The sequence below is a fragment of the Nocardioides sp. genome, assembly GCF_050246775.1.
In the GTDB taxonomy this organism is placed as follows: domain Bacteria; phylum Actinomycetota; class Actinomycetes; order Propionibacteriales; family Nocardioidaceae; genus Nocardioides.
Map to the genome: position 1 here is coordinate 113642 of NZ_JBFWVK010000003.1, position 55422 is coordinate 169063.

The following is a 55422-nucleotide window of genomic DNA, read 5'->3' on the forward strand; positions in this document are numbered from 1 at the left end:
CGTCAACCCGGCGATCCTGGCCTTCCAGGGACGCTCAGAGGAGTTCCCGCACCCGGTCCTCTGAGGTCGTGGCGGGCATCAGGTTCATCAAGGGATGTCGACGAACCTCCACTTCCCATGATCAATTCACCATGGTGAGTGGAGGTTGACCTGCATACCTTGGTGAACCACGGGCGGCGACCCAGCAATCCGCGGGCCCGGCTCAGTCCCACGCGTCGGCGAACAGGTCGCGCGTCTCCTGGAGCAGCTCGGGCAGGGTCTTGGTGCGTCCGATGATCGGCATGAAGTTCTGGTCACCGGACCAGCGGGGTACGACGTGCTGGTGCAGGTGGGCCGAGATCCCGGCCCCGGCGATCGCACCTTGGTTCATGCCGATGTTGAAACCCTGGGCGCCGGAGACCCTGCGCACCACCGTCATCGCCTGCTTGGTCAGTGCGGCGATCTCGGCGGCCTCTTCGACGGTCGTCTCGGTGTAGTCGGCGAGGTGCCTGTAGGGGCAGAGCATGAGGTGCCCGGGCGCATAGGGGTAGAGGTTGAGGACGGCGTAGGCCAGCTCCCCGTGGCGCACGACCAGAGACTCGGCATCAGGCAGCGCCGGGATCCGGCAGAACGGGCACTCCTCCTCCGAGGAGTCGGACGGCTTGTTCTCGCCACGGATGTAGGCCAGGCGGTGGGGGGTCCACAGTCGGTCGAGACCGTCGGACTGCCCCACCCCGTCCTGCCTGAGCTCCTCGCTCATCAGACCTGCACGCGACTCTGCACGGCGTCGGCGACGCGGGCGATGGCCTCGTCGATGGGTACGCCGTTGTCCTGGCGGCCGTCGCGGTAGCGGAACGATACCGCGTCTGCCTCCATGTCGCTGTCGCCGGCGATGATCATGAACGGCACCTTCTGCAGCTGCGCGTTGCGGATCTTCTTCTGCATCCGGTCGCCGGAGTCATCGATCTCGACCCGGAGGCCGGCGGCCCGCAGCTTGGCTGACACGGCGTACAGGTAGTCGTTGTGTCGTTCGGCGATCGGGATCGCCTGCACCTGGACGGGCGCCAGCCAGGGCGGGAACGCTCCGGCGTAGTGCTCCACGAGCACGCCGATGAAGCGCTCGATGGAGCCGAACTTCGCAGAGTGGATCATCACCGGCTGCTGACGGGTGCCGTCGGAGGCCTGGTACTCCAGCTCGAAGCCTCGGGGCTGGTTGAAGTCGTATTGGATCGTCGACATCTGCCAGGTCCGCCCGATGGCGTCGCGGCACTGCACCGAGATCTTCGGCCCGTAGTAGGCAGCGCCGCCGGGGTCGGGCACGAGCTCGAGGCCGGACTCGAGGCCGACCTTCTCCAGTACGGCGGTCGCCACCGCCCAGTCCTCGTCGGAGCCCACGAACTTGTCGGGCTTGGAGTCGTCACGGGTCGACAGCTCGAGGTAGTAGTCGTCGAGCCCGAAGTCCTTGAGCAGGCTGAGCACGAAGTCGAGCAGGTGCTTGATCTCGTCGGGCGCCTGCTCGGGGGTGACGTAGGAGTGCGAGTCGTCCTGGGTCATGCCGCGCACCCGGGTCAGCCCGTGCACGACACCGGACTTCTCGTTGCGGTAGACCGAGCCGAACTCGAAGAGCCGCAGCGGGAGCTCACGGTAGGACCGTCCGCGCGAGCGGAAGATCAGGTTGTGCATGGGGCAGTTCATGGCCTTGAGGTAGTAGTTCGCGCCCTCCATCTCCATGGGCGGGAACATGCCGTCGGCGTAGTAGGGCAGGTGCCCGGAGGTGTGGAACAGCCCCTCCTTGGAGATGTGGGGGGTGCCGACGTACTGGAAGCCCTCCTCGATGTGGCGGCGGCGGACGTAGTCCTCCATCTCGCGCTTGAGCACGCCCCCCTTGGGGTGGAAGACCGCCAGCCCCGAGCCGAGCTCGTCAGGGAAGGAGTAGAGGTCGAGCTCGCGGCCGAGCTTGCGGTGGTCGCGGCGCTCGGCCTCCTCGATGCGGTGCAGGTGCTCCTCGAGGGCCTCCTTGGACTCCCACGCGGTGCCGTAGATGCGCTGCAGCTGCTTGTTCTTCTCGTCGCCGCGCCAGTAGGCCGCGGCGCTGCGCATCAGCTTGAAGGCGGGGATCCGCTTGGTGGTGGGCAGGTGCGGGCCCCTGCAGAGGTCCTTCCAGGCCACCTCGCCGGAGCGGTTGAGGTTGTCGTAGATGGTGAGCTCGCCGGCGCCGACCTCGGCGCCAGCGCCCTCGGGGGCCTGTCCCGGCTGGTCGAGACCGCCCTTGAGGCCGATCAACTCGAGCTTGTAGGGCTCCTCGCTGAGCTCGACGCGCGCGTCGTCGTCAGTGGTCACGCGGCGGGAGAACCGCTGGCCCTCCTTGACGATCTTGCGCATCCGGGTCTCGATCTTCTCGAGGTCCTCGGGCACGAACGGGGTCGCGACGTCGAAGTCGTAGTAGAACCCGTTGTCGATCGGCGGACCGATGCCGAGCTTGGCGTCGGGGAACAGGTCCTGCACAGCCTGGGCCATGACGTGAGCGGTGGAGTGGCGCAGGATGTCGCGCCCGTCCAAGCTGTCGATCGCGACAGGCTCGATCTCGTCGCCGTCCTGGAGCTCGTAGGCGAGATCCTTGAGGGCAGACTCGGCGCCCGAGGCTGCCGAGACGCGCGCCGCGATCACGGTCGGGTCGTCGGCGTAGAGCTCCCAGGCCTTCATGCCCGTCGTCACGGTCCGCTCCTCACGCGCACCGGCGTGGATGAGGGCGACCTTGATTTCGGACACAGTGAACTCCTTGAGGGGTACGGCGGGTGGAGACCCGATCGTATCGGCCACCTCCCCCACACCGCTCGCCGGTTTCCCCGAGCCCGACGTGGCGGTTCGGGGCGTCGAGTGACCAATCGGTCAGTTGTTCGTGGCCGGAAGGGGCTATCCGCGGCGATTTGCGTCACTTGCTGCGATATCGCTCGTCTACCTTCAACGTGGGGATGATCCGCGGCCAGCGCCGGGGATCGTCAAAAAGTGCTCATCGACTGATGAGCCGGGTGCGTGGGGCACCCTCAGGGAGGGAACACAGACATGAAGAACGTCCTGTCCAGCAATGGTCGCGGAGCCAAACTGGTGGTCGGCGCAGTCGCCGCCGTCGTCGTCCTGGGTGGAGTGACCGGCGCCCAGGCGTCCGCTGCCCAGCAGTCGAGCACGATCCGGGTGTGCGTCAAGCCGAGCGGCGCCGTACGCGTCCTCCAGCCGGGCCAGCACTGCCACCACGGCTCCACCGCCCTGCGCTGGCGCGTCACGGGTGAGCAGGGCGCCGCTGGCCTGAACGGCCTCGACGGCAAGGACGGGGTCGACGGCCTCAACGGCGCGGACGGCAAGGACGGCGCGAACGGCCTCGACGGCAAGGACGGCCTCAACGGAGCCGACGGCAAGGACGGCGCGAACGGCCTCGACGGCAAGGACGGCCTCAACGGCGTCGACGGCCAGGTCGGTGCCGACGGTCTCAACGGCCTCAACGGCGCGGACGGCCCCAAGGGCGAGGACGGCTTGAACGGCCTCGACGGGGTCGACGGCAAGGACGGCAAGGACGGGGTCGACGGCCTCAACGGTGCCGACGGCAAGGACGGCGCGAACGGCCTCGACGGCAAGGACGGGCTCAACGGAGCCGACGGCAAGGACGGCGCCGTTGGACCCAAGGGCGACAGGGGCGAGAAGGGCGACACCGGAGCCCAGGGACCGCAGGGCCCCCAGGGGCCTGAGGGTCCGCAGGGACCCGCGGGCCCGTCAGGGTTCGACAGCACCTTCGTGGTCACCAACAGCTCGGGCGAGAGCACGGTCAGCGTGATGTGCCCCGAGGGCTCCACCATCCTCAGCGGTGGCGGTCAGGCCGGCGACCGGGTGCGGCTGGTCTCCAGCTTCCCCCTGGTCAAGGGTTCCTCCCCGCTCGGATGGACGGCCACGTTCAGCCGGGCCGCCAAGACCAACACCGCCTACGTGATCTGCGCGAAGTAGCCGCAGAGACAGAGCAGCCTCCTCGGCCGCGCCCGGCGCGGGACTACATGTCCCGGTATCGCTGGGCGCGGTCGAGCTGTTGGCGCAGCAGCGCGGCATCCACTTGGCGGGCGCCGGTGGGCGGCCACACGTCGGCGGGCCCGTCGTTGTAGAGCGAGGCGTAGGCGGCCGTGTCGCGCTGGTAGCGCCAGCCCTCCGACAGCGGCCCGACGTCGTACGCGTCGTAGCCGAGGGTGTCGAAGAGCTCGGTGACCGTCTTCTTGGCGACCTCGTCGTCGCCGGCGATCGCGAGGACGCTGCGTTCGGGGCTGCCGCTGGGGCGGGCCAGGCTGCGCAGGTGCTCGAAGTAGATGTTGTTGAAGGCCTTGACGACCTTCGACTCCGGCAGGTGCGCCTGGAGGAGCTCGCTGACGGTGGTCGACTCGTCGTCGAGCTCGGCGATGTGGCCGTCACGCTGCGGGTAGTAGTTGTTGGTGTCGATGACGACCTTGCCGCGCAGCGGCTCGACCGGCACCTGCTGGTAGGCCTTCAGGGGGACGGTCACGACGACGATGTCGCCTGCCTCGGCGGCCTCGGCGGCGGTGGCTGCGCGTGCCTGCGGGCCGAGCTCGGCGACGAGGTCGGTCAGCGTCTCCGGTCCCCTGCTGTTGCTGAGGACGACCTGGTGTCCGGCGTCCACGGCCAGTCTCGCGACCGTGCTGCCGATGTGTCCTGCTCCGATGAGTCCGATAGTGGTCATGTCTTCGGCAACAGCACCGGCCGGCCGAATCATCCCGGGGGACCCCAGCGTCGAACATGACGCGAGGTGACTATGGGGGGATTTGCCGGCGCCTGACAAGATTGTCCTCAGAACCGCCCGCGGACCCGAGACCGTGGGCGGTTCTGCTATTTCCGCCGCTAGGGTACGGCGAGGTGATCCGGCCTCGACGAAGGTGACGGCGATGCACGAATCGGTTCTGCTCTCCCTGCTGTGGATCGCGGGCGCGGCCGCCTTGGCCCCCATCATCGTGGGGTTGCTGCCGGGTCCCCGGATCCCTGAGGTGGTGCTGCTGCTGACGTTGGGGATCATGATCGGCCCCTTCGGCTTCGAGCTGGCCACCAAGAGCGAGCCGATCGAGCTGCTGTCCGAGCTCGGCCTGGGGCTGCTGTTCCTGCTGGCCGGTCTCGAGATCGACCCGGCGTCGGTCGCGTCGCGCACGGGAGCGCGGGCGGGCGTGGCCTGGGTGGTCTCGCTGGCGGTGGCGATGGGCCTGATGGCCCTGCTGTCCCTGGCCACCGAATTGGAGGCGTGGGCCGCCATTGCGATCGCCCTCACCTCGACCGCGTTGGGCACGCTGCTGCCGATCCTGCGCGACACCGGCCTGAAGGACCAGCCGCTGGGTCGCGCCGTGATGGTGAACGGGGCGATCGGCGAGCTGGGGCCGATCCTGGCGATGAGCCTGCTCCTGACCGGCGGCAACGCCTGGGGCGCCCTGCTGTCGCTGGTGACGTTCGCGGTCCTCGCGGCGCTGATCAACGGCGCTATCGTGCGGCACTGGACACGCGCCGAGAAGGTGGTGGAGATCGTCCGCCATGGCGCGGAGACGACGGCACAGGCGCCGCTGCGCCTGGTGGTGCTGCTGCTGGTGGGCATGCTGGCGCTGAGTACGGCGTTCGGGCTGGACATCATCCTGGGTGCCTTCATCGCCGGGGCGACGGTGCGCGTGCTGTTGCCCCCCGATCACGCGACCTTCATGGCCCGGCTGGACGGCATGGCCTTCGGCCTGCTGGTGCCGGTGTTCTTCGTGACCTCGGGGATGGCGATCGACTACCGCGTGGTGCTCGATCGTTGGGGCACCGTGCTGGTGCTGTTCGCGATGATCGTGCTGATCCGCGGGCTGCCGGTGTATCTGGCCTTCCGGGACCTGCCGGGGCGCGAGCCGGTGCGGGTGGCACTGTTCAGTGCCACCGGGCTGCCGATCATCGTCGCGGTCACGACGGTCGCGGTGACCGCCGGCTCGATGACCATCGAAGGCCAGTCCCTGGTGGTGGCGGCCGGCATGCTGACCGTCTTGGTGCTGCCGCTGCTGGCGGTCGAGCTCGGCAACGTCCGGCCGAGGTCGCCGGCACCCGGCTGAGCTGCGCACGCGGCGTACTGCTGCGCGGGGAGCGAGGGCCGGAACTCCCCAGTCCCGGCCCCCACCCGTGTCGCCCAGGCAGACCGACCCGCGGAGTTGCGGTTGGGTACAGCGGCGCCCGGACGCGTCGACACCCACCACACACGCGGGTGTCCCCTATGTAACGGTTGACCGGTCAAAAGGTGACGCGTGTCATGGGTTCCTTTTTCGCCTGGCGAGGACCACCCCTTGGGGTGTTGTGACACCGGTCACAGTCTCCGGACAATTCGACCTGCGGCCGTCCGTGGGGGCAACCCAACATGTGAGCGGGAGGCGGGCGGCCGTCCACACTCTTTGCACCTGACCTGTCACGATCAGGCCATGCAACCCAAGGTGTATCGACCTCATGAGCGACCTGAGGTCGAGGTCCGGGTCGACGGGAAGTGGCACTACGGCGAGCTGCGGATGTGGACGCGCGACGCGGCCGGCGGATGGTCCGCCCAGGTCACCTGGTCGCGCGGCGTGGCGCAGAACCTGATCGACACGTTTGCGGCCGACGACGTACGACCGCTCGTCGCGCAGTGAGGGCAGGACCCCCGTCCCGGCCCTCACCGCGACGAACACCTACGTAACGGGCCAGACCAGCGAAGGTGACGCCGTTCTGGCAACAATGTTGCGCCTACCAAGCAATTCTTTGAAAGTTCCGGGTCGGTTCGCTACTAGCCCGCTTCGAAGCGGGTACCGCTCGGGCACAGCGCGCGTCGGGGGTCGAAGGTCCAGAAGCTCGATCACACCAGGCGATTCGCTGCAGAGTGGGCAGCTCGATCCTCGACTCCTCGGGCTGCCCACTCGCCTAGCCAACATCGGCGGGGTAGCGTCACTGCTGTAGCGGGTCGGACATCCCGCGCATAAGAGGTCACCATGGATCACCCACCGGAATCCCCACTGCACATCACGCTGGAAGCCGATGAGGCCTCCGACAGTTGGGGCTTCGTCGGCCGCGTCATGATCGGCGATCACGAGTCGTACCGCACCATCCGCGCGTTCCCCACCCCCTCCGAGGCCATCACCGCCACACAGGTGATCGTCGGCGAGGTCTTGGGTGCCCTGCTCGCCGGTCAGGAGTGGCGCTCGCTGAGCGACGAACTGGGCCGGGCGCCCAGACGGGAGGACCTCAACTTCGGTCTCTCCAGCTCGCAGCGCCGGTGGAAGGCGGACCTGCCCCCGGGCACGGATGGCGCCTGAGTCGCCCTCAGCTCAGAGGCCGACCTTGTTGACGGCGTAGATCGCCTGCTTCTGCGTGAACTGCTCGCCGTACGACGAGGTCAGCTGGTCGATGAGGCCCTGACGCGAGAAACCGCCCATGTCGAGGTAGGACTCGGCGGACTCGACAGCCTCGTCCTTCCAGTTGACGTCGACGTGGTTGACGGCGTACTCGGCATCCTTCTTCGGGAAGCCTTCGCCGTACTTCGACGACAGCTGATCGCTGAGACCCGCCTTCGAGAAAGCACCGAAGTCGAGGTAGGACTCGGCGGACTCGATGGCGTTCTCCTGCGACAGGGTCATCTCCGGTTCGGGTTCCGGCTCGGGATCCGGCTCTGGTTCGGGCTCCTCGGCCTCAGTCTCGGTCTCGGCCGCGGGCGTCGGCTCGTCGGACTCGTCGGACTCGTTAGCGGCCTCGTCGGACGGCGCGCTCGACTCGCTGGCAGCCGAAGGCTTGTCGTCGGCAGGGTCTGCAGTGCCTCCACTGGCTGCGGCCGCGGAGATGATGACGATGGCGGCGGCGACGCCCCACCAGAGCTTCTTCTTGTACCAAGGCTTCTTGGTCTCGACACTCCCGCGTGGAGTCGATTGTGGAGCAGGGTTCGGCGTGGCGCTGAGCGGTTGGGTCTGGTCGGTCCAGGCCGAGCCGTTCCACCAGCGCAGGTTGCCTTGGTTGTCGGGGTACCAGCCTGGAGGGGTGCCCGTGTTGTCATTTCCCGAGGTGTCAGTCATGCCGAGGACCGTAGTTCCTCGATCCGATGCCCGCGGGCTTTTGCAAAAGTCAGGGTTCGGGGGGGGTTCGGCGGCAATTCGGAGCGCCAATCTGTTGCGCACCGCAAGTAAAGCCGGGAAGAATCCCGGGGTAGTCGCCGGCAACCCCCGTAGCTGGCGACAGAACCGCCCAGGGTCCCGAGACCGTGGGCGGTTCGCTTGTGATGGGTTGTAGGCGGGCGGGCAGGTCTACTGTGCGGGGCATGGACCTGCTGTGACGCGCCCACTCCGACTCGCCATCGTCGACGACTACCCCGTGGTCGTCGCCGGGGTGGCCTCGTTCCTGGCTGAAGAACGCATCCACGTGGTGGAGACCGGCACTGCGCTGCCAGTCCTCAGCGACGTCGACATCGTGCTCTACGACACGTTCGGCCAGGTGCAGGGTCGGGACCTCAACCTGGCCGACTTCGTCCGCCACAGCGGTGCCAAAGTGGTGATCTACAGCTGGAACCTCAAGCCCGACCTGATCGACGAGGCGATGGCCGGCGGGGCATCCGGCTACCTGTCCAAGGTGCTCACCGGACCCGTGATCCTGGGTGCCCTCGAGCGGATCATGGCCGGGGAGGCCGTCATCCTGGTCGGGGACCACGAGACGAGCGTCGGTGGCGCAGGTGACTGGCCGGGCCGGTCCGTGGGGCTGTCACCTCGCGAGGCCGAGGTCCTGGCCCTGATCGCGCGCGGACTCAGCAACCGGGAGATCGCCGAGCGCGCCTTCGTCACCACGAACTCGGTCAAGTCCTACATCCGCTCGGCCTACCGCAAGATCGGTGTCGAGCGGCGTACCCAGGCGGTCATCTGGGCGCTGGCCAACGGCTTCCTGACCGACAGCAGCCGCACCATCGACCCGGCGCTGCACCAGCGACCCCAGGCCTCCCCCAAGGCCTGAGACGACGTCAGGCGCTCTTCTCCTGAGCAGCGACCGCCTTGTCGACGTCGAACTCGACGACGGCGGTGATGAGCTGCTCCAGACTCGCTGCGGGCAGGGCGCCGGCCTGAGAGAAGACCAGCACTCCATGCTTGAAGGCCATCAACGTCGGGATCGAGGAGATCTTGGCCGCTGCGGAGAGAGCGGGCTCGGCCTCCGTGTCGACCTTGCCGAACGTGATGTCGGGGTGGGCCTCGCTGGCCCGTTCGTAGACGGGCGCGAACTGGCGGCAGGGGCCGCACCAGGAGGCCCAGAAGTCGACGAGCACGATCTCGTGCTCCGCGACGGTGGCCTCGAAGTTCTCGGCACCCAGGGCAATGGTGGTCATGACTGCTCCTTCGGGTTGTGGGATGACCCCTGGGGTCTTGCCTCCATCCTATATACCCCCGGGGGTATATACAAGTCGCTTCCGGGCCGCCCGACCTGCCCCCTCCTGACACGGCCCTAGATCCTGTGGCTGACGACTGTCCCCGGCAGAGGTGATGATGGAGCGATGACGACCTATTCCGACACAAAGGAGTTCGAGGGCGCGACCTTCGTCAAGTCGAGCTTCAAGGGCGCCACCCTGCGGTTCTCCGATGTCAGCGGCGTGACGATGCGCAGCGTCGATGTGGACGGACTCGACATCGACAGCCACGACCTGTTCTTCGGCAGCTTGATGGTCAACGGGGTCGATGTGGTCCCACTCGTGGACGCCGAGCTCAACCGACAGTTCCCGGGCCGCGAGCTGCAGAAGGCGCAGACACCCGACGGCCTGCGCGAAGGTTGGGTCGCTGTGCAGGCCGCGTGGCAGACGACAGTGGCGGACACACCGCCGTCGTTGGTAGACGCCCATGTCGAGGGCGAGTGGTCGCTGGCCCAGACCTTGCGGCATCTCATCCTGGCGACCGATGCCTGGCTCCGCGGCGGGATCCTGCGGATTCCGCAGCCGTTCCACGAGATCGGTCAGATCTTCACCGGTGCCGGCGAGATGGGCTTCGACCTGTCCATCTTCCGCATTGAGGCACCGGCCTACGAGGAGATCCTCGCGGTGCGGGCCGAGCGACAGCAGCTGGTGACGGACTTCCTGGCCACCACCACCGCGGAACTGCTCGCCGAGGTTCGCGAGAACCCATGGGGCGGCGGTGACTGGCATCCCACCGTCGGTGACTGCCTTCGCGTGATCCTGGAGGAGGAGTGGGCGCACCTGCGCTACGTACGACGGGATCTTGCTCGCCTGCGTTGAGCGCGAAGGTGCCAGACATCCGGGAGCAACTGTCTCCTCACTCCGTGGCGGCTCCGAGGTCCTCGGCGTCTTGGACGATCGTGGACCAGCCGGCTTGAGCGGCTTCGATGTCGTCTCGGTGGTCGTCGGCGAAGTCGGCCACGGCATCTCGGGCGTCATCGATGTGCTCGTTGTAGACCGCACCTCGGCATCGCCAGTCCGCTGACTCGAACTCTTCCTCGAGGTTCACGTAATCGATCCACGCGTGCGTGAGGTTGTCATCCGTAGCTGAACGTGGAGTGTCGCTCGCGCGAGGCGCGGCCCGCTGCAGCGATATCTGCCAGGAGAAGTCCTGGGCTTCGGCCTCCGGGAATGTGCCCACCAACTGTTCCCGCACGCAGTCGTCGTAACTGTCAGCGTCTCCAAAACGCTGATCCAGTCGCGCCAACATGGCCCACCACTTCTCGCGAAGTTCAGACACCCCGGGCGGTGTCGCGTCCTTGACCGCGGTCTCGTCCGAAGCCGGGGTCGTCGAGTCCGAGCAGGCATGCATGACATCGCGCTCGCTTCTGGACATGACCCTTCCCCCTGTCCCCTCCATCGCGAGTCGTTGATCCACAATGTCGATGAGTACGTGGCTGTACTGATGCGACATGGGGCGGGCGAAGAACACACTCGTCACGAGCGCGGTCGTAGCCGGCGCTCGGTTGCGCGCCGCGGAGAAGTCCCATTCAGGGAAGCCGCCCGCACTGATGCACTCGTCCATCGCACCGTTGAGCGCCCACGCCTGGAGCATTCCTGATGCGTCGCGCTGGTCCATCGTGCCGTCGAACGCCTCGAACACGCTGTCGGCGTAGTCCTGGGTCCCCTCGGAACTGGCAGAGGGTACGCCGGCGGGGCCGATGGGCTCGGCGCCGCCGAGCAAGCCGGGCACACCGAAGGCGCTGACTGCGACCACGCCGACGACCGCGGCCGAGGATGCCGCAATGGCCCACTTCATGGGCGTCGCTTCATCATCCTGGCTACCCCCGTGGCTTGTCGCGTGGCTTCCAAGAGTAGCCGCGACTCAACGGTGGGGATCCAGATCACTCCTGCGGTGATTCTGCAGGTCAGCGGGGTGGGCGATACTGGGTTCGAACCAGTGACCTCTTCGGTGTGAACGAAGCGCGCTACCACTGCGCCAATCGCCCCGGTGGTTGCTCTGTGCTGCGGTGCGAAACCTTAGCGCATGACCGCTCCCGACTCACATTTCGGGTGTCCCTACCGGCCCGTAGCAGGCATGGACGACACGTCTGCGTCAATGCTTACGCGCCACGCCCTAGGGAATTCGTAAAAATTTCTATGAAGATCACGTCATGACCCTAGGGAGGGGCCGTCTCTCAGTCGTAACCAAGCACCGAAACAAGCCCGAGAGGCAGACTCCGATGAACGATCAGCACCGCCACTTCTTCTCCGAAGTTGTCACGCAGGACATCACCATCGAGGTGGTTGACGCTGTGGGTTCTGTGACGACGCTCGACGCGGCGCTGGGCTACGACCCGGCCGACCCCTACGCGGTGACGGCCACGTTCTTCACCGGCGGCGGCGACGTCGTCTGGACCTTCGGCCGCGAGCTCCTCTCGCGTGGGCTGACCGACCCGGCCGGCGAGGGCGACGTCCACATCTGGCCGTGCCTGGACGCCAACGGCCGCGCCACCGTCATCATCGAGCTCTGCTCCCCCGACGGCGAGCTCGTCGCCCAGGCGCGGACGCAGGACGTCTACCGCTTCGTGAGCCGCTCGCTGGCCATGGTGCCCGCCGGCCTCGAGTCCGAGCACTGCGACATGGACGGCATCATCGACCAGCTCCTCAACTCGGAACTCATCTGACTTCTCGCTCCACCCCGAAGGCCCCGATCTTGGTTACGGATCGGGGCTTTCTGCTTCCCTGGTGGCCCACGTGGCCATCGCCGCGGCGGTGACGGGACCTGGGGCAGGCAGCACCCGGTCGTCGAGCTGGTGCACTCCCTGGACGTCGCGGATGGTCGAGGCGAGGAAGATCTCGTCGGCCTCAGCGAGTACGCCGGCCGGCTCATCGACCTCGCGTACGTCGCACCACTCGATGATCAGCGCCCTCGTCACCCCGGCCAGACAGCCGCTGGCCAGCGTGGGCGTGCGCAGCTCCCCGTCGACGACGTAGAAGATGTTGGAGCCCGTGCCCTCGCACAGGTTGCCCGCGGTGTTGACGAATAGTGCCTCGGTGGCGCCGACCTCGGCGGCGTGCGCCAACGCGACCACGTTCTCGGCGTACGACGTGGTCTTGACGCCGGCCAGCACCCCGCGCTCGTTGCGGGGGTAGGGGAAGGTCGCGAGCTTGGTGGTGGCCGGGTACGGCTTCGCCGGGGCCGTGACCACGGCGACCGTGCAGGGATCGTCGCCGCGACCGCTGCCGAGCGGGGCGATGCCGCCGGTGACCGTGATCCGGATCCGCCCCATCGGGAGGTCCTGGCCGGCCATCGTGGCCTCGATCCCCCGCCGCACCTCCCCCAGGTCGACCTCAGGGAGCCCCAGGGCGCTTGCGGACGTCTGCAGGCGCGCCAGGTGGCGCGTGAGGGCGAAGGGGACGTTGTCGACGACCTTCACAGCCTCGAACACCCCATCACCCACCGTGAACCCGTGATCGGTGACGCCGATCGCAGGCTGGGACGCGTCGGCGAGGGTCTGACCGTTGATCCATGCGCGCATATCGTCAGCGTAGACGCCGGACACGCTGCCGCCACCCGGATTTTGCATGGGTCAAGGCGTGGGCTAATCTTCTCACGCACCTGACCCCCGGGTCTGGTTGCAGGCGGACATAGCTCAGTTGGTAGAGCGCAACCTTGCCAAGGTTGAGGTCGCGAGTTCGAGTCTCGTTGTCCGCTCGGAGAGGTCTCAACCTCCACGGTGGAGTGGCCGAGAGGCGAGGCAACGGACTGCAAATCCGTCTACACGGGTTCAAATCCCGTCTCCACCTCGATCGTCTTGGATACTCAAGACGGCACGGGCGATTGGCGCAGTGGTAGCGCGCTTCCCTGACACGGAAGAGGTCACTGGTTCAAACCCAGTATCGCCCACCAGAACGTTCCTGCAGGTGAGAGGCCCTTTCGAGGGCCTCTTTCCATACCCAGACATCGAGCAGTGACTCGTCGGTCCAGATGTCTTCGTAGCCCGGTGCAATGAGGAATCGCGAGTCAGACGGTAGGTCGAGAAACTTCGGGATCTCTGGGCACCGTTCGACCGGCTGTGCTGTGTGCAACGGCTTGAAGATGTCGTCGGCGTCGGACCACTCCCCGTCGGCCAGCATTGGAGCCTCGACGCCAACGGCCATGGCCATGGCCATGGCCATGGCCATGGCCATGGCCACGATCTTCTGACATCACGCCCCTTTTGAGGCCTCGTCCTGACTCCCACCGTTGGCTGTTCCAACTCCCGACAGCGAAGGATGACTCTGGGGTGAACGTAGCATTTATGCTACGCTCGGCGTCGAACAGGAGGAATGAAGATGGTGAGCAAGCAGAGCGCATTCTGGGATGACTTGGCCCGAGACCTGCAGGATCCCCAGTTCCTGCGTGAGTACGTCGTGGAGTCGATGCGGATCGCCACCATCGACCAGGTTGTGAACGCCATTGACGATGCCCGCGCGGCCGCCGGCCTCTCGAAAGCCGAGCTCGCTCGAGCGATCCAGAAGGAGCCCGCGACGATCCGTCGACTGCTGTCGTCCGACAACCCCAACCCGACGCTCGGAACACTCGCCGAGGTCGCTGCCGCTCTTGGCCTCCGCATCACGGTCGAGCCGATCTCCAAGGCGGAGCGCGACCAGATCACGGAGCCGCTCCTTCAAGGCAGGACTGCGGACCCGAGGAAGCTCGCCCATCACCTCGATCAGCTGCGCAAGCCGAAGGCGAAGGTTCCTGCCTGACGTCATGCCAGTGAGCGTGGATTCCGGCTTCGGTATTCATCACCCAGGCGGCGCACGGCGGCGTAGTCCGCAGCCGACAGCGTGGTCCTGAAAGGCTTATCCCGACCATCGACCACGACCAACAGCGGCTTATCGACGCCCTTCGCGTCGTAGTCGAGCAGACAGAACAATCGGTAGTGGTGGCGACCTGGCCCGTCGACGCGAAGCTCGAACCAGCCAGTCATGTCGCCCTTCATCGCCTCCCAGTAGCCGCCGCCGGCGAAACGCTTGGGGGGCGCCGACGCCACCGCGACCAGCGCCGCTCGCATCGTCGCACGCACCTTGGTCGGATATGAGTTGAGAGCGGCGCGTCCGAGCTCAGGTTCGGCGGCGTCATCGGATCGGTGTCGCCTGAAGAACACGACCTGGTGCGAGTCGTCAGGCGAAGGACCGGTGCGCACGGTCGGAGGCTTCGACTGCGGCTTCTTGCGCTTGCGGCGATCACGTGGGTCGGGACTCATCAGCAACATCTTCGGAGGGACCGCCGACAACTCGTCAGCAGCTCGCCCGTCGTCTTCGATAGACGCAGACCGGTCCAGCCGTCAATCGAGGCGACGTGGACATGGCAGGGCTGCACGCAAGCCACGCATTGAACGCGATGAGGCGGGACTCTGCAACTGTTGGCTCGCGCCAAAATGAACTCATCGTCGGACAGCGCGGCCGCCATCCTCGACTGTTACAAATCGACTATCCGGTGGCTAGCAGACTCGTCGTCTCGAAGATCAGCTCAGGGAGCCGCTGGCGCAACTTCCAGGTGAGACCAACAGGACGATCACCTTCGAGTTCGCCATAAAGATCCACCTGGCCGAAGCACCGGAAGGTTCCCTCGATGCCACCGTTGCTCTTCTCCCGAACAAAGAGCAACCGGTGTCGGGAGGACTGGGAGCCGCGTCCGACGCAACGGAGCATCGCACTGGTGTGCTGCCGCCAGTTGTTCGGGGACTCCCAATGAAACAAGTCGGCTGAGATCGCGTGGTCCTTGTATTGGATGTTCGAGGCGAACTTCGCCTCATCCTTGTTCAGGGTGACGAACATGAGCTGGGTCCGGCTGTCAGGCACAAAGTAGACGCCCTCTCGATGCTCCTTCGGTTTCTCGATTGCACTGACGCCCATCGCTGCGAACACCTCAGTGCGGGTATATCGCGCGTGCGCCATCAGTGGCACGTCCTCAAGTCCCAGAAGAGGAACCACTGAGGCATCGCGCTGTGCATGGACCAGCCGAAGCAACTCCACGACCTCCGCCCGAACCGTAGGGTGTCGCCACAGTTGCTCGAAGCCTCGGTGCACAGTCGCAGGTCTCATCCCAAGTAGATGCATGAGCTGCATCGCCAGCCTGGTTTGTGTCGTCGAAAGCTCTGCAGCATGGGGAGCCTGGTCACCCGCAAGCCATGCGGACCACGTGTTCACCCGCAGTGCATCTGTCACGTGTTGGGCGAAGCCAACGCGTCTGAGTAGATCCCCCTCCTCTTCCCTCAACGCGGGGTCGGACGGCTCGGTCATCCCGTCCGCGAAGCCAACGGCACGTCGAAGTCTGGTCCACGATGCCTTGCGTCCGTCAGCCGCATAGAACTGCTCAACGCTTCGCTCGGTGAGGCTGAGAAAAGACTCCAATGACCTAGCACCCGTGGCCACCAGATCCTTCTTGAGACCAACAAGCCCAGCCTTCGGGGCCAGCGCCTTCAAACGCGCCAGGACGCGCTCGCGCGCAACGCGTTCGAGGTTGATCGCACAACCTGCCGGGAGAAAGGGGAACTCGTTCTCTGCCTGTTCACGCAGGCTTCCGCGAGCCGGGTTGATGAGCGCCTGGAACCGCGCCTCGTAGCGGTATTCGGCTCGGTGCTGACCGATGAAGTCGAGGACCAGACAGCTCGATTTTCCCGGGGCCTGGCGAAGCCCCCGCCCGAGTTGCTGGGCAAACAACACCGGACTCTGTGTGGGTCGCAGCAAGAGCAAGGTGTCAACGTCGGGCACGTCGATGCCCTCCCCGAGCACGTCCACGCTGAAGACAACCTGGAGCTGACCAGTTCGCAGGTTTGCCAGCACCTCGTCGCGATGTGCCTGGTCGTGCGTCCCGTCGAGGTAGTCGGCGCGCATTCCGAGTCGTACGAATTGGTGCGTCATGAACTTGGCATGACTGATAGACACGCAGAACCCCAGTGCCCGCATGGCTGCTGGAACGTCGACCCATCGCTCGATCGCTTGCACGATGAGCTTCACGCGCTGATGGTCCCCGGTGTAGACCGCCTCGAGCTCGCCGACTGCGTAATCACCCTGTCGCCAACTCAGCTGCCGCAGGTCCGTGCCGTCGTCGACTCCGACGTAGTCGAACGGGGCGAGCAACTGGTCCTCGACCGCCTCCCACAGCCGCAGTTCGGTGGAGTACTGCCCACCGAAGAGCCCCACGATGCTGGTCCCGTCGGCCCGCTCGGGTGTGGCGGTCAGTCCCACGATCTCGAGCGGCGAGAAGTGTTCGATCACCTCGCGCCACGAGCTGGCGGAGCCGTGATGGGCTTCGTCGATGTAGATGACGTCGTAGTCATCCGGGGGCACAGCAGCGAGACGCCGGTGCAGGGTCTGCACCATCGCGAAGACATAGCGATCTGAGCTCGGGGCCATGCCACCTGAGAGCAGTTCGCCAAAGCTTGGGTCCTTGAGTGCCTTGCGGAACGTGGTGCGGGCCTGCTCGAGGATCTGCTCGCGATGGGCAACGAAGAGGAGCCGCGGTCGTGGCTTTCCGGGGACACAGAGTCGGGCGTAGTCCAGGGCCGCAATGACCGTCTTGCCGGTGCCCGTCGCAGCCACGACGAGGTGCCGATGTTCGTCGAACGACTCGCGACGCAGGTTCAGGGTGTCCAGCACCAGACGTTGGTGGGGTTTCGGCTGCAGGGAGAGCTCGGCGTACGCATCCGCGAGCTGCCGATTCAGTTGGTCGATCGTCCGCTGGGACGTCTTGCTGTGTGCTTGGTCCGCATACCCCTTGGCTGCGAGCAGTGCGGCGTCCAGCCGTGCCCGGTCTCTCGTTGTGTACGTCTCGTAGACCGGGGTGTGCCAATAGCTGTCGAAAGTCTGCTGAATCCGCCCGAACACGGCGGGTGCATCAGTGCGGGCGAGACGGACGTTCCACTCGAGGCCGGAGTAGAGCGCCGCATCAGACAGGTTGGACGAGCCAACACATGCCGTGTCCAGTTCGCCGGGTCGGCGGAACAACCATGCCTTTGCATGGAGCTTCGTCGTCTGGCCCTGGTAGTTCACTCGAACGTCCGCCCCAATCTCAACGAGCTCATCGAGTGCCTTCGCGCTCGTCGAGCCGAGGTACGTCGAGGTGATGACGCGAAGTCGGCCGCCGCGGTCAAGCAACTCGCGGAACTCCTCCTTGAGGGGCTGAAAGCCCGTATATCCGACGAACGCGCAGATCAGGTCGACTTCTTCCGCGCAGCGGATCTCCTCCTTCAAGACCTTGCCGAAGGCCGGCTCGCCGGCACCGTTGACGAGCAACTCGCTCGACGTGAGTGGAATGGTCGGGTGCGCCGGCAGGCTTCCATCAGCCAGACCACCGATCTTCCGCACCCCTCTGAGGAGCCGCGGGGGAAGGGCGACTTGGTCGCCGATGAAGTCGGCGCCCAACGCCTCGATCGCGGAGTTCACGACTCCTGAAGCGGCCACTACCGCGGCCGCATCGTTCGGGTTACGCAGCCTGCGCGCGACCCGCAGGAGATGTTTGCCCAACCGCTCGACGGCCTCGCTCGCCTTCAGCGGGTCGTCGATCACGTGATCAGGACTGAGCGTTGTGAGGATGTCTGCGAGTTCGCTCGTCACAAGCTCATCGCGCAGGCCGGGCTGAAGCGGGTCGTAAACCATCTGCCCCTCCGAGATCTAGCGCTGTGCCTGCATGAGTCGCGCTGAGCTTAGAAGGCTTCGACGTGCCGTGGTGGAGTTGCTGGCCATCCGACCAAAGGAAATCGCAACAGCCGCCTTCGATCACCGCCCGAGCAACGCCACCAGCTGGTTCAGGTTCGCATACCCCGCCTTGCACCCCGGGTCGTACGGCAGCTCCGAGCACGGCTGCGCGAGTTGTTCGGCGAGGTCGTGGTCCAGGTCGTCCTGGCTGGCCCGGGACAGCACCCAGCCGAGCGGGGCGGAGACGGTGGGCTGGGGGCTCTGGTGCACCACGAACACGCGCGGCGAGAGCGCAGAGAGCGCGCTCTTCAGGATCCCGCACCCTGGCACCGCGCTGTCGCACAGGGCCAGCCGGGTCAGCCCGACGGAGGCCGCCAACGACGGTGTCGCGGTGACCTTGTGGCCGCGCGCCCGTGCCCAGGTCAGCGGCGGCACCAGGCTTTCGGGAGTCGTCGCCCAGTCGAGCACGGTCGGGTCCTGATCATCGAGTCCCTCAACGGGGACCGAGTCGACATCCTCCGGCGAGACGCCGTACGACGAACCGGTGCCGTTCTCCAGGTAGGCGACCACCGGCAGCACCAGCGGCCCCGCACCGCCCGCGAGCACCGACTCGTTCTGCGCCTGCACCAGCGGACCCCACAGCGGGGACAGGTTCCTGATCGTGCCCAGCGCGCTGTTGTCGCTGTAGCCGCCGTCCACCAGCTGCAGGAACTCCCGACCCCCGCACGCCTCCACAGACCCCGACGGCGTGACATACGGGAACCGGCTCGCCAACAGCCCCGCCGTGAACGCCGGGAGGTCTCCGAGGCAGTCGTAGGCGCCCAGTAGGTCGAAGCTCCGCGGCCCACTCCCCCCGGGACAGTCCGTCGCCTCACCCCCGAGGTCCACCTGGCTCACCAGCGCACGGCACGCGTTGCGCACCACCGTCGAGGTGAGCACCAGCTGGCCGGTCACGTCCCCCACCGGATCACTGGCCAGGAAGTCGGTCTCGTCCGGCAGCCCGACCTGCTCTTCCCACACCGCCTCCATCAGCCCCGCGCGGTCCAGCCAGGCGCGGTCGGTCGCACGCAGCGGCGTACCCGACTCCAGGCGGATGCCCGCAGCGCTCGCCAACAGGTCTCCCCCGGCCAACGCCATCGACGCCGCCCCCAGCGCCTCCGACCCGGTGATCGCCTTGACGCTCACGAGCGGGTCCTCGGTGAACCGCGCCAGGGTCAGCCCGAACGCGCCACCGCTCGCCCCGCCCGAGAAGAGCGTCGAATGCGTGCCGCACCCGCCGCCCGCAGCCGCGATCTGGTCCAGCGCGGCCGCGGTCCAGTACGACGCCCGCAGCCCACCACCCTCCGCGGCCACCATCACCATCGGCCGGACCTCCAACTCCCGGTCCCCCACCGTGACAGTCGCCGAGCACGCCTCGGACTCCCCCAGCCAGGACGCGAACGCCTCAGTCATCGTCGGCCGCGTCACCGCCCCCGACACATGCGTGACCGGATGTACGTCGCCCGGCGACCCAACCAGGTTGGCCAGCAGCACCGCGAGCAGGAAGAGCGGTACGACGGGCGTCCAGCGCGGGCCCAGGCGGACCGTCCGCGGCTCCTGCTGCTGCCCGCGACGCCGATAGGTGAGCACCAGCCCGACCACCAGGATCGCCAGCGAGACACCACCGACGACGAACCTCAGCGCCCCCACCCACCCCCCGAGCTCCTGCGGGATCAGGCACACCACCACCGCGCCCAGCAACGCCAACGTCGCCCACGGAAGCTGGAACAACTCCGGGCGCTCCCGCTCCTGCGCGTAGGCCACCACCACACCGAGCATCACGATCAGCGCCGCCAGCGCGCCGATCGTCACGGCCAGCGCCCCGAAAGACTCAGCGAACCACCGGGGCGCCAGGCAGACGAGCACGAACCCGGCCACCGCCGACGCCAACAGCACCGTCCGAGCCACCGTGCGTGGGGCGCCGTCGACGTCGCGGCGTTGCTCCGGGGTCGCCTCGCGGCCGACCACGTTCACGCCGGGCGTCAGGACCGAGCTCAGCCGGCTCAGCGGGTTGCTGTCCGGCTGCAGGGCCCGCTCGTCGATCTTCGCGAGCACCCGCGAGGCGACCGGCCACGCCACGATCGCGAGCACCCCACCGAGGACCGCCAGGAGCCCCGGCAGCACACCGTCCAGCACCTCCCCCTCAGCGAAGTGGCTCGCCGCCGGAGCCGTCAGCGCCCGCACCGACCCCAGCCCCGCGAGCGACACCGCCGCCACCGCGAGGATGTCGCCGACCGCCATCACATCGTCGGCATAGCTGTCGGGCACCCGGCCGGGCAGCTGCGGGGCCGGGTCGCAGGCCTTCCGCAGCAGCGCCGAGACGCCACAGACGACCAGCGCCACCGAGCAGAACGCCACCAGGCGCCCCCACACCACCGACCCCGGATCCCGGATCGCGCTGAACGCGGCAAGGAGAGCCAGGACGCCCGGGCCGATCAGCCACAAGCGCAGGTCCTGCCGGCGCCGTACCCCCTCCTGCGTGAGCCACGGCCACCTGCCGTCCCCCGCGACCCGACGGGTCGCCCAGTCCGACCGGATCCGACCCAGCACGAAGATGCCCGGCAACAACAGGCCCAGGTGCACCGCACCCGCAGCGGCGGCGTGCCACACCCCGAGCCAGCCGTCGAGCCATTGGCGCTGGATGTCGGGCAGCTGGTCGAACATGTCGGTCAGCGGGGTGCCGGGCACCACCGACAACAGCGCGACCGGCAGGAACGCCAACAGGCTGAAGCGCTGGATGAACGTCGCCCGCAGGACCAACCCCACCCGACGTAGGTTGCGCCAGAGGTGGACGCAGAAGGCCACGACGAGCGCGAGCACCAGGAGGCCGAGCAGGCCCCACTTCGCGATCGTCGTCCACGCCACGGCGTCGACCCACACCGACTCCACACACCCGCCCCGCGCGCACCGCACCAGCGACAGGAACGCCACGCCGACGATCTCGGCGAGGCTCGCGACGGCCAGCGGTACGACGAACCAGCGCACCACCTTCCCCAACGAGCTGAACAGGGCGATCGACAGCGTCCCGACGAAGAGCAGGTAGAGGGTCAAGTAGATCGCGAACATGACCTGCCACTGGGACAGGCGGTCGGCGGTCAGCGCGGCGTTCCAGCCTGCGCGCTGGTCCCACACCCACGGCGACACCAGGTCGTGGAAGGTCCAGGCCCTGCCCTGCGGATCGAGGAAGCCGGCCGAGAGCATGCTCAGCTCGTTCATCGCCAGCAGCAGGCCCGCCAGGGCGGCGCAGTAGGCACCTGGCCGAGCGAACTGCGCCGGGGACGGCGGTTGGGTCTGGGGCATGGCTACCTCCAGTGGCTACTCCCACCTTGGTGCACCACCGGGCCCGCAGACAAGACATCCCTGGTGCACGAGGGCTGCAAGGTCCACCATGAGGCGATGGCCACCCTCGCTTGCGCCGTGCCGACCCTCTGGACCTCACCGTGGCTGGTCGTCATCGCCCTGGCGATCGGGTTCACGCTCGGGCTGGGGGTCGCGGCCTTCCAGTGGCCAGAGACGGATGCCGACGGCCCGGCCGCGCGACGGTCCAAACAGCGAGCGGCCTTTCGCCGTACCGAGCCGGCCCTGGCCTGGGCCGCCGCCACCGCGGTGGCACCCGCCCTCGCCCTGGCCCTGATCGCCGCCCAGTGGCACACCTGGCGCTCAGCCGTGTGCGAGGCCGACTGGACCGTCTCGGTGTTCGGCGTGAGTTTCTGCCTGGTGATGGGCGGCATGGTGTTCATCGGCGCGGTGTGGCTGCGCAGTGGACGGACCACCCACCGGCCGAACTCCACGACCGACTACCCGGTCACGCACTTCAACCTGCGCCAGTCTGTCGTCATCACGCCCCTTCTCCTGGCAGTCATGCAGTGCGTCACCGGCATCGCCGCCGTCGCCGACGCGGCGCAACAGACCGCCGCGGACTCCAGCGGAGGCGCCCTTCCCGCACAGCAGATCCTGCACATGGTGGACCTGCGGCGGGACTACTTCACGTTCCTCTCAGCGGTCATCCTCGTGGTGGTCGTCATCGTCGTCCTGATCGCCATCGCCCAGACGGCGCTGCTCAGCTATTTCGCGAGCCCGCAGCTGCGCAAGTACTACCGAACCGGTGACCCACTGGTCTTCGGGGTGATGCTCAGTGCCGTGCTCGCCGTAGTCCTCATCCCGAGCTGGGGCGTGCTGCAGGACGCAGGACACCGCATGGTGTCGGCCCATCTGGGCCAGGTGCCCCTCGACCTCGACTGGTTCACCTGGTCCGACCAACTCAACTCGATGCTGGCGCCCTCGATCGGACCGGCGGCCGTCATCACCGCACTGCTCGGGATCCTCGCCCCCGTCGCCACGGCGCTCATCACCGACCGCGCCACGCACCTGGGCAAGAAAAGCACCGGCAGCGCCGGCCAGCGCCTGCGGTCGGCACGAGCCCGAACCCGCTAGCTCGGTGCGGACCGCCACGAAACCACCTACCGTGGTCCTATGCGAAAGCCCACCTCCGCGCTACGCATCCTGGCGGCCACCTGCCTGACCGTGACGGTCGTGGCCGGTTGCGCAGACACCGATGCCGAAGCCCCCGGAACCCCAGCCAGCCAGTCGCCCGGTGTGGACGAGAACGAACCGGACGAGAACGACAACGAGCCCGACGAGGTCGCGCCTGACGACGGTGACGGCGAGAACGAGAACGAGCCCGGCGAGAACGAGAACGAGCCGAACGAGAACGAGCCCGGCGAGAACGAGAACGAGCCGGACGAGTCCGACAACGGCGCCTGACCGGCCGATCGCAGGCACGCAGAGCCTGGGAAACCAACGCTCGCGTGAGGCTCCACCCTGCGAAAGCACGCTGCCCAGGACTGGGGTCGGACTGGGAAAGCAGGTCATTGCGCCTGCGAAAGACGCCGGGTTAACGTCGAAAGGTGCCGGGCGACCTCTCAGTGGCCGAGGCGGCAGAGGCACTCGGCGTCAGCCCTCAGACCGTTCGGACCCTCCTTCGCAAAGGTGAGCTGCGCGGGCACAAGCGGGAGTGGGGATCGCGCTACGTCTGGGAGGTCAGCCAGGACTCGATCGACGAGTTCGTCGCCACCTTCGGACGCCTCGAAGGCCAGCGCCGCATCACCCGACCTGCTCCCCCACCGCAGCCGGCCGAAGAAGCCGAGCCGCCACCTGGGCCGCACGAGCCCGAACCTGAACAGCCCGACGTGGTCGCCCCGGAGGCGCCGCCTGCGAAACGTCGGCCCTGGTTCCTGCGCCCGCGAGGACGCGCCAGCGTGGTCGTCGTACTCCTCGGCATCCCGCTGCTCATCGCCTTCGTGATCGCCCGCGTCCTGCCCGGCGCACTCTGGTTCGACGAACTGGACCAGCTGGACGTCTTCCGACGCATCATCTCGGCCAAAGCCGACTTCCACTCCCAGGTCTTGGTGGGCGTCGCGGTCTGCGTCGGAGCCAACCTGGCCGTCGCGCTGCGGGGCACCCGGTTCCTCGGCTCTCTCGCCGGCGTCGCCGCCATCGGCGTCATCTCCCTCGTCACCGGCAACCTCTTCGCGTCTGCCACCGACGGCCAGTGGACGTCGTACCTCCTGTGGCGCCACCACCAGTCCTTCGGCACCGTCGACCCGCTCTACGGCAAGGACGTCGGCTTCTACGTCTTCTCGCTCCCCTTCCACCTCGAGGTCTGCACGCTGCTGCTGTGGTTGGTCGCCGTCACCACGGTGTACGTCGTCCCGGCCAGCAGGGCGCGCGGCGCGCTGCGGCTCAAGCCGTTCCGGATCGACTTCGCGGCCCAGGTGCACCTCGCGGTGCTGGCCGCGGTCCTCCTGCTCGTGCTGTCCTGGCGGCTGCGCCTGGAGCGCTACCTGCTCGTCCTCGACCAGCCGAACGGCAGCGAGGGCCACACCTTCGCCGGGGCCGGGTACGTCGACGTCAACGTCAGGTCCCCCGCGCTGGCCGGCCTGTCCGTTCTGGCCCTCCTGCTCGCATGCGGGTGCCTCCTGCTGCCCTTCGCGCTGCGCGGGCGCCGCACGAAGGCGGTGCGCCTCGCGCTGGGGGTCAGCGGCACCGTCCTGGTCACCGTGGTCGCGCTCGTGGTCACGCTCGCCCCTCCCCTGGTCCAGCGCTACGTCGTGGACCCGAACCCACTGCTCAGCGAACAGACCCTGCTGGCCAACTCGATGGCAGCGACCCGCGCCGGCCTCGGCCTCGACGCGATCGACCCCCAGCCCTACCAGCCCGCCAGCGCCTTCACCGCCGCCGACTTCCCCGCAGCCCGCAAACGCCTGGCCAACGTCCCGGCCTGGGACACCTACATCCTCGAGGCGCGCATGCGGCAGCTCGTCACCGAGCCGCCGTACTTCAGCCCTCAGGAGCCGGTGATCGACGTGGTGCCGAGGGGGGTGGTCTCGACAAGCTCGACCACCGAGGAGGGCACGACCACCGAGGGCGGCGGCGATCTGGTGACGAACGTGAGTGCGAGAGAGCTCGACCTCAACCAGGTGCCGGGCGAAGGCGGCTCGTGGATCAACGACCGGGTGGCCTACACCCACGGTCTCGGGCTGGTCCGCTTCTCCAGCACCGCGATCGGACGCAACCGCGAGCCCCGGCTGCTGGACTCCGGCCTCGGCGAACGCGGCCTCGGGCTGAGCGAACCACGCATCTACTTCGGCGACCTCCCACCCGACGAGTCCGAGGCAGCCGCCGGCGACGAGCAGCTCCGGGTGTTGACGCCCACCCTGGACGCGAACATCGCCCAGTCCCGCTGGGTGCTGGCCAACACCCGCCGCCCCGAGGTTGACCTCCCCGCCACCCCTGGCAAGCCGCGGGCGCCGTACCACTACCAAGGCACCGGCGGCATCCAGCTGTCCGACTGGGTACGCCGTGCCGTCTTCGCACTCGCCCTCGGCAGCCGGGAGATCCTGCTCTCCGACGACATCACCCCCGACTCCCGGCTGCTGCTGCACCGCGACGTCCACGACCGGCTCCGCACCCTGGCCCCGTTCATCCAGTGGGACTCCGAAGCGGTGCCGCTCACCGCGAACGGCCGGGTCGTCTACGTCGTGGACGGCTACACCACCAGCGACCGCTACCCCTACGGCCAGCAGGTCGCGCTCGGCGGCGCGCAGGTCTCCTATGCGCGGGCCTCGGTGCTCGCCACCGTCGACGCCTTCACCGGCGACGTGCGGCTCCACGTCACCGAGGACGAGCCGATCATCCGGGCCTGGCAGGAGATCTTCCCCTCCCTGTTCCGGCCCCTGTCCGAGCTGCCGGCCGAGCTGCGGGGTCGCCTCCGCTACCCCGCCGACCTGTTCGCGGCCCAGGCGACCGCCTACGAACGGTTCCACACCACCAGTCCCGACCAGTTCGTCAGTGGAGCCGACGACTGGGCGCGGCCCCTCGCGCTGTCGGGACCCATCGAGGTCGCCGGTGACGTGGACTTCGACGAGGACGACGAGGACGACCTGCGCCTGACCCTGCCGCCGGTCTACATCTACGCTCCGCCCCCCGGAGAGGCCGACCCGCGCATCGTGCTGGCGACGTACTACACCCCGACCCGCGGCCAGAACCTCGTCGGCACCCTCAGCGGCTGGATCGACGACGACGGCCGGGCCCGCCTCGGCGGCCTCAGCCTTCCGCGGGACCCGATCACCCTCGGCCCCGCCCAGATGAGCCGGCTGGTCTTCGCCACGCCACGGGTGCGCAACCTGCTGGGGCTGCGCAACCTAGAGATCAGGGACCTCGACAAGTCCTCCATCGACTCGGTCCTGCTCGGCCGACCACGGCTGCTCTTCTTCAACGGCGGCCTCGTCCAGGTCCAGAACCTCTACGAGGGCTCACGCGGACCCGGAGCCGCCCGCCTGCTCGGCATCACCGCTTTCGTCAACGGCCGGGCAGGGCTGGGCCCGGACGTGGAGAGCGCCGTGCGCCAGGCCCTCAACGAGCCGCCACGGGTCCGGGTCCTGCAACCGCGCAGCCCGCCCGTCGTCGGAAAGCCGGTGCGGCTCGCCTTCCAGGTGCGCAACGCGCACCGTGAGGTCGTGACCATCACGACGGCGACCGGGAAGACGCGCACCACGCTCGAGGTCGCCAACGGCCGGGGCACGCTCCGGTGGGTGCCGAGCACGCCCGGTCCCGTCCGGCTGCGGGTCGCCGTGGCCGGCCTGGACGGCACCCAGGTCTCGCACTCGGTGGGATTCCGGGTGCTCGGCCCCGCACCCCGGGTGCGGTTCGTCGACCCCGCGAAACAAGGTGTCGTGGGGCGGCCGGTGCGGGTCGACTTCGCCGTACGCAACGCGGTCGACGCGACCGCGACCATCTCGACCCGCGCCGGCATCGTCCTCACCCGGCGCTACGAGCTGGCCGACGGCCCGGGCGTGGTGGTGTGGACCCCCGATGCCTCCGGACCCGCGGTGCTCACGATCCGGGTGCGCGGCACCCAGGACCAGGTCACCACCAAGCGCCTGGTGATCCAGGTTGAGCCCGTGGACTCGGTCACCCCGCCGACGGTCGCCCTGGTCCGGGTCCCGCCCACCTTCACCGAGGGCGAGCCCGCCTCCTTCGCCTTCCAGGCAGACGGTTGCCAGAGCGCCCTGGCCCGGATCCGCGGTCCCGGAGAGGAGGTCCGGGTCTGGCGGTTCCCCTGCCCCGCGGCCCCGGGCCGGTTCAGCTGGACCCCCACCGCCGCCGGACCGATCGTGCTCACCATCCTCGCCCGCGGGCAAGAGACGTCGAGTCAGACCTCGATCCCCCTGATCGTCGAGGAGCCGTGATGGCGGGAGCCGAGCCGCGCTCGGTCAAGGGATCCTCCTGGCGACGCCAGCTCGTCGCGGCCGCATCCTGTGCGGCCGCCGGGCTCGTGGTCCACGCATTCAGTGCCCTGCTGCCGGCCCCGGTGGCGATGCTCGGACTCGGCGTCGGCCTGCTCGGGGCGGCCTTCATGCTGGCCTGGGCCGCCGACGCTGGCGAGGCGGTCTTCTCCGGCGGCCTGGTCCTCGCTGTCATCGCCGTGGTCACGGTGCTGCCGGAGTTCATCATCGAGATCCGCTTCGCCTTCATCCAGGCCGCCGAGCTGGTCACTGCCAACCTCACCGGGGCCACCCGGCTGCTGCTCGCCGGTGCTGCCACCCTGCCCCTGGTCATCTCCCTGATCGCCCGCTCCCAGGGCCTGGAGATCGCGCCACTGCGACTGGCTGCCAACCGGCGCCTCGAGCTCGGGATCCTGCTGCTCACCTCGATCTTCGCCATCCAGCTCGCGGTCCGCGGGAACGTGTCCGTCTTCGACTCGCTGATCCTGCTGGGGCTGTACGTCGCCTACGCACGCCGCGTCCAGGGCACCCACGGCGAGAAGCCGGCCGTGGTGGGGGTGGGCGCCGGGCTGCTCACCCTGCCACCGCGCTACCAGCGCGCGGGGATCGTGTCGATGATCGTGCTGGCAGGCATCGTGGTGGTCATCGTCGCGAACCCGTTCGCCGACGCCCTGCTCGCCACCGGCGCCTCGATCGGCATCGACCCCTACCTGCTCATCCAGTCGGTGGTGCCGGTCGCGACCGAGGCGCCCGAGTTCGTCGTGGTCGCCGTCCTGGTCGCCAACCATCGCCCGGCTCAAGGGCTGGCGCTGTTCCTGGCCTCGTCGGTCAGCCAGTGGACGCTGGGGCTGGGCGCACTCCCACTCGCCTACCTCGCCGGCGGAGGCGGGGTGATGATGCCGCTGGCACCCCGCGAGCAGCTCGAGCTCGCGTTCACGATCGCGATGACCCTGTTCGTCGTCGCGGCCCTGTGCACCCTCGAGCCCGCGCGGGTCGACGCACTTCTGGTCGCGGGGGTCTTCGCAGCCCAACTGCTCTACCCCACGGCCCTGGTGCGACTCGCCTCCGCGTTCGTGCTGCTCGTCTTCGCCCTCGACCTGCTGGTGGCGCGCCGACGATCCCTCCCCCCGCTGCTGAGGGCGGCGTGGGGGCGACGCTGACCCGCGCAGCGGTCCGGGTTCCGCTAGCCTGAACGGGTGGCTGACACGCGGTCCACGCTCCGCGCGGGAGTCGTCGAGATGGCGCTGGCGTTCGTCACCGGCGCAGGCTGGTTCGCGCTCTCGACCGTCCTGCTGGTCAACCCGCTGCCGGAGTCACCTGTCGTCACCACCGCGGTGATCGCCGTCGACGTCCTGGTCGTGCTGGCGATCTCGCGCTACTGGGACATCCCCTTCGCCGTCACCGTCGGCGTGGCCAGTGTGGTGGCGCTGGACTGGTACTCCATCCCCCCGACCCACGACTCCGCGATTCCCGATGCGCGCAACCTTGTGGCGCTGTCGGCGTACCTCCTGATGGCCTCGCTGCTCGGGGAGCTCGCGGTGCGGGCCCGGCGCCGCGCGGTGCTGACCGAAAGGGCCCGCAGCGCGCTCGCCGGCGAGCAGGCCGCCCTGCGACGGGTGGCCACCCTGGTGGCCCGCGAAACGCCTCCCGAGGCCGTCTTCGCCGCTGTGACCCAGGAGGTCGGCAGACTGCTGGACGCCGACCTCGCCACCATGGTGCGCTACGAGGCCGACGGCGGCGCCACCGTGGTCGCGGCATGGAGTGAGTCCGGCGAGGTCATCCCCGTCGGCACGCAGCTGCAGCTCGCCGGGGAGAACGTGGCCGCCGAGGTACGCCGCACCGCCAGGCCAGCCCGGATGGACAGCTTCGAGACCGCCTCGGGTGCGATGGCAGCCACCCTGAGAGAACTGGGGGTGCGCTCGAGCGCGGGCAGCCCGATCGTCGTCGCCGGGGCCGTATGGGGCGCCATGATCGCCGCGTCCCGGCGCGGCACCCCGCCAGCGGGCACCGAGGGTCGACTCAGCGAGTTCACCGAACTCACCGCCACCGCGGTGGCCAACGCACAGAGCAGGACCGAGCTCACCGCATCGAGGCTCCGGATCGTCGCGGCCGCCGACGAGGCGCGCCGCCACATCGAGCGCGACCTGCACGACGGCGTGCAGCAGCGCCTGGTGTCGCTGGCCCTCGGTTTCCGGATGGTCTCCGACATGGCCGACGACGGCACCGATCTCGGCCCGCAGCTCGCCGAGCTCGCCGAGGGTCTGGTCGGTGCCGTGGACGACCTGCGTGAGGTCTCCCACGGCATACACCCCGCGATCCTCTCCGAGGGTGGCCTGGGACCGGCGCTGGCCACCCTCGCTCGGCGCTCCGCCGTACCCGTCGAGCTCACGGTCGACGGCGATCGCAGACGCTTCCCCGAGCCGGTCGAGGTGGGCGTCTACTACGTCGTGTCCGAGGCCCTCACCAACGTCGCCAAGCACGCGAAGGCAACGGTCGTCCAGGTGAGCCTCGACACCGACGGCTCCACCCTCACCCTCGCCGTCCGCGACGACGGGGTCGGTGGCGCCGACCAGGGCGCGGGCACCGGCCTGGTGGGACTGACCGACCGGGTCAGCGCGCTGGGCGGCCGGATGGAGATCCGCAGCCCGGTCGGCAGCGGCACCGAGCTCACGGTCGCCGTCCCCCTGGAGCTGGACGGCTCAGCTCCCGGCGCCGGCGACGACGGCCCGGACCGCGTCGCCTGACAGGCGCTCCTTGGCGATGAAGCCGGCCACCGCACTCGCGGCGATGAGGTCGGCGAACTCCTCTTCGGCATGGGTCGACATCAACACCACCGACGGTGCCGGCACCAGGCCACACCCGGCCACGCGTCTGGCGACGTCGAAGCCGCTCTCCCCGACGAGGTGGAGATCGATCAGGACGACCTGAGGCCTCAGTGCCTCGACCTGAGCGGCGGCCTCCGCCCCCGTCGAGGCGAGGGCGACCACCTCGAGCCCGTCACGGACCAACAGCCGACGAGCCACCTCGAGGAAGGGGCGGCTGTCGTCGACGATCACGATGGTCATGGTCACGACCCCAGCCTGACCGATGGACCGAGCCGACGCATTGCTGCTAGCAGGAATACGGACCCGCGCCAGCAGACGACCGGCGCCCCGGACCCCCTTGACCGTGGTCCCGACCGGGATCACACCCGCCCACAGCGGGCCACCGACCGGCAGCACGAGGGTGACCAGCATGCTGAGCGGCCCCGACGGAAGGCCGTTGAGCACGCTCAGCAGCGTCGCCAGCTCCGAGAACAGGAGGTCGAGCAGGTGGATCCGACCCACAGGAAGCAGGTTGAGCAAGTTGCCCAGGTCGTGCAGCAACTGCCCGGCTGCCTGGCTGGTGAGCTGTTCGACCGACACCTTCATCGAGGCCAGGCCCAGGCCCGCGGCACTCAGGTTGCGCTCCTGAACACGGGCTGCCACCCAGCCCCGGGGGTACGTCGTCGCTGTCGTTGCCATGAGCCTGGTCCTCGCGCTGTGAGCTGGGTTGATCGGACCGTTTCAGCATGTCGACGCGCGGCCGGATCCACTTCGCGGCCAGCACCCAACCGCACTTCCCGTGAGCGGGCGCGGCGTACTACCTGCTGGCAGGGGGGTCGGCTTGAACCGTCGTCACCCGTGCCGGGCGCGGGAGGAGGCTCAGCGGGCCTGAAGGTAGGTGATCACCGCGAGCACCCGGCGGTGGTCGGCGCCGGTCTCCTGCAGGTCGAGCTTCTGCAGGATGCTCTTCACATGCTTCTCCACGGTGCCCTCGGTCACCCAGAGATGGGTCCCGATGCCGGCGTTCGAACGGCCCTCGGCCATGAGCTCCAGCACCTCGAGCTCGCGCGGGCTCAGGACCGACAGCGGGTCGTCGCGGCGGTTCGCGGAGACCAGTTCCTGCACCAGGGCGGGATCCACGACCGAGCCACCCCGCGCGATCCGGCGCACCGTGTCGACGAAGTCCTCGACGTCGACGACCCGACTCTTCAACAGGTAGCCGATGCCGCGCCCTCCGGCCAGCAGCGTCATCGCGTGCTCGACCTCGACATGGGCGGAGAGCACCAGCACACCCATGTCCGGGAACTCCTCCCGGATCAGCGCGGCTGCCTCCAGCCCCTCGACAGTCTGGGTCGGAGGCATCCGGATGTCGACCAGGGCCAGGTCCGGCGCCAGCTCGCGCACGAGCGCCATCAGCGCCTCGGAGTCACCGGCCTGCCCGACCACGTCGAACCCCGAACGGCCCAGCAGACTCACGATGCCGGCGCGCAGCAGCACGTCGTCGTCTGCGACCACGACGCGGACAGGTTGCTCCCCACCAGCGTCCGTGCCGGCCGCCCCCGGCTGCTGTGCCATGGGTCCGAGTATGGACCACCCGGCCCCCGTTACGTCCTACCTGCTGGCAGGTAGTCGGATTGGCGGCTGGCTGCGAAGCGGCGAGGGTCCTTGACGCCGAGAGTGGAGGTACACAACAGACCCTCGACACAGGAGCTCACGATGACCACTCACTCCCACCCCGCCGGGCGCCTCGCCACCGCCCTCCTGGCCCCCGTCCTGGCCCTGGGGCTCGTCGGCGCCTCGACGTCCACGGCGTCGGCCGCGGACTCCACCCCGATCACGCGGGCGAACACGTCCCTGGCGACCGCGAAGGCGGAGTTCCAGGCCCACCACCCGGGTCGCGCCGTAGCCGCGCTACGACGGCTCCGGGTCCAGGTCGGTCAGGCCCACGTCGCGGCCGCCTCCCTGATCGGCAAACCACCGACCGATCCCGAGAGCGACGACCTGCCCGGGCCGCCCGCCGTCCTTGCCGTGCTCGCCCTCGAGCACCGGGTGACGATGGGCGTCGTGCCGTTGCACGACGGGCGGGTGGGCGCGGGCGTCGTGGACGAGCTGCGCCGGGTGCTGGTGTCCACGCACCACCGACGCGATGCCATCCTCGCCAGGATCATCGCGCTACCCCCGGAGGGCGACGGCGCGGACTACGCCGACGGGATGGCCGACCGCCTGGGCCAGTTCCCCGCCGAGGTCACCCTGCTCACCAACGGGCTCTCGACGTACCACCTCACCGCGGCGGCGCGGACCGGGCTCACCAACGGGCTCGCCCGGGTGCAGGCGACCCAGGCCACCGTGGAGGCCGCGTACGGCGGCGGCGAGCGCCGACTGCCGCACTGATCGGCGGGTGCCAGACGGAAGTCGGATCGCGTTCTCAGTCGTAGAACGTCGACCGATTGAGGACCGATCGCTTCCACAGCAGGTCGCGGTCGGCCCGGGCCAGTCCTGCGGCGTCGGCAGCATCGGACCACTGGTTCTCGATCGTGGAGACGACGCGGTCGACGATCAGCCTGGCAGCGTCCCGTGACATTCCGTAGTCGGCCGCGGCGGCCACGCACGTCGAGAACTGGCTGGCTCGACTTCCATCGCGGCCGATTGCCATCGCCTGGGCCGAGGTGTCGGTCGAACGAGGCTGCGGGGTGAGGTCGAAGGCGGGGGTCAACTCGAGGTTCGCACCGTCCCAGAACGCGGCGTGGTTTCGGGCGTGGTCGTCGTTGTTGCCGATCGCGATGTTGAAGACCACTCGCTCGAAGAGCGTGCGGCCGACGTCCTGCGGGGAACTGCCCAGCTCACGGAGGACGTCGAGCAGGTCGGGGTAGGACCCGTAGCGTGCGCCGAGGAGCGCGTCGAACCCCAACAAGGTGAGGCCGGAGACGATGTGACGCCGCTGCCGGCCGGGCAGGCGGTCGAACCGGTTGATCACGAGAACGTCCCGGCCCAACGACTGGAGGACCTCGGCGTCCGGCACGTCCAGGCCACAGCGGCGGGCAAGTTCGATCCCGACCGCCTCGGCGGGGATCCAAGGATGCACGTCGGAGGACCTGGACAACTTGGCGATGCACTCGGCGCCTGAGTCATCGCTGACCAGCACCTTCGGGTGGGCGCCGCCGATCGCGGTCCCGTTCATCAGGGCATCGCCGAGAGCCGGGGCAAGCGGCTCGCCGGCGAGCACTTTCTCGGCCGCGTCGTACAGTTCATCCAGCGTGGTGCTGTGCACCCTCGGGTGGTAGACCTCTGGGCTCCGCTGGAAGTCGAGGGCGCCGAGCCGGTTCGATCCCGACTCAAGCATGTAGGTCTCGACGCTGAGCTCGGCGTCCCCGGCACCGAGACGGTTGCCGATCACGCGTTCGCCCCATGAGTCAGGGGTCGCGTCCTTGAGGCAGGCTGCGACCGTCAACCCGGCGCGCGGCTCCTGAGCACCCCGCCGCAACGGCAGCTCAGGTGTGTAGAGACTGATCGCGTCCCCTCTCTCGAGATAGGACCGCGCGTAGGTGAAGTCCAGACGATCGGCGCCGACCCGGTCCACGGCTCCCGCCACCACTGGAGCAGAATCCCCCGGCAGCCACGTCCAGACGAAGACACGGCCGCCGCTCGGGCCAGACGTCTCAGAAGTCATCGCCCAGCTCTGCCTGCTTGCGCGTCTTGTCCACCCGCGTGGGCAGCAATGCCAAGCGGTCTCGCCCTTCGCGACGCAGGCGCAAGAGTTCGACGCGGTCCTCGGCGCCGAAAAGGGGAACCCCGAGAATGTCGGCAGCATTGAACGCGTGCCCGAGCGAGACGCTCGGCTCCCCCGCCTCGATCGCGGCGACTGTGCGCCGGTCCACCCCGATCCGTTCAGCCAACTCGGTCGCGGTCCACTTGCGGGCAACTCGTGCTGTCTTGATCTGCTGACCGAGTACGGCGGCAGCATCGGCAGCCCCGGGGCGCGAAGACACACGAATCCTGGCCATGGATACTCCTTACTTTGTACTTAGAATATCATTAGGTACAAAGTAATGCACTTCTTGTTGCCCGCACGCTCGCAAGCGCCAGTTCCGAGCCGGGGTCTTCCGGCTACGCGGCTGGCCCTTGGTTCGGCCGCGCCGACGCCGCACCGTCCTGGATGCGGTCGCCCCAGCGCGCACCTTGCTCGTAGGCCAACGGATAGATCGCTCGCGCGCGCTCGGCGTCGAACAGGGCCAGCGGCCGGACGCCCACGAGGCTGGCCATCGCCCGGTCGGGGCGGATCATGTGGATGTGGGACTCGGGATGACGCTCCCGCCAGCTGGCCAGCTCGCGCTCCAGCAGCGCACCGGCGATCCGACCCATCGGACCCATCACCCTCCCGGCGACCGGCGCCACCACGATGACACGGGAGGCCACCTCGGCAGCATCGACCGAGGTCGCCGACCACATGCCGCCGTCGAGGTAGAGCCGACCGTCGACGCGGTGGGGCGGGAACAAGCCAGGGACAGCCGACGATGCGGCCACCAGGTCCGCCAGCGGATGCGAGGCGCCGTCGAGGATGTGGCGACGCCCCGAGCGCATACTCACCGCCGAGACGGACACCAACGGGTGGGTCGACTCCCCGAAGACCTGCCGGGCGATGTCAGCCAGCAGCCCCGATTGCCGGGTCGGCACCCGCGGCACCGGAAGGGACCCGAGGTCGTCGTAGGTCACGCCCAGCGCGAACGCCGACGCCGTCCAAGACCCTGCCGAGGTGCCCAACGCCGGCGCACCAGCCACCGGGATCCCCGAGGTGACCAGACCCGCAGCCACCCCTGCCGTGTAGGCGATGCCGACGACCCCGCCGCCGCCGTACACCATGGCGAGCGGCAGCCGACCCTGGTCTGCGATGGGGATCACCCCACCGCTTGTCGGGGCTCGGGTGCACCGTGTCCGTTGGCCTGTCCGGCGGGGGCCGGCTTGGCGACTGAGGCCTCTGCCGCCGCGAGAGCGTTCGCTGCCACGGCGGTCTCGCGGGCGAGGAAGGTCCCGAGCTCGCCGATGGTGCTCATGAGCGGTGCCGGGAACACCACGGTCGAGTTCTTGTCGACCGCGATCTCCACCAGGCTCTGCAGGTTGCGCAGCTGCAGTGCGAGGGGGTGCGCCATCATCACGTCAGAGGCCTGCCCGAGCGCCTCGGCGGCCAGGGACTCGCCCTCGGCGTTGATGATCTTGGCGCGCTTCTCGCGCTCGGCCTCGGCCTGCTTGGCCATCGCCCGCTTCATCGACTCCGGCAACTGGATGTCCTTGAGCTCCACGAGGGTCACCTCCACACCCCAGTTCAGCGTGGTCAGGTCCAGGATCGTGCGGATGTCGCCGTTGATCCGGTCGGTCTCGGCCAACGTCTCGTCGAGCGTGTGCTGGCCGACCACCTTGCGCAGCGTGGTCTGGGCGATCTGGTCGATCGCCTGACGAACGTTCTCGATCGCCACCACCGACTTGGTCGCGTCGACCACTCGGAAGTAGGCCACCGCGGACACGTCGACGCTGACGTTGTCGCGCGTGATGATCCCTTGCGACTGGATCGGCATCGTGACCACCCGGAGGGACACCCTGTGCATGACGTCGGCAACGGGGATGAGCACCCGCAGGCCCGGCTCCCTCTCCCCCACCACCCGGCCGAAGCGCAGCACGACTCCGCGCTCGTACTGACGCACGATCCGTAGCGCCAGCGCGAGGACGACCAGGACAAGTGCGACGAGTACGACGAGCCAGACGACCAGTGACGTGGACATGAGCATGTCTCCCAACTGCGTGAAGGTCCACTTCAGCGTGCGCGCGACCAGCCAGGGAGGACAGGGGCCGTGGGCCCGCCGTCGTGGGGACTGAGTCCCCCCTGCCACCGGACCTTCGCCGCTGACGCACCGGCCTCGGCAGCGCGAGGCTGGAGGTGTGGGCGATGTGGCCGTCGTACGGCGGCAGTTTCGCGCGAATCCGCCCACGAGGAGGATCGAGATGAGCAGCGAACTGAGCACGACGACCGCGGAGGGACTGCGCGAGCGCGCCGTCAAGCGCCTCAAGAAGAAGCACGACTTCCACGTCCACCTGGTGATCTACCTGATGGTCAACGCACTCCTGGTCGCGGTCTGGGCGATGACCAGCACCGGCTTCTTCTGGCCCATCTTCCCGATGGTCGGCTGGGGCGTCGGCGTGGTCGCCAACGCCTGGGACGCCTACGGGCGCGACGTCCCGACCGAGAGCCAGATCCGGCGCGAGATGGAGAAGCTGGACGACCGCTGAGCGTTTGCGGGTCCCGTCGATCGGGTACAGGCCGTTGCGGATCGCGACGACGCGGTCCAACCGCTCGTGGATCGCACCATGATCCCCGGCGGTGTACCCCCAACCAGACGGAGACTCACCATGCTGTGGACCATCCTCATCATCCTGGCCATCATCGCTCTCGCGCTGTTCATCTTCAGCCGCGTCCGGGGCGGACGTAGCCTCTGAGTCACCTGACGCAGGGCGGCCCACCACGTGTGGGCCGCCCTGCCGCTGGGTACTGACCGGCATGACATCACGCACTTCCGCCCGCCTGGTCGCCATCTCGTGAGCACCAACAGCCTGGTCGTCCAAGCGTCCCCCGCAGAGGTGTGGGACGTGCTGGCCGACGGCTGGCTCTACCCGCTCTGGGTCGTGGGCGCCTCCCGGGTCCGCGACGTCGACGAGAGCTGGCCGAGCGTCGGATCGCTCATCCATCACTCGGTCGGTGCCTGGCCGCTCCTGCTCGATGACAACACCGAGGTCGTGGAGTGCAAGCCCGGCAGCATGCTCCGCCTCAGGGCCCGGGGCTGGCCGGTCGGCGAGGCCGAGGTCATCCTGCGCCTCTCACCCGCGGGAGCCGGCACGGAAGTGAGCATCGAGGAGGACGCGGTCTCCGGCCCGGGCCGGCTGGTCCCGGCGCCACTGCGCCACGCGACGCTGAAGTGGCGCAACGTGGAGACCCTCCGGCGACTTGCCTACGTCGCCGAGGGCCGACCCGCCGCCTTGCGATGACCACCTGGGACGCCGTCGTCATCGGGGCCGGCCCCAACGGCCTCGTCGCCGCCAACCACCTGATCGACGCCGGGTGGTCGGTGCTGCTGCTGGAGGCGCAACCTGAGGTCGGTGGCGCCGTACGCAGCGCCGAGGACGTGCACCCGGGGTTCGTGCACGACACCTTCAGCGCCTTCTACCCGCTGGCCCACGCCTCCCCCACGATCCGGTCCTTCCACCTCGAGGACCACGGCCTGACGTGGCGCCACGCGCCCGGCGTACTCGGACACCCGCTGCCTGACGGGGAGTGGGCCCTGCTGCACCGGGACCGCCACATCACCGCGGCCCACATGGACTCCCAGCACCCCGGCGACGGCGAGGCCTGGTTGGACCTCTGCCGAGACTGGGACCACATCGGCGAGCACCTCATCGGCGCACTCCTGTCGCCCTTCCCGCCGGTGCGCTCCGGCCTCTCGGTGCTGTCCCACCTGCGCGGCGTGGGCGGCCTCGACTTCGTCAAGACCCTGCTGACCCCGGCCGCCGAGCTCGGGCGGACCCGCTTCGGCGGGGTCAGCCCGCGGATCCTCATCGCGGGCAACGCCGGCCACGCCGACATCCCTCTCGACGCCCCTGGGTCCGGGCTGATGGGAATGCTGATGTCGATGCTCGGTCAGACCGTCGGCTTCCCGGTCCCCGAAGGTGGGGCCGGGGCACTCACGCGCGCACTGGCCCGTCGCTTCGAGGCGCGCGGCGGCGAGATCCGCTGTTCGACCGAGGTCGTCGGCATCGAGGTGTCCCATCGCCGGGCGAGCGGCGTACGCACCGCGGACGGCAAGCTCCTCACCATCTCGCGCGCCGTGGTCGCCGACGTCGTCGCCCCGAAGTTGTACGGCGGCCTGGTGGCGGCAGCCGACCTGCCCGCGCGTACCACGCAGGCGCTGCGGTCCTTCCAGCTCGACCCGGGGACCGTGAAGGTCGACTGGGCCCTGGACAGCCCGGTGCCCTGGGCCGGCACACCCGACTTCGCACCTGGCACGTTCCACGTCGCAGACTCCGTGGAGGACATGACCGAGGCCCTGGGCCAGGTGTCGGCGCGCGCGATCCCGGCGCACCCCTTCATGCTCGCCGGGCAGATGACGACCACCGACCCCACCCGCTCACCGGCCGGCACCGAGTCGATGTGGGCCTACACCCACGTCCCCCAGCAGGCCGTGCGCGATGCCGGTGAGGGCGGCATCCGCGGGACCTGGGACGGCGACGACTGCGAACGGTTCGCCGACCGCATGCAGGAGCGGATCGAGAAGCTTGCCCCCGGCTTCACCTCCCGCATCCTCACCCGACGGGTGCTGGGGCCGCGCGAGCTCGAGGCCCGGGACGCCAATCTCGTCGGCGGCGCGATCAACGGCGGCACCTCCCAGCTGCACCAGGAACTGTTCTTCCGACCGATCCCCGGTCTCGGTCGGGCCGAGACCCCGATCCGCGGGCTCTACCTGGGGTCGGCCTCAGCCCACCCCGGCGGTGGCGTCCACGGCGCCCCCGGAATGAACGCCGCCCGAGCCGCCCTGGCCCACCACCGCGTGCGCCGGCTCCTGCCGGGTCAGCGCTGAATCGATCCCCTTCACATGGGTACGTCGAACTCCTCCGCCAACGACCGAGAGGTGAGCCATGACCGAGCAACCTGTGGACCCGAACCGCGGCAGCCCTGACCACGACGTCCAGCACCCCGACAGTGCGGACACCGACGGCACCCAGTCGGTCTGACTCCCGGCGGCCGTCGAGCCGCTACTTCTCCAAGAAGGCCAGCAGCGCCGAGTTGAACTCGTCGGCATGGCTGACGTTGCACCCGTGCGGGCCGCCCTCGATGACGACGAGCTCACTGCCCTCGATCGCGGCGTGGGTGCGCCGGCCCGATCCTTCGAACGGCACGGTGCCGTCGCTGTCCCCGTGGATGACGAGCGTCGGCACCGTGATGCTCGCCAGGTCCTCGCGGAAGTCGGTGGTCGCGAACGCCTCCATGCAGCCCACGGCTGCGTCCTGGTCGGACTTCCGACACATCGCCACCGCGTCCTCGCGCTGCTCCTCGGTGACCTTGAGCTCGTCACCGGCGGTGAAGAACGCCGTCGTGAAGTCGTCGAAGAACGCATCGCGGTCTTCCTTGAGGCCAGACTCCAGCTGGTCGGCCGCCTCCTGGGTGAGCGGTCCGTCCGGGTTGTCGTCGCTCTTGAGCAGGAACGGCGGCACCGCGGCCGCGAAGACGACACTATGGATCCGGTCCAGGCCATGGCGTGATGCGTAGCGCGCGACCTCGCCGCCACCCATCGAGAATCCCACCAGCGTGACGTCGCGCAGGTCGAGGTCGCCGAGGATGTTCTCCAGGTCGTCGGACAGTGCGTCGTAGTCGTAGCTGTCCCCCGGATCGGACTTGCCGAAGCCACGGCGGTCGTAGACGACTGTGCGATACCCGGCTTCCTTGAGCGCCGGCACCTGTGCGGACCACGAGTCCCCGGACAGTGGCCACCCGTGGATCAGCACCACCGGCCGGCCGTCTCCACCACCGTCGCGCACGTTGAGGACGTTGTCCTCCTCGGCGGGCTGCTGCGCCGAGTCATCCGACTCGTTCGAATCCGGTGAGTCCACCGGCAGCGGAGCCGTCAACTCGATGTTGATGTCGTCAGGATCCTGGAAGGACAGGATCGCGATGCCGGCGCCGCTGAGATCCGTGACCTCACCGTGCTGGATGCCGGCCTCGCCGAGGTCTTCGACCACTGCCTCGAGCGCCGCACGCGACTCGACGGCGAAGCTGAGGTGGTCGAGTCCGGTCGTGGTCGGGTCGAAGGAGGTCGAACCGCCCGGGCGCAGACCGAACAGGGTGCCCTGCGGGGTCTGATAGACGACGCCGCCATAGAACTGCTGAGGGTCAGTGGCCACGGCATCGTCGTCGGCCTTCGCCGACTCATCGACCGCGGTCGGCCAACCGAAGACCTTGTCGTAGAAAGCCTTGGAGCGTGCGATGTCGGTGACGGTCAGTCGGACGTGTGCGAATCCAGTGCTCGTGACGAGTGCCATGTCAGGGTCGTACCCACTTGCAGCAGGTCCTCACCTGCCCTGTCCGGCCCCCGGCTGACCTGCGTTGTCACCGGGCCCGTGCAGGGAGGTCCAGACGTAGTCCGGTAGATGGGCGCCGTACCGCTCGGTGAGGTCGTCCAGGATCTGCGAGCGCACCTCGATCACGAGCAGGCGATCGCGGTCGGTGCGCGCCCCCTCCAGCTGGGCACTCGAGGCCGCCCACTGCAGCCGCAGAGCGTCCTCCGTGTCTGCCTCGGCGGCGTGGTGGAGCTCGGAGGACGCGGTCCGGCGTCGACCCAGGACGCGGTAGGCAGCCCGGATCGCATCAGGCGAAGTCACGATCAGACCTCCGATCACGGCGAGCAGCCACGGACCCAGGAGCGGGGCCAGTCCGGGCAGCACGAGAACCGGCCAGCCGAAGATCACGGCCCCCTTCTGGATCAGGCCGCGGCCCGGAAGATCCTGACCGAGCGCATAACCCAGGGCGGCGCCGAACACGCCCATCGTCAGGGTGGTGATCAGCGTCCCGAGCAGCGACATCGACGCGACCGTGGCAGCGGCTCCCACCACAGTGACCACCGCGAAGGCGCACAACCAGAGGGAGCGCAGCACCCTCATGGCGACGACACCCCGGCCTCGTTCGCCTCGTTCGCCTCATGGACGAAGTGCTGCACGGTGGCATCCGGACCCGGGTAGACGAGCGACTCGTGACCCGTGTCCTCCCACCGCACGAGGTACGGCGGGGTGCCATCGGCGTGGCGCACAGCGAGGATCTCGCCGTCGCGCACCACCTGCCCCACCTGTCGTCCCTTGACCACCAGTCGGTCCCCGACGCTCGCATGCATGGCTGCCTCCCCTGAAGGTTCCTGTGCTTCGAGCGTGACGAGTCCGAGCCGCAGGGTGCAGGGCAGGAGGTCCCCCTCCTCTCGGTCGATGGGCCCGACCGGACGCCTCGCCCGCGACGGGCAGGGCCGTTGGCGAGGGGCGAGGGCCCAAAGGCCCTTGGACGTGGTGCCTGCGAGGCGCAGGCTGGATCGGAAGGAGAGGAGCGCCCCATGAAGCTCGACGACGTGCACGCCGACGAAGTCCAGCGATCACTACTCGGCATGTGGACGACCACCATTCGCGGAGCGGACATCGCCCGGCTGGCAACCGCAGTGGATCCCGACGTGGAGCACGTGGTCCTCGAGGATGTCGGGACCCACCACCAGCGCTGGGAGCAGATCAACATCCCGGGGACCGGACTCCCCCACGAACTGCGCAGCCGCAACGTCCGGTTCGATCTGCTGCTGTCCCCCGCCGAGCTCGCCGACCTGGCGCCCTGGCTGGAGGAGAACGCGATCAACCTGTTCCTCTGGCAGGCCCTGAGAACACCGTCGGCCGAGCAGTCGCTGCGCCACGTGACCGGTCACCATCGCCTCCGCCTGGCCGAGCAGTTCGGCGTGACCCTGTTCATCGAGCAGCCCCGCCGATCCAGTCCGGCGCTGATGTCGAGCCCGTCGCAGCTCGCGCTGAACGAAGCCGTAGACCGCTTGGGCGCCAGCATCGACCCCCGACCGGCCACTCCGCTCCGGGTGCCGCACGCGCGGATCCATGCCGGCCCGCAGACTCGCTAGCCGGTCACGGGCTGGTGGGCTTGGGCCGCGGCCTCAGCTGACGCGGGGCCTCGGCACCGGACCCGGCCACCTCCAAGCGCAGCTTCACGTCGATCAACGCTGACCCGGTCGGGGTGACGATCACCGGGTTGAGGTCCACCTCCGCGACCTCCGGCACATCCTGCGCCAGGGCGGCCACCTGGAGGACGACCTCGACCAGGGAGTCGATGTCGGCCGGCACCGACCCGCGGAAGCCCTCGAGGAGCGGCCAGCAGCGCAGGCCGCGAAGCGCGCGGCGTACGTCCCCGGCGTGCACCGGAGGAAGCATGTAGGTGCGGTCGAGGAGTACGTCGGTGTTGATGCCGCCGGCCCCGACCATGACCAGCGGGCCGAAGGTCGGGTCACGGACCACCCCGACCACCATCTCGACGCCGGCCACCATGCCCTGCACGAGGACAGGCACGTCGCGGTAGCCGAGCTCGCTGGCGAACGAGGCCACAGCTGCCCGGACGCCGGCGACCGAGTCCACGCCGACGCGCACGAGTCCGCGTTCGGTGCGGTGGATCACGTCGGCATCGGCCACCTTGAGGGCGACCGGGAAGCCGATCTCCTGAGCCGCCTGGGCCACCTCCTCCACGCCGGTGGCCACCTGGCCGACAGCGGCCAGGGCGTACTTGCCGAGCAGCTCGGCGCCGGCGCCGGCACCCACCCAGCCGCCGTGACCGGCCGCGTCCAGCAGTCGGGCAGCGATCGCTCGCCGCTCCGACAGCTCGATCATGGACAGGTCGTGGACCGGTTCGGCATCCGTGGCCGTCTCGATCGTGCGCTCTCCCAGCCAGGCGGCGTACCGGGCGGCACGGCCCATCGCTCGCACCGCGCCCGCTGTCGAACGGAACCGGGTCAACGGTGAGGTCGCCGGATCGATGTCCTCGATCCCGTGGGTCACGAGCACCAGTGGGACCTCAGCGTGCCGCGACCGCACGGCTGCCAGTGCCTGCAACGCCGGGTGGGGGTCGGCCAGGCTGGTGGCGACCAGGACGACGAGCACGGAGTCGACCTCCCCGGAGGTCATTACTTCCTCGACGATGGCCGCGAAGGCCTCCGCATCGACTCCCGCACCCGCGTCGACGGGGTTGGAGGTGCCCGCCGTGCCGAGCACGTGAGCGGCCAGGCGGGTCCGGGTGGCCGCGGACAGCTCAGGCAGGACGAGTCGGTGTTCGGCGGCGGCGTCGGCAGCCAGGACGCCCATGCCGCCGGCGTTGCTGATCACCGCGATCCGGTCGCCTCGAGGCAGCGGCTCGCGGGTGAGGATCAGGGCGGCCTCGGCGAGGTCCTCGGCGTCGTCACAGCCGATGACCCCCGCCTGGGCGAACAGCGCGGTCACGCCGACCGCAGTCGTGGCCGCGGCCGCAGTGTGCGAGGCGCCTGCGCGTTGCCCACCGACCGACCGACCACCGACCACGGCCAGCAACGGCTTGTGCTCGGCGAACCGGCGCGCCAGCCGGGCGAACTTCGGGGCGTTGCCGAACGACTCCAGGTAGAAGGCGGCAGCGCTGACCTGTGGGTCGTCGGTCCAGGCCGCCAGCAGGTCGTTGCCGGACACGTCGGCCTTGTTGCCGAGCGAGACCAGGCTTCCGATGCCCAGTCCCAGCTCACGGGCGAGGTCGGACATGACGATGCCGACGCCGCCGGACTGGGTGGCGACCGCGAGCCCACCGGTGGGGGGCACCGAGGGACTGAACGTGGCGTTGAGGCGGATCTCGGGGCTGTTGCTCACCACTCCGAGGCAGTTGGGACCCACCACCCGGATGCCGCGACTGCGGGCGAGACCGGCCAGCTCCCACTGCAGGGCAGCTCCTGATGCACCCAGCTCCTGGAAGCCGGAGCTGATCACGACCGCGCACGGCACGCCGGCGTCAGCAGCATCCTCAAGCGCGGCCAGGACCTTCTCAGCAGGCACGGCGATGACCGCGAGGTCCACGGGCTCGGGGACGTCGGCGAAACTCGAGTGGACCTCCAGGCCTTCGACCCGCAGGCCGGCGGGGTGGATGACGCACAGGCGTCCGGTGAACCCACCCGCTCGGATCGCATCGAGAACTGCTCGACCGATGCCGCTCCCGTCGCGTCGTACGCCGATCACCGCGACGCTGCGCGGGTAGAGCATCGGGTGCAGCGAGCGCGCCTCGGCACGTCGATCCCGCGCGTCGGCTGCTGCGCTGCTGTTCGGGGTGACCCGCGTGTCCAGCCGGACCGTCACCACGCCCTCGGCAGTGCCGCGCCGGAACGTGTAGCCGGCGTCGGTGAACACCCCCAGCATCGGGTAGTTGTCACCCAGCACCTCGGCCTCGAACGTCGAGATCCCACGGTCGCGGGCAGCGGCCGCCAGGTGCTCGAGCAGCAGGCTCCCGATGCCCTGACCGTGGTGGCCGTCCTCCACCAGGAACGCCACCTCGGCCGCACCGGGCCCGGTGGCCTCGGCGGTGGCCAGGGCCACGATCCGCCCGTGCACCTCCAGCACCATCGCAGGGGTGTTGTCGCGCAGCACGTGCTCGACGTACTCGTCGCCGGTGCGCCGCTCGAGGCCGAAGAACCGCATCCGGTAGTTCTCGTCGCTCACCTGGTGATGCAGTGCATGCAGCGCCGGGCCGTCGTCCGGGCGCACGGGTCGCAACAGGGCGATCGAACCGTCCGTCAGCAGGACGTCTGCGGAGGACATCGCCTGCTCAGGCACGCGGGTCGATGACCAGGACCGGGCAGGTGGAGTGGTTCAGCACCGGGCGGGTCACCGGTCCGAGGTGTGACCCCAGCGGGGTCACGGGGTCGTGCCTGCCCACCACGAGCAGCCTGACCAGCTCGGACTCGGCCACGAGTACGTCGGGCGCGCGGCCGTGCACCACCACCGCCCGCCACGACACGTCGGGGTAGTCGTCGGCGATGGGGGCGAAGTCCCGGATGACCTCCTCCTTCACAGCGGCGTTCTGGGCGCGACCGGCCTCGCCGGCGAACACGTCACCGTCGAAGGCCGCGGAGAAGAACCAGGCCCGGACCACGTTGAGGTCGGCGCCGAGGCGTCGGGCCTCCTCGAAGGCGGCCTTGACGACCTGGCGTGAGCTCACCGCGTCCTCCACGCCGACCGCGATCACGTCGGGGTGGGCGGCGCTCTCGTGCCAGTCGTCGGGTATTGCGACCACCGGGGCGTGGGCGCGCGCGGCGACACCGTTCGTGATCGACAGCGCCGGCAGGTGCTGCTTGCGGTGCATGCGGTGGTGCTGGGTGACCACCAGCGCGGCGTTCTCACTCTCCGCGACCAGGCCCGGCACCACAGCCTCGTGAATGATCCGGGTGCTCACGTCGACGGTTCCCTCACTCAGCTTGTGGATCTTCTCCTCGCACTCGATGAGGAACTCGGTGCCGTAGCGGCGGAAGGTGCCATCCACGACGCGCAGGTCGACCGAGCCCGTCGGCCCGCCCCAGAAGGGCGGCAGTGCCGACACGAGATGGATGCGGCACCCGCGGCTGCGGGCCTGGGCGACGGCGTACTCGAGAGCGGCCTCACAGTCCTCACCGGGGCTGACGCAGACCATGACGTTGTGCGGGTCGGTGTTCAACATGGCGTCCTCACTTCTGGCTACTTCTGCAGGGATCCGGCCTGTTCGAGGACGAGGTCGGAGGTCTCAAGAGGCTCCTCGATCGGCGCGACGATCTCGACCGGACACTTGGCGTGGTGCAGCAGTGCACGTCCGGTCCCACCGACGTGACCGACCGGGAAGGCGTTGTGGCGGCGGGCCAGGAGCAGCAGGTCGGCATCCCTCGAGGCGACCTGGAGGATGCGGGCCGGTTGGCCGTGGACGATCCGGACCTCGACATGGACCTCGGGATAGGCATCGATCATGCCCGCCACGACCGAGTCGATGTCCTGACGCGCCCGGGCGGTCCATTCGTCCTGGTCGACCTTCGAGACCAGGAGGTCGTCGTACTCGTGCGGCAGCTCCCAGGCGTGCAGCAGGATCACCTCGGCCTTGCGCTCCGCAGCGGTCTCCAGGGCCCGGCGGATCAGCTCCGGAGCGTGCTCGGCGGACTTCACGCCCACAACGATGCGGTGGTGGTCCTCGGCCGGCATCCAGTTGCCCGGCACGGCGACCACGGGACTCTTCGACCGCGACGCGAGACCGATCAGGGTGGAGCCGGTGAGCAGCCGCTCGATCGCGGGCCGGCGCTGCGAGCCGATCACCACGAGGGGTGCCTCGTCCGCCATCTCAGCGAGCGTGGCGACGCGCGGCCCGTGCAGCAGGGTCGCCTCGACGAGGTCGTGCCCCACCAGCGTGCGAGCCTCAGCCGTCGCCCGGCGCAGGATCTCGCGACCGGCGACGTCGAGGTCCGAGGACGCCAGGGGCATCATGGGTGAGATCGGAACGTAGTACGGGACGACATGCACCAGGTGCACGCCGGTTCCACGGCGCAGCGCCTCCTGGGCCGCGAACCGGATCGCTGCCGAGCTGGCACTGGAGCCGTCGACGCCCACTAGCAGGGGGGTCAGGTCTGTCATCACATTGTCCTTTCGGGGTCCTGCTTCCACACTCCGCCGTGGCCACGGCTCCCTGCAGAGTCGTGCGCCTCACCGCAGCGGGACTTTGTTCCCATCGCTAGTCGACCCGGACCTTCTCCTGGAAGCGGGGCACCACAGCGGTCCACTGCAGCTGATCCTCGATGTCTGCGGCCAGGGCGGCCGCCGAGTGGGGCTCACCGTGCACGACGAACACGCCACGGGGCCGAGGCGCCTTGCCCAGCCAGGCGAGCATGTCGTCGCGGTCGGCGTGGGCGGAGTAGCCGCGGACGTTCACCACTTCGGCACGCACCGGGATGTAGCGGCCGTGGATCTTCACGCTCTTGGCTCCGTCGGCGAGCATGCGACCCCGGGTGCCGAGCACCTGGTAGCCGGTGATGATCACCGCGTTGCGCGGATCCGGCAGCTGGTGCTCCAGGTGGTGCAGCACGCGCCCACCGGTGGCCATCCCGGAGGCCGAGATGATGATGCAGGGCCGGTGCGGGTTGTTGAGTCGCTCGGATTCGACCTGCTCCGGAGCGAGGTGCAGGTGCCCGGGGTCGAACGGCTCGGCTGCCGCGAGGATCTCGGGGCGGAAGTGCTCCTGGCCACTGGGAGTGTGCAACGCCTCGCGATAGACCTCGAGCGCCCGCAGCGCCATCGGGCTGTCGACGAAGACGGGTACGTCGGGCACGTCGCCGGCGGCCACCAGCTGCTCGATCTCGCGCAGCAGGAGGGCGGTGCGGTCGACGGCGAAGGCCGGCAGGAGCGCAACGCCGCCGCGGGCGATGGTGCGCGAGAGCGCGACGCCCAGCTCAGCGGCTGCCTCGCCGGCGTGCACACGATCGCCGTAGGTGGACTCCACCACGAAGTAGTCGCTCGGTCCCGGGTCCTCCGGGGGAAGCAGCAGCGGGTGGTCAGGTCGTCCGAGGTCGCCACTGAAGGTGATCGTGGAGTCGCCCACCCGCAGGGTGGCGAAGCAGGAACCCAGGATGTGGCCGGCCCGGTACAGGGTCACTGACATGCCGTCGGCCAGCGTCCACGACTCGTGCAACGGAATCGGCCTCAACAGGGCGATGGCCTTCTCGGCGTCGCCGGTGTCGAACAGCGGCTGCGGGTCGTGATGACGCGACAGGCCCGACTCGTGAGCCCAACGCGCCTCCTCCTCCTGGAGGTGGGCGGCGTCGCGCAGGACGATGGCCAGGAGCTGGGCCGTCTCGGTGCTGCAGACGACGTCACCGCCGAAACCCTGGCGGGTCAGGACCGGCAGGTAGCCGCAGTGGTCCAGGTGCGCGTGCGTCACGACCACCGCGTCGAGGCTGGAGGCGGCCACGGGCAGGTCCTCCCAGTTGCGGTGGCGCCACTCGCGCTCACCCTGGAACAGTCCCGAGTCGACCAGGACCCGGCTTCCGCCCGACTCCAGCAGGAACTTGCTGCCGGTGACGGTGCCGGCTGCGCCGAGGAAGCTCAGGTTTGTGGTCATGGTGGGTCCTTGGGGTTGCCTTTGTCCCCAACCGTGGCCCCCGAAGCGGGCCTGCGACAGGGGCGGAAGTCCCCTCCGCCGACACAGTGCCTTGGCCCACCCCCGACGGGACCTTCTTCCCTGTCGAGGACCACCAACCAGAGACACCGTGGAGGCATCACCACCGACAGGAGGCACCACGATGCTTGTCCGAGACGTCATGACCCATCACCCGGTGACAGTCACGCCGGGAACCACCGTCAAGGAGGCGTTGGCGCTGCTGGCGCGCCACTCGGTCGCAGCCCTTCCCGTCGTGTCCGTCTCGGGCCGGATCCAGGGAGTGGTCAGTGAGGCCGACCTGATCCGCGACATGGTCGAGCCCGATGCCCGCATCCACGAGATCCCGCTCGAGACGACGACGCTCGACCACGCGGCGTACGTCGCCGAGGTGATGTCCACCCACGCCGTCACCGTCACCGCGGACACCGACCTGGCGGAGGCGATCGAGCTGATCACCTCGACCGCAGTCAAGAGTGTCCCCGTCGTCGACCGCCATGACCGGGTCACCGGCATGCTGAGCCGCAGCGACGTCGTACGCCTGCTCGCGCGCCCGGACGACACGCTCGAGGCAGAGGTGGACGCCGTGCTGCGCTCCCTTGCCCTGGGCGACTGGCTGGTCGAGGTGCACGACGGCATCGTCGAGGTCACCGGCCCCGAGGACGCCCGACACCGTTCCATCGCCCGTGCCGCAGCCGCGACCGTGCCCGGCATCGTCGAGGTCCGGATCTCCTGAGCTCTGCGGGGCGGTGGTTGCGGCTGCTTCGTTGATCAGGTTCCTCAGGTTCATCAAGGTATGCAGGCCAACCTCCACTTCCCACGGGTTGTTGATCGTGGGAAGTGGAGGTTCGGCTGCATACCTTGATGAACCTGGTGCACCAGGGACAGCGGGGCGGCCGTGACGCAGGCGCGCGGAGCCCCGGCCCGTCCGCCTGCTCCAACAGGACTCAGGTCCCGTGCAGAACAGACCTCGGGCTCTGCTCTTGGTCTGGCCCCGGCTGGAGTGTGGGAGTACAGAGATCGCCCCGACCAGGAGGAACCATGAAGGCAGCCGTCGTCACCAGCTTCACCGAACCGCTCGAGATCCAGGACCGCCCGGTGCCCACGCCCGAGTCCGGCCAGGTGTTGGTCCGGATCGAGGCCAGCGGCCTGTGCCACACCGACATCCACGCGGCGCACGGTGACTGGCCCGTGAAGCCCACTCCCCCGTTCATCCCCGGACACGAGGGTGTCGGGATCGTCGAGGCCGTGGGTGATGGCGTGACGGCGCGTGCGGTGGGTGACCGGGTCGCGCTGCCCTGGCTGGGACACGCCTGTGGGCACTGCGACTACTGCATCACCGGCTGGGAGACGCTCTGCGAGGCACAGCAGAACACCGGCTACTCCATCGACGGCAGCTTCGCGGAGTACGCCGTGGCCGACGCCGAGTACGTCGTACCCGTCCCCGCCGGCGTCAGCGCGCACGACGCGGCCCCGCTGACCTGCGCCGGGGTGACGACGTACAAGGCCGTGAAGGTCGCGCACATCAAGCCGACCGAGAAGGTCGCGGTGTTCGGCATCGGCGGCCTGGGGCACCTGGCGGTGCAGTACGCCAAGATCGTCGGGGCGACCGTCATCGCGGTCGACGTCGACGACGACAAGCTGGCGCTGGCCACCGAACTGGGCGCCGATCACGTGATCAACGCCGGAGTGACCAACCCGGTTCCGGCGATCGAGGCGCTGGGCGGGTGCGACGTCGCGATCGTGCTGGCAGTCATCCCGTCGGTGTTCGAGGGCGCCTTCGCCTCCCTGCGCCGCGGCGGACGCCTGGTGTGCGTCGGCCTGCCGCCGGAGACCGACGGCCCCATGTCGCTGCCGATCTTCCCCACGGTCCTGAAGGGCATCTCGGTGATCGGGTCGATCGTCGGGACCCGGCAGGACCTGGCCGAGGTGTTCGCGCTGCACGCCGCTGGCCGCACCCGCGTCGTTGCCGAGACGCGCAAGCTGGATGAGGTCAACACCTCCATCGACGACGTACTGCAGGGCGCGACGACGGCGCGCATCGTCTTCGAGTTCTGAGTTCATGATGTCCGCGGGCCTGCGCCGGTGGGTGGCCGTGTGTGCCGCAGCAGAGGCGATCGGGATGACCGCCGCTGCTGGGGCGGCGCGGTACGCCGACCACGTGCTGCAGGACCGCACCTCTGTCACGGTGGCCCTCGCGGCCGCCGTGATCGTGACTGGGGGGCTGGTGGAGGGCACTGCTCTGGCGGTGGGCCAGGGGGTGACACTGCGACGGAGCGTGCCCTCCATCAGGTTTCGCTCGTACGTGCTGGTGACGGTCCTCGTCGCCGGCCTGGGTTGGACGGCCGGGTCCCTTCCCAGTCTCGCCGCCTCCTCATCCTCGGCCGCGGCGCCCGCCTGGTGGCTCATGGTCCTGGCCGGGGCGGGCATGGGTCTGGTGATGGGGCCACTCCTGGGCACTGCCCAGGCGCTGGTCCTGCGTGCATCGGTACGCCGGCCGTGGACCTGGGTGCTCGCCAACCTGCTGGCCTGGACGCCGACGATGGCCGTCATGATGGTCGGCGCGAGCATCCCCTCGGCCTCGTGGTCGACCCCGGTGGTCCTGGTGTGGGCCGTGTTCGTCGGCACCCTCGCCGGTGCCCTGCTGGGACTGGTGCTCGGACTGCACGCACCGTCGCTCAACGGCGGGCGTCCACGCGATCGCCTGGTGCTCGCCTGCCTGCGGCTCGGTCACCCGCGATCCCTGTGTCGCTCGGTGGTGGGGTTGCGCATCACCGGCCGTCGCAGCGGTCGCACCTTCGAGCTGCCCGTGATGGCCGCGGAGTCCTCCGACGGCCTGGTGGTCGCGGTGGGACAGGCCGCCACCAAGACGTGGTGGCGCAACGTGCCGGACCGCCCTCTCGTCTGGGTGCTCCGGGACCGGCAGTGGCTGCCCGCCTGCGCGGAGCTGCTCACCCCGGAGGCTCCGGACTACGCGGACCTTCGCTCGGCGTACCAGGCCCGGTGGGCGCGGGCCCGCCTGGCTGACGACGACCCCATCGTGAGCATCCAGATGATGGAGGCTCACCCGCAGGACGAGCGGTCACCCTTGCCCACAGCAACGCAACGGGTGAACAGTGGCCCCACACCTTTTCGGAACGTCCAGCGATCAGGAGGCGCCTCGTGGCGAGCAGACAGTCAGGCGGCGCGGCAGGTCAAGCGGGCCCACCCGTAGCGGAGCGACCCGAGTCGATCCGCAACGTGCTCCTCGTGGGAGCTGCGGGCGCAGGGAAGACCACGCTGGTCGAGCGACTGCTGGTCACCGCCGGGCTGCTCAACCGAGCCGGCACCACCCAGGACGGCACCACCGTCTGCGACTTCGAGGACATCGAGCACCGCCACCAGCGCTCCGTCGGTCTGGCCCTGGCTCCCCTGCTGCACGACGGGGTGAAGATCAACCTCCTGGATGCCCCGGGGTACGTCGACTTCGTCGGTGAGGTGCGCGCTGGCCTGAGGGCCGCGGACTGCGCCCTGTTCGTGATCGCTGCCAACGAGGGCGTCGACGACCCGACCCGGGCACTCTGGGGCGAGTGCGCCGCCACGGGCATGCCACGAGTCGTGGTCATCACGAAGCTCGACCACGCCCGCGCCGACGTGGACGCCGTGATCGCCCAGGGCCAGGCTGCCTTCGGCGACCGCGTGCTTCCGGTCTACCTGCGCGAGGCCGGAGGCCTGGTCGGGCTCATCACCGGTGACCACGGACATGCCGACCAGCGCGCCGCCCTCATCGAGGGCATCATCGAGGAGTCCGAGGACGAGACCCTCATGGACCGTTATGTGGCCGGCGAGGACATCGACGCCGAGCTGCTCATCCGGGACCTCGAACGTGCCGTCGCCCGCGGATCGTTCCACCCGGTCGTCCCGGTCGACTCCACCAGCGGGGTCGGTGCCACCGAGCTGCTGGACCTGATCGTGTCAGCCTTCCCCTCACCCCTCGAGCACCCACTGCCTGTGGTGTTCACCCCCGCCGGACGCCCGGGACCGGAGCTGAAGTGCGACCCGTCAGGTCCGCTGGTCGCCGAGGTGGTCAAGACGACCACGGACCCGTACGTCGGCCGGGTCAGCCTGGTCAGGGTGTTCTCGGGCACGGTGCTGCCCGACGCGACGGTGCACGTGTCCGGGCACCGCTCGGCCTGGTCCGCGGGCGGGACGCCGGTCACGGGCCACGAGGACCACGACGAGGACGAGCGGATCGGGGCGCTCTCGGTGCCACTGGGAAAGACCCAACGGCCCGCGCCCGCTGTGGTCGCCGGCGACCTCTGCGCCATCGGGCGGCTCAGCCGCGCCGAGACCAGCGACACCCTGTCCTCCGTGGACACCCCGCTGGTGCTGGAACCGTGGCCGATGCCCGATCCCCAGCTGCCGCTCGCCATCGAGGTCCGGGCGAAGAGCGACGAGGACAAGCTGAGCCCCGGGCTCCAGCGGTTGGCCGCCGAGGACCCGACCCTGCGCGTCGAGCACAACACCGAGACCCATCAAGTCGTCCTGTGGACGATGGGTGAGGCCCACGCCGACGTACTCCTCGACCGGCTCGCGACGCGTTACGGCGTCGCCGTGGACGAGATCGAGGTGCGCGTGCCCCTGCGCGAGACGTTCGCTCAGCCCGCGACCGGCCAGGGCCGGCACGTGAAGCAGAGCGGCGGACACGGGCAGTACGCCGTGTGCTCCGTCGAGGTGGAGCCGCTGCCGCAGGGCGCCGGCTTCGAGTTCGTCGACCGGGTGGTCGGGGGTGCGGTCCCGCGCCAGTTCATCGCCTCGGTGGAGAAAGGCATTCGGGCGCAGATGGAACGCGGAGTGGTCAACGGCTGTCCCATGGTCGACCTCCGCGTGACGCTCACCGACGGCAAGGCGCACAGCGTGGACTCCTCCGACATGGCGTTCCAGACCGCTGGGGGTTTGGCCCTGCGCGACGCCGCCACCCGGGCCAAGACCTGCCTGCTCGAGCCGGTCGACGAGCTCGAGGTGCTCGTCGCAGCCGACCTGGTCGGCACGGTCATGGGTGACCTGTCCGCGCGCCGGGGCAAGATCCTGGGCAGCGACCCGGCCGAGCACGCTGACCACGTCGTGATCCGGGCGGAGGTGCCGCAGCTGGAGATCCGGCGCTATGCGGCCGAGCTGCGCTCGTTCTCCCACGGCTCGGCGTCCTTCACCAGGACGTTCGCGCACTACCAGCCCGTTCCCGAGAACGTGGCGTCGAGGCTGAGCACCGAGGTCAGATGAAGAGCAGCTGCGCGCCGTCGGTCTTCTCGATGAAGTCGCTGGCGCTGATGATGCCCTCGACCTCCTCGTAGAGGTCGTCCTCGTCGAGGTGGTTCATGTCGGCGGACAGCCGGCAGGCCCACAGGTGGCCGCCGGAGGCGACGATCTGCTCGAGGAACTCGGGCACCTCGGGGACATCAAGGTCGGCGATCGACTTCTTGAGCTTCGAGGTCGCCATCGCTGTCATGCCCGGAAGTCCACCGAGGCCCTGAGGCATGTGGGTGGCGGTGTTGCCGAGCATGGTGAACTTCAGGTCGCCCATGGTCTTCTTGTTGATCATGTCGAAGCCCCAGAACGTGAAGAACAGGTGCGTCTCGACGCCCTCGCCGAGGGCGGCGTTCGCCAGGATCAGGCCCGGGTAGGCCATGTCCAGGCTGCCCTTGGAGCAGATGATCGCGAGCTTGCGCCCGACCTGTTCGTCGGCATCGAAGTTCGGGACGATCGCCGGTGCTGTGGTGGTCATGATGGTTCCTTCCGTGGGTAGTGGGTGGTCTCGACAAGCTCGACCACCGAGGGGCCGAACTCGACCACCGAGGGGCCGACTCGACCACCGAGGGGCCGACTCGACCACCGAGGGGTTCAGACGCAGCCGTGAGGCTTGGGGAGACCAGCGATGTAGGCCATCTTCTTGGCCGGCTTCTGCGGGAACAGCGAGAACAGCTGCTTCACCGGGATGCCGCCGACAGTGGCGACCCGACGCAGCGTGGGGGTCTCGCCCTTCTCGGCGAAGTCCTCGCGCAGGAAGCGAATGGCCTTCCAGTGGTCCTCGGTCAACGTGATCCCGATGGCAGTGGCCAACTCCGCACCCAGGTCCTCGTCCCACTCACTCGGGTCGGTGAGGAACCCCTCGTCGTTCACCTGGATCAGGCGCCCGGCGTGTGTCGTGACAGGCATCGCTCTACATCTCCTTCGGGTCGGTCGAGGCGGGCGACTTGCCGGCCATCGACATGTGGGCGGGCAACGGCAGCGGCCGGCCCGGCAACAGCACGTTCCAGTAGATCCACCGGAACGCGAGCTTCCCGAGGTGGTTGCGACGCGTCTCCTTCAACAGGGCCATGGGGCCGGCGATCGGCAGCGGGTACGTGCCGGTCAGCGGCTCGGTGTCGTAGTTGAAGTCGATCAACAGACCTTTGCCGTCGCCTGACTCGATGAAGCAGTTCGCGTGACCGTCGAACGAGCCCGTCATCGGCTTGCCCTCGATCAGCTCGAGGAAGTTGTCGACGAAGATCTCCACCGAGAAGTGCGCCACCGAGCCGGCCTTCGAGGTCGGGATGTCCGAGGCGTCGCCGACCGCGAAGATGTTCGAGAAGGCCTTCGACTGCAAGGTGTGCTTGTCGACCGGCACGTAGTTCAGCTCGTCACCGAGACCCGAGCGCTCCACGAAGTCCGCGCCCATGTTGAGGGGCACGGTCACGAGGAGGTCGAAAGGAACCTCGCGCTCGTCGTAGGAGACCAGGGTCTTGGCCTCCGGATCGATGTGTTCGACCAGGAAGTCGGACTCGACGTGGATCTTGCGCTCCTCGAGCATCGAACCCAGGTGCTCGGAGGCGACGGGCTTGGTGAAGGCACCCGGCAGTGGGGTCACGTAGACCAGCTCGACCCGATCGCGCAGGCCCTTCTCCCGCAGCCAGGCCTCGGCGAGGAAGGTGAACTCCAACGGGGCCACCGGGCACTTGATCGGCATGTCGGTGATGTGGACGACCAGCCGCCCGTGATCGAACTCCGTCAGGGCCGTCGCCAACGCCTGCGCACCCTCGAAGGTGTAGAAGTCGAAGATGCTGCGCCGCCACTCGGGCCCGAGCATGCCCGGTGTCTGGTCGGGCCGCGGCGATGTGCCCGAGGCGATGACGAGGTAGGTGTAGGACAGGGACCGTCCGCCCTGCAGTGTGACCGTGCTCGTGGCCGGGTCCACCTTGTCGACCTCGCCGACCACGAAGTCCACGCCGTCGGGAAGCAGGGTGTGCCGCGAGCGGTGGATCTGGTCGGAGGAGTAGCGCCCGAACGGCAGGAACAGGTAGCCCGGCTGGTAGGGATGGGAGTCGTCGCGGTCCACGACCGTGATGTCCCATTCCTCACGGTCCAGCCGTCGGCGCAGCTTGTTGACGATCATCGTGCCCGCCGTACCAGCTCCCAGCACCAGCAGTTGCCGCTTCACGGTTCGCTCCCTCGCTCAGTGAGACAGCCGCCTGTCTCACCTCCACGCTAGGAGCGTGCGTCGGCACCCAGCAGAGCCGGAGGTCCCACCCAGGGAGGACCGTGGTCACCGTGTACGGCGCTCGGCTCAGGCCAGCGAGAGGAAGAGCTTCTCCATCTTCTTCACATCCAGGCTGTCCAGGCCATCGCCCTGCGTGAGGCACTGCTGCAGGCCGGTCGCCACGATCGCGAACCCAGCCCGGTCGAGGGCCTTGGACACCGCCGCCAGTTGCGTGACGACGTCCTCGCAGTCCCGGCCCTCCTCGAGCATCTTGAGGACGCCGGCCAGCTGGCCCTGGGCGCGCTTGATGCGGTTGATCACCGGTGTCATCTCGGCAGGATCGAGTTCCATGTCAGGCCTCCACGGGAGCAGATGAGAGTGCGTCGAGAGCGGCCGTGATGCGCTGACGCGCGTCGGTGGCGATCTCACGGAGGTCGTCGCCGGCCAGGCCCATCATCGCCTCCGGA

Annotated in this window: 53 protein-coding genes and 4 tRNA genes (2 of these 57 only partly in view); 27 read left to right on the top strand and 30 right to left on the bottom strand. The window is 69.0% G+C overall.

Annotation, left to right across the window (positions count from 1 at the left end):
* Positions 1 to 64, top strand: the final stretch of a protein-coding gene (locus AB7I40_RS15540) for a N(5)-(carboxyethyl)ornithine synthase (protein ID WP_428345785.1). The gene continues 1079 nt to the left of window position 1, outside the view; the window shows 64 of its 1143 coding nt (coding positions 1080–1143); its start codon lies beyond the left edge, outside the window; its stop codon occupies positions 62 to 64.
* A gap of 138 nt (positions 65 to 202) precedes the next feature.
* Here the strand turns inward: AB7I40_RS15540 and AB7I40_RS15545 are convergent, their stop codons facing one another.
* Together AB7I40_RS15545 and thrS are read right to left on the bottom strand one after the other, a co-directional pair.
* Complete coding sequence (locus tag AB7I40_RS15545) at positions 203 to 739, bottom strand: HIT family protein (RefSeq protein ID WP_428345784.1); 537 nt, start codon at positions 737 to 739, stop codon at positions 203 to 205.
* On the bottom strand, positions 739 to 2748 hold the full coding sequence (gene thrS / locus AB7I40_RS15550) for a threonine--tRNA ligase (protein ID WP_428345783.1): 2010 nt from the start codon (positions 2746 to 2748) through the stop codon (positions 739 to 741). Before thrS ends, AB7I40_RS15545 begins: the two co-directional genes overlap by 1 nt.
* 294 nt (positions 2749 to 3042) lie before the next feature.
* On the opposite strand from thrS, the gene AB7I40_RS15555 reads away from it, so the two are divergent.
* Complete coding sequence (locus AB7I40_RS15555) at positions 3043 to 3972, top strand: hypothetical protein (protein ID WP_428345782.1); 930 nt, start codon at positions 3043 to 3045, stop codon at positions 3970 to 3972.
* A 43-nt stretch (positions 3973 to 4015) separates the two neighbouring features.
* Here the strand turns inward: AB7I40_RS15555 and AB7I40_RS15560 are convergent, their stop codons facing one another.
* Complete coding sequence (locus AB7I40_RS15560; RefSeq protein ID WP_428345781.1) at positions 4016 to 4711, bottom strand: NADPH-dependent F420 reductase; 696 nt, start codon at positions 4709 to 4711, stop codon at positions 4016 to 4018.
* A 202-nt stretch (positions 4712 to 4913) separates the two neighbouring features.
* On the opposite strand from AB7I40_RS15560, the gene AB7I40_RS15565 reads away from it, so the two are divergent.
* The 3 genes from AB7I40_RS15565 to AB7I40_RS15575 all read left to right on the top strand — a co-directional run bounded on the left by AB7I40_RS15565 (position 4914) and on the right by AB7I40_RS15575 (position 7313).
* Positions 4914 to 6089 (top strand): cation:proton antiporter, encoded by a 1176-nt coding sequence (locus AB7I40_RS15565; RefSeq protein WP_428345780.1) that lies wholly within the window; start codon positions 4914 to 4916, stop codon positions 6087 to 6089.
* A gap of 360 nt (positions 6090 to 6449) precedes the next feature.
* Positions 6450 to 6653, top strand: coding sequence for a hypothetical protein (locus tag AB7I40_RS15570; RefSeq protein ID WP_428345779.1), 204 nt, complete (start codon positions 6450 to 6452; stop codon positions 6651 to 6653).
* Between the two features lie 336 nt (positions 6654 to 6989).
* A complete protein-coding gene (locus tag AB7I40_RS15575; RefSeq protein WP_428345778.1) occupies positions 6990 to 7313 on the top strand; it encodes a hypothetical protein in 324 nt (107 codons plus the stop codon).
* Positions 7314 to 7325: 12 nt separating this feature from the next.
* Here AB7I40_RS15575 and AB7I40_RS15580 read toward each other — a convergent pair whose 3' ends face one another.
* Complete coding sequence (locus tag AB7I40_RS15580; protein ID WP_428345777.1) at positions 7326 to 8063, bottom strand: Ltp family lipoprotein; 738 nt, start codon at positions 8061 to 8063, stop codon at positions 7326 to 7328.
* Between the two features lie 253 nt (positions 8064 to 8316).
* On the opposite strand from AB7I40_RS15580, the gene AB7I40_RS15585 reads away from it, so the two are divergent.
* The gene (locus AB7I40_RS15585) at positions 8317 to 8988 is read left to right on the top strand and encodes a response regulator transcription factor (protein ID WP_428345776.1); all 672 of its coding nucleotides are present in this window, start codon (positions 8317 to 8319) and stop codon (positions 8986 to 8988) included.
* A gap of 7 nt (positions 8989 to 8995) precedes the next feature.
* Here AB7I40_RS15585 and trxA read toward each other — a convergent pair whose 3' ends face one another.
* Positions 8996 to 9355 (bottom strand): thioredoxin, encoded by a 360-nt coding sequence (trxA, locus tag AB7I40_RS15590; protein WP_428345775.1) that lies wholly within the window; start codon positions 9353 to 9355, stop codon positions 8996 to 8998.
* A 165-nt stretch (positions 9356 to 9520) separates the two neighbouring features.
* Between trxA and AB7I40_RS15595 the strand changes: the two genes are divergently transcribed.
* Positions 9521 to 10252: a DinB family protein gene (locus tag AB7I40_RS15595; RefSeq protein ID WP_428345774.1), complete on the top strand. Its 732-nt coding sequence runs from the start codon at positions 9521 to 9523 to the stop codon at positions 10250 to 10252.
* Positions 10253 to 10289: 37 nt separating this feature from the next.
* Here AB7I40_RS15595 and AB7I40_RS15600 read toward each other — a convergent pair whose 3' ends face one another.
* Together AB7I40_RS15600 and AB7I40_RS15605 are read right to left on the bottom strand one after the other, a co-directional pair.
* Positions 10290 to 11231: a hypothetical protein gene (locus AB7I40_RS15600; protein WP_428345773.1), complete on the bottom strand. Its 942-nt coding sequence runs from the start codon at positions 11229 to 11231 to the stop codon at positions 10290 to 10292.
* A 118-nt stretch (positions 11232 to 11349) separates the two neighbouring features.
* Positions 11350 to 11421: transfer RNA gene (locus AB7I40_RS15605), tRNA-Val, on the bottom strand.
* Between the two features lie 234 nt (positions 11422 to 11655).
* Here AB7I40_RS15605 and AB7I40_RS15610 point away from each other — a divergent pair.
* Positions 11656 to 12099, top strand: a complete 444-nt coding sequence (locus AB7I40_RS15610; RefSeq protein ID WP_428345772.1) for an SsgA family sporulation/cell division regulator — start codon at positions 11656 to 11658, stop codon at positions 12097 to 12099.
* Positions 12100 to 12132: 33 nt separating this feature from the next.
* Here the strand turns inward: AB7I40_RS15610 and AB7I40_RS15615 are convergent, their stop codons facing one another.
* Positions 12133 to 12954 carry an aminotransferase class IV gene (locus AB7I40_RS15615; protein WP_428345771.1) on the bottom strand — a complete coding sequence of 274 codons (822 nt, stop codon included), beginning with the start codon at positions 12952 to 12954 and terminating at the stop codon, positions 12133 to 12135.
* Positions 12955 to 13057: 103 nt separating this feature from the next.
* Here AB7I40_RS15615 and AB7I40_RS15620 point away from each other — a divergent pair.
* The 3 genes from AB7I40_RS15620 (at position 13058) to AB7I40_RS15630 (ending at position 13325) form a co-directional block, all read left to right on the top strand.
* Positions 13058 to 13130 (top strand) — tRNA-Gly (locus AB7I40_RS15620).
* Between the two features lie 21 nt (positions 13131 to 13151).
* A tRNA-Cys gene (locus tag AB7I40_RS15625) sits at positions 13152 to 13222 on the top strand.
* A gap of 28 nt (positions 13223 to 13250) precedes the next feature.
* Positions 13251 to 13325: transfer RNA gene (locus AB7I40_RS15630), tRNA-Val, on the top strand.
* Here the strand turns inward: AB7I40_RS15630 and AB7I40_RS15635 are convergent.
* Positions 13304 to 13606 carry an immunity protein Imm33 domain-containing protein gene (locus AB7I40_RS15635; protein ID WP_428345770.1) on the bottom strand — a complete coding sequence of 101 codons (303 nt, stop codon included), beginning with the start codon at positions 13604 to 13606 and terminating at the stop codon, positions 13304 to 13306. The two genes, AB7I40_RS15630 and AB7I40_RS15635, sit on opposite strands and share 22 nt — an antisense overlap.
* A gap of 147 nt (positions 13607 to 13753) precedes the next feature.
* On the opposite strand from AB7I40_RS15635, the gene AB7I40_RS15640 reads away from it, so the two are divergent.
* Complete coding sequence (locus AB7I40_RS15640) at positions 13754 to 14167, top strand: helix-turn-helix domain-containing protein (RefSeq protein WP_428348106.1); 414 nt, start codon at positions 13754 to 13756, stop codon at positions 14165 to 14167.
* Between the two features lie 2 nt (positions 14168 to 14169).
* Here the strand turns inward: AB7I40_RS15640 and AB7I40_RS15645 are convergent, their stop codons facing one another.
* From AB7I40_RS15645 to AB7I40_RS15655, 3 genes are all read right to left on the bottom strand, one after another.
* On the bottom strand, positions 14170 to 14667 hold the full coding sequence (locus AB7I40_RS15645; RefSeq protein WP_428345768.1) for a hypothetical protein: 498 nt from the start codon (positions 14665 to 14667) through the stop codon (positions 14170 to 14172).
* A gap of 226 nt (positions 14668 to 14893) precedes the next feature.
* The gene (locus AB7I40_RS15650) at positions 14894 to 18064 is read right to left on the bottom strand and encodes a DUF3427 domain-containing protein (protein WP_428345767.1); all 3171 of its coding nucleotides are present in this window, start codon (positions 18062 to 18064) and stop codon (positions 14894 to 14896) included.
* Positions 18065 to 18184: 120 nt separating this feature from the next.
* Positions 18185 to 21442, bottom strand: a complete 3258-nt coding sequence (locus AB7I40_RS15655; RefSeq protein ID WP_428345766.1) for a hypothetical protein — start codon at positions 21440 to 21442, stop codon at positions 18185 to 18187.
* A gap of 96 nt (positions 21443 to 21538) precedes the next feature.
* Here AB7I40_RS15655 and AB7I40_RS15660 point away from each other — a divergent pair, with 96 nt between their 5' ends.
* The 5 genes from AB7I40_RS15660 (at position 21539) to AB7I40_RS15680 (ending at position 29672) form a co-directional block, all read left to right on the top strand.
* On the top strand, positions 21539 to 22576 hold the full coding sequence (locus tag AB7I40_RS15660; protein WP_428345765.1) for a hypothetical protein: 1038 nt from the start codon (positions 21539 to 21541) through the stop codon (positions 22574 to 22576).
* 39 nt (positions 22577 to 22615) lie between these two features.
* Complete coding sequence (locus AB7I40_RS15665; RefSeq protein WP_428345764.1) at positions 22616 to 22906, top strand: hypothetical protein; 291 nt, start codon at positions 22616 to 22618, stop codon at positions 22904 to 22906.
* 143 nt (positions 22907 to 23049) lie between these two features.
* Complete coding sequence (locus AB7I40_RS15670; protein WP_428345763.1) at positions 23050 to 26892, top strand: UPF0182 family protein; 3843 nt, start codon at positions 23050 to 23052, stop codon at positions 26890 to 26892.
* Positions 26892 to 28088, top strand: a complete 1197-nt coding sequence (locus AB7I40_RS15675) for a hypothetical protein (protein ID WP_428345762.1) — start codon at positions 26892 to 26894, stop codon at positions 28086 to 28088. Before AB7I40_RS15670 ends, AB7I40_RS15675 begins: the two co-directional genes overlap by 1 nt.
* A gap of 36 nt (positions 28089 to 28124) precedes the next feature.
* Positions 28125 to 29672 carry a DUF4118 domain-containing protein gene (locus AB7I40_RS15680; RefSeq protein ID WP_428345761.1) on the top strand — a complete coding sequence of 516 codons (1548 nt, stop codon included), beginning with the start codon at positions 28125 to 28127 and terminating at the stop codon, positions 29670 to 29672.
* Here the strand turns inward: AB7I40_RS15680 and AB7I40_RS15685 are convergent.
* Positions 29628 to 30431 (bottom strand): response regulator, encoded by an 804-nt coding sequence (locus AB7I40_RS15685; protein ID WP_428345760.1) that lies wholly within the window; start codon positions 30429 to 30431, stop codon positions 29628 to 29630. The genes AB7I40_RS15680 and AB7I40_RS15685 overlap by 45 nt on opposite strands.
* A gap of 180 nt (positions 30432 to 30611) precedes the next feature.
* Positions 30612 to 31307 (bottom strand): response regulator, encoded by a 696-nt coding sequence (locus AB7I40_RS15690; protein WP_428345759.1) that lies wholly within the window; start codon positions 31305 to 31307, stop codon positions 30612 to 30614.
* 141 nt (positions 31308 to 31448) lie between these two features.
* Between AB7I40_RS15690 and AB7I40_RS15695 the strand changes: the two genes are divergently transcribed.
* Complete coding sequence (locus AB7I40_RS15695) at positions 31449 to 32123, top strand: hypothetical protein (RefSeq protein ID WP_428345758.1); 675 nt, start codon at positions 31449 to 31451, stop codon at positions 32121 to 32123.
* A 34-nt stretch (positions 32124 to 32157) separates the two neighbouring features.
* On the opposite strand, the gene AB7I40_RS15700 is transcribed toward AB7I40_RS15695, so the two are convergent.
* From AB7I40_RS15700 to AB7I40_RS15715, 4 genes are all read right to left on the bottom strand, one after another.
* A complete protein-coding gene (locus AB7I40_RS15700; RefSeq protein WP_428345757.1) occupies positions 32158 to 33321 on the bottom strand; it encodes a type II toxin-antitoxin system HipA family toxin in 1164 nt (387 codons plus the stop codon).
* Positions 33322 to 33388: 67 nt separating this feature from the next.
* Positions 33389 to 33733 carry a helix-turn-helix transcriptional regulator gene (locus tag AB7I40_RS15705; RefSeq protein WP_428345756.1) on the bottom strand — a complete coding sequence of 115 codons (345 nt, stop codon included), beginning with the start codon at positions 33731 to 33733 and terminating at the stop codon, positions 33389 to 33391.
* Between the two features lie 103 nt (positions 33734 to 33836).
* The gene (locus AB7I40_RS15710) at positions 33837 to 34628 is read right to left on the bottom strand and encodes a patatin-like phospholipase family protein (protein WP_428345755.1); all 792 of its coding nucleotides are present in this window, start codon (positions 34626 to 34628) and stop codon (positions 33837 to 33839) included.
* The gene (locus tag AB7I40_RS15715; RefSeq protein ID WP_428345754.1) at positions 34625 to 35503 is read right to left on the bottom strand and encodes a slipin family protein; all 879 of its coding nucleotides are present in this window, start codon (positions 35501 to 35503) and stop codon (positions 34625 to 34627) included. The genes AB7I40_RS15710 and AB7I40_RS15715 overlap by 4 nt, the downstream gene beginning before the upstream one ends.
* 220 nt (positions 35504 to 35723) lie before the next feature.
* On the opposite strand from AB7I40_RS15715, the gene AB7I40_RS15720 reads away from it, so the two are divergent.
* The 4 genes from AB7I40_RS15720 to AB7I40_RS15735 all read left to right on the top strand — a co-directional run bounded on the left by AB7I40_RS15720 (position 35724) and on the right by AB7I40_RS15735 (position 38347).
* Positions 35724 to 36008: a 2TM domain-containing protein gene (locus tag AB7I40_RS15720; protein ID WP_428345753.1), complete on the top strand. Its 285-nt coding sequence runs from the start codon at positions 35724 to 35726 to the stop codon at positions 36006 to 36008.
* 78 nt (positions 36009 to 36086) lie between these two features.
* Positions 36087 to 36215 carry a hypothetical protein gene (locus tag AB7I40_RS15725; protein ID WP_428345752.1) on the top strand — a complete coding sequence of 43 codons (129 nt, stop codon included), beginning with the start codon at positions 36087 to 36089 and terminating at the stop codon, positions 36213 to 36215.
* 99 nt (positions 36216 to 36314) lie between these two features.
* Complete coding sequence (locus AB7I40_RS15730) at positions 36315 to 36761, top strand: SRPBCC family protein (RefSeq protein WP_428345751.1); 447 nt, start codon at positions 36315 to 36317, stop codon at positions 36759 to 36761.
* Positions 36758 to 38347 (top strand): phytoene desaturase family protein, encoded by a 1590-nt coding sequence (locus AB7I40_RS15735; RefSeq protein WP_428345750.1) that lies wholly within the window; start codon positions 36758 to 36760, stop codon positions 38345 to 38347. The genes AB7I40_RS15730 and AB7I40_RS15735 overlap by 4 nt, the downstream gene beginning before the upstream one ends.
* 175 nt (positions 38348 to 38522) lie before the next feature.
* Here the strand turns inward: AB7I40_RS15735 and AB7I40_RS15740 are convergent, their stop codons facing one another.
* From AB7I40_RS15740 to AB7I40_RS15750, 3 genes are read right to left on the bottom strand one after another with little or no spacing between them, the layout of a single operon-like run.
* On the bottom strand, positions 38523 to 39806 hold the full coding sequence (locus tag AB7I40_RS15740) for an alpha/beta fold hydrolase (protein WP_428345749.1): 1284 nt from the start codon (positions 39804 to 39806) through the stop codon (positions 38523 to 38525).
* A gap of 30 nt (positions 39807 to 39836) precedes the next feature.
* Entirely contained in the window at positions 39837 to 40424 is a 588-nt protein-coding gene (locus AB7I40_RS15745) for a hypothetical protein (RefSeq protein ID WP_428345748.1), read from the bottom strand.
* Entirely contained in the window at positions 40421 to 40651 is a 231-nt protein-coding gene (locus AB7I40_RS15750; RefSeq protein WP_428345747.1) for a DUF1918 domain-containing protein, read from the bottom strand. Before AB7I40_RS15750 ends, AB7I40_RS15745 begins: the two co-directional genes overlap by 4 nt.
* Positions 40652 to 40861: 210 nt before the next feature.
* Between AB7I40_RS15750 and AB7I40_RS15755 the strand changes: the two genes are divergently transcribed.
* Positions 40862 to 41422, top strand: a complete 561-nt coding sequence (locus AB7I40_RS15755; RefSeq protein ID WP_428345746.1) for a hypothetical protein — start codon at positions 40862 to 40864, stop codon at positions 41420 to 41422.
* A gap of 4 nt (positions 41423 to 41426) precedes the next feature.
* Here the strand turns inward: AB7I40_RS15755 and AB7I40_RS15760 are convergent, their stop codons facing one another.
* The 4 genes from AB7I40_RS15760 to AB7I40_RS15775 all read right to left on the bottom strand — a co-directional run bounded on the left by AB7I40_RS15760 (position 41427) and on the right by AB7I40_RS15775 (position 47427).
* Entirely contained in the window at positions 41427 to 44117 is a 2691-nt protein-coding gene (locus AB7I40_RS15760) for a GNAT family N-acetyltransferase (RefSeq protein WP_428345745.1), read from the bottom strand.
* 7 nt (positions 44118 to 44124) lie between these two features.
* Positions 44125 to 45012 carry a universal stress protein gene (locus AB7I40_RS15765; protein ID WP_428345744.1) on the bottom strand — a complete coding sequence of 296 codons (888 nt, stop codon included), beginning with the start codon at positions 45010 to 45012 and terminating at the stop codon, positions 44125 to 44127.
* 17 nt (positions 45013 to 45029) lie between these two features.
* Positions 45030 to 45947 carry a universal stress protein gene (locus AB7I40_RS15770; RefSeq protein ID WP_428345743.1) on the bottom strand — a complete coding sequence of 306 codons (918 nt, stop codon included), beginning with the start codon at positions 45945 to 45947 and terminating at the stop codon, positions 45030 to 45032.
* 97 nt (positions 45948 to 46044) lie between these two features.
* The gene (locus AB7I40_RS15775; protein WP_428345742.1) at positions 46045 to 47427 is read right to left on the bottom strand and encodes an MBL fold metallo-hydrolase RNA specificity domain-containing protein; all 1383 of its coding nucleotides are present in this window, start codon (positions 47425 to 47427) and stop codon (positions 46045 to 46047) included.
* Positions 47428 to 47608: 181 nt separating this feature from the next.
* Between AB7I40_RS15775 and AB7I40_RS15780 the strand changes: the two genes are divergently transcribed.
* The 4 genes from AB7I40_RS15780 (at position 47609) to AB7I40_RS15795 (ending at position 52722) form a co-directional block, all read left to right on the top strand.
* The gene (locus AB7I40_RS15780; protein WP_428345741.1) at positions 47609 to 48199 is read left to right on the top strand and encodes a CBS domain-containing protein; all 591 of its coding nucleotides are present in this window, start codon (positions 47609 to 47611) and stop codon (positions 48197 to 48199) included.
* Between the two features lie 305 nt (positions 48200 to 48504).
* Complete coding sequence (gene adhP / locus AB7I40_RS15785) at positions 48505 to 49521, top strand: alcohol dehydrogenase AdhP (RefSeq protein ID WP_428345740.1); 1017 nt, start codon at positions 48505 to 48507, stop codon at positions 49519 to 49521.
* A gap of 4 nt (positions 49522 to 49525) precedes the next feature.
* Positions 49526 to 50677: a nitroreductase/quinone reductase family protein gene (locus AB7I40_RS15790; protein ID WP_428345739.1), complete on the top strand. Its 1152-nt coding sequence runs from the start codon at positions 49526 to 49528 to the stop codon at positions 50675 to 50677.
* Positions 50626 to 52722 carry an elongation factor G-like protein EF-G2 gene (locus AB7I40_RS15795; RefSeq protein ID WP_428345738.1) on the top strand — a complete coding sequence of 699 codons (2097 nt, stop codon included), beginning with the start codon at positions 50626 to 50628 and terminating at the stop codon, positions 52720 to 52722. The genes AB7I40_RS15790 and AB7I40_RS15795 overlap by 52 nt, the downstream gene beginning before the upstream one ends.
* Here AB7I40_RS15795 and AB7I40_RS15800 read toward each other — a convergent pair.
* From AB7I40_RS15800 to AB7I40_RS15820, 5 genes are all read right to left on the bottom strand, one after another.
* Positions 52715 to 53224 carry a DsrE/DsrF/DrsH-like family protein gene (locus AB7I40_RS15800; protein ID WP_428345737.1) on the bottom strand — a complete coding sequence of 170 codons (510 nt, stop codon included), beginning with the start codon at positions 53222 to 53224 and terminating at the stop codon, positions 52715 to 52717. The two genes, AB7I40_RS15795 and AB7I40_RS15800, sit on opposite strands and share 8 nt — an antisense overlap.
* 116 nt (positions 53225 to 53340) lie before the next feature.
* Positions 53341 to 53655, bottom strand: coding sequence for a TusE/DsrC/DsvC family sulfur relay protein (locus AB7I40_RS15805; RefSeq protein WP_428345736.1), 315 nt, complete (start codon positions 53653 to 53655; stop codon positions 53341 to 53343).
* A 4-nt stretch (positions 53656 to 53659) separates the two neighbouring features.
* Positions 53660 to 54916, bottom strand: a complete 1257-nt coding sequence (gene sqr, locus AB7I40_RS15810) for a type III sulfide quinone reductase, selenoprotein subtype (RefSeq protein ID WP_428345735.1) — start codon at positions 54914 to 54916, stop codon at positions 53660 to 53662.
* Between the two features lie 126 nt (positions 54917 to 55042).
* Positions 55043 to 55306 (bottom strand): metal-sensitive transcriptional regulator, encoded by a 264-nt coding sequence (locus AB7I40_RS15815; protein ID WP_428345734.1) that lies wholly within the window; start codon positions 55304 to 55306, stop codon positions 55043 to 55045.
* A 1-nt stretch (position 55307) separates the two neighbouring features.
* On the bottom strand, positions 55308 to 55422 hold the end of the coding sequence (locus AB7I40_RS15820; protein ID WP_428345733.1) for a DUF302 domain-containing protein. 290 nt of this gene lie beyond the right edge of the window; the window shows 115 of its 405 coding nt (coding positions 291–405); the start codon falls outside the window, past its right edge; the stop codon is at positions 55308 to 55310.

Bases quoted from the DNA above. Each gene is read 5' to 3' on its own strand.
- AB7I40_RS15705 (WP_428345756.1), bottom strand. From the start codon at position 33,733: ATGGCCAGGATTCGTGTGTCTTCGCGCCCCGGGGCTGCCGATGCTGCC.
- AB7I40_RS15635 (WP_428345770.1), bottom strand. From the start codon at position 13,606: ATGGCCATGGCCATGGCCATGGCCATGGCCATGGCCGTTGGCGTCGAG.
- AB7I40_RS15720 (WP_428345753.1), top strand. From the start codon at position 35,724: ATGAGCAGCGAACTGAGCACGACGACCGCGGAGGGACTGCGCGAGCGC.
- AB7I40_RS15595 (WP_428345774.1), top strand. From the start codon at position 9,521: ATGACGACCTATTCCGACACAAAGGAGTTCGAGGGCGCGACCTTCGTC.
- AB7I40_RS15715 (WP_428345754.1), bottom strand. From the start codon at position 35,503: ATGTCCACGTCACTGGTCGTCTGGCTCGTCGTACTCGTCGCACTTGTC.
- AB7I40_RS15545 (WP_428345784.1), bottom strand. From the start codon at position 739: ATGAGCGAGGAGCTCAGGCAGGACGGGGTGGGGCAGTCCGACGGTCTC.
- AB7I40_RS15750 (WP_428345747.1), bottom strand. From the start codon at position 40,651: ATGCATGCGAGCGTCGGGGACCGACTGGTGGTCAAGGGACGACAGGTG.
- trxA (WP_428345775.1), bottom strand. From the start codon at position 9,355: ATGACCACCATTGCCCTGGGTGCCGAGAACTTCGAGGCCACCGTCGCG.
- AB7I40_RS15765 (WP_428345744.1), bottom strand. From the start codon at position 45,012: ATGTTGAACACCGACCCGCACAACGTCATGGTCTGCGTCAGCCCCGGT.
- AB7I40_RS15665 (WP_428345764.1), top strand. From the start codon at position 22,616: ATGCGAAAGCCCACCTCCGCGCTACGCATCCTGGCGGCCACCTGCCTG.
- AB7I40_RS15555 (WP_428345782.1), top strand. From the start codon at position 3,043: ATGAAGAACGTCCTGTCCAGCAATGGTCGCGGAGCCAAACTGGTGGTC.
- AB7I40_RS15580 (WP_428345777.1), bottom strand. From the start codon at position 8,063: ATGACTGACACCTCGGGAAATGACAACACGGGCACCCCTCCAGGCTGG.
- AB7I40_RS15570 (WP_428345779.1), top strand. From the start codon at position 6,450: ATGCAACCCAAGGTGTATCGACCTCATGAGCGACCTGAGGTCGAGGTC.
- AB7I40_RS15575 (WP_428345778.1), top strand. From the start codon at position 6,990: ATGGATCACCCACCGGAATCCCCACTGCACATCACGCTGGAAGCCGAT.
- AB7I40_RS15650 (WP_428345767.1), bottom strand. From the start codon at position 18,064: ATGGTTTACGACCCGCTTCAGCCCGGCCTGCGCGATGAGCTTGTGACG.
- AB7I40_RS15690 (WP_428345759.1), bottom strand. From the start codon at position 31,307: ATGGCACAGCAGCCGGGGGCGGCCGGCACGGACGCTGGTGGGGAGCAA.
- adhP (WP_428345740.1), top strand. From the start codon at position 48,505: ATGAAGGCAGCCGTCGTCACCAGCTTCACCGAACCGCTCGAGATCCAG.
- AB7I40_RS15760 (WP_428345745.1), bottom strand. From the start codon at position 44,117: ATGTCCTCCGCAGACGTCCTGCTGACGGACGGTTCGATCGCCCTGTTG.
- AB7I40_RS15770 (WP_428345743.1), bottom strand. From the start codon at position 45,947: ATGACAGACCTGACCCCCCTGCTAGTGGGCGTCGACGGCTCCAGTGCC.
- AB7I40_RS15645 (WP_428345768.1), bottom strand. From the start codon at position 14,667: ATGAGTCCCGACCCACGTGATCGCCGCAAGCGCAAGAAGCCGCAGTCG.
- AB7I40_RS15600 (WP_428345773.1), bottom strand. From the start codon at position 11,231: ATGAAGTGGGCCATTGCGGCATCCTCGGCCGCGGTCGTCGGCGTGGTC.
- AB7I40_RS15775 (WP_428345742.1), bottom strand. From the start codon at position 47,427: ATGACCACAAACCTGAGCTTCCTCGGCGCAGCCGGCACCGTCACCGGC.
- AB7I40_RS15615 (WP_428345771.1), bottom strand. From the start codon at position 12,954: ATGCGCGCATGGATCAACGGTCAGACCCTCGCCGACGCGTCCCAGCCT.
- AB7I40_RS15780 (WP_428345741.1), top strand. From the start codon at position 47,609: ATGCTTGTCCGAGACGTCATGACCCATCACCCGGTGACAGTCACGCCG.
- AB7I40_RS15800 (WP_428345737.1), bottom strand. From the start codon at position 53,224: ATGACCACCACAGCACCGGCGATCGTCCCGAACTTCGATGCCGACGAA.
- AB7I40_RS15740 (WP_428345749.1), bottom strand. From the start codon at position 39,806: ATGGCACTCGTCACGAGCACTGGATTCGCACACGTCCGACTGACCGTC.
- AB7I40_RS15610 (WP_428345772.1), top strand. From the start codon at position 11,656: ATGAACGATCAGCACCGCCACTTCTTCTCCGAAGTTGTCACGCAGGAC.
- AB7I40_RS15745 (WP_428345748.1), bottom strand. From the start codon at position 40,424: ATGAGGGTGCTGCGCTCCCTCTGGTTGTGCGCCTTCGCGGTGGTCACT.
- AB7I40_RS15815 (WP_428345734.1), bottom strand. From the start codon at position 55,306: ATGGAACTCGATCCTGCCGAGATGACACCGGTGATCAACCGCATCAAG.
- AB7I40_RS15805 (WP_428345736.1), bottom strand. From the start codon at position 53,655: ATGCCTGTCACGACACACGCCGGGCGCCTGATCCAGGTGAACGACGAG.
- AB7I40_RS15655 (WP_428345766.1), bottom strand. From the start codon at position 21,442: ATGCCCCAGACCCAACCGCCGTCCCCGGCGCAGTTCGCTCGGCCAGGT.
- AB7I40_RS15725 (WP_428345752.1), top strand. From the start codon at position 36,087: ATGATCCCCGGCGGTGTACCCCCAACCAGACGGAGACTCACCATGCTG.
- AB7I40_RS15790 (WP_428345739.1), top strand. From the start codon at position 49,526: ATGATGTCCGCGGGCCTGCGCCGGTGGGTGGCCGTGTGTGCCGCAGCA.
- AB7I40_RS15675 (WP_428345762.1), top strand. From the start codon at position 26,892: ATGGCGGGAGCCGAGCCGCGCTCGGTCAAGGGATCCTCCTGGCGACGC.
- AB7I40_RS15660 (WP_428345765.1), top strand. From the start codon at position 21,539: ATGGCCACCCTCGCTTGCGCCGTGCCGACCCTCTGGACCTCACCGTGG.
- AB7I40_RS15560 (WP_428345781.1), bottom strand. From the start codon at position 4,711: ATGACCACTATCGGACTCATCGGAGCAGGACACATCGGCAGCACGGTC.
- AB7I40_RS15685 (WP_428345760.1), bottom strand. From the start codon at position 30,431: ATGGCAACGACAGCGACGACGTACCCCCGGGGCTGGGTGGCAGCCCGT.
- AB7I40_RS15735 (WP_428345750.1), top strand. From the start codon at position 36,758: ATGACCACCTGGGACGCCGTCGTCATCGGGGCCGGCCCCAACGGCCTC.
- AB7I40_RS15565 (WP_428345780.1), top strand. From the start codon at position 4,914: ATGCACGAATCGGTTCTGCTCTCCCTGCTGTGGATCGCGGGCGCGGCC.
- AB7I40_RS15755 (WP_428345746.1), top strand. From the start codon at position 40,862: ATGAAGCTCGACGACGTGCACGCCGACGAAGTCCAGCGATCACTACTC.
- AB7I40_RS15695 (WP_428345758.1), top strand. From the start codon at position 31,449: ATGACCACTCACTCCCACCCCGCCGGGCGCCTCGCCACCGCCCTCCTG.